This window comes from Mesorhizobium sp. WSM4845, from assembly GCF_055811455.1.
The window spans coordinates 279,656-332,927 of record NZ_JBVVQA010000002.1 but is presented as its reverse complement, the minus strand read 5'-3'; the positions used below and the strand labels follow the sequence as shown (position 1 = coordinate 332,927).

Genomic DNA, 53,272 nt, shown 5'->3' with positions numbered 1-53,272 from the left:
GTTCCATCCATCTCGACACTATCCGCGACCTGAAGCAGATCAATTCGCTGCTTGCCTCGATAGCCTACCCCGTGCTCGAGGAACGCGGCCTGCTCACCGGCTCGCGGCTGAAGGCCGGATAGATTGGGCCCAGCGCGGGAATTGCCTGGAGCCGGCGCGCGAAAATTAGTCTTTGCTAACCCTTCCGTCTGTCGGCTAGAGCATTTTTCAGCCAACCGTCTTCGCTTGGCGTCGGACAACACGCGTCAAGCAAAGACCTGGAGCGCGGTTTTGATTCCACCAGAACGCAAGGCGCTCTAAGGATCGCTTAAAATCCGCCGGGAGAAAGTCTATGGATACCCATTCGCGCAGTTTCGCCAAGGCGCTTTCCTGGCGCGTCACCGGCACGGTCGACACGATAATCATTTCGCTCATCGTGACGGGCAGCATCAAGCTCGCTGCGGCCATCGGCGTGACCGAGGTCATCACCAAATCGCTGCTCTACTATTTTCACGAGCGGGCGTGGTTGAAAATCCCCTACGGAAGGAAGACGACGACCGTCTAGCCTTCTGCGGCCGGAGCTTGGCTGAACCGATGAAGAAAACCTAAAGCGGCGTCGAGAATTTCTGGATTGCCCGCCGCTCTCGTCCGTGATTTGAGCCATCTCGTTCAAGGATCGCCTTCCCGCGCCATGCTTCCCCTCATCGCCCTGTTCATCGCTGCGTTCGCATTCGGCACCACCGAGTTCGTCATCGCCGGCGTGCTGCCGCAGGTGGCGGACGGCCTTGGCGTCTCCATCCCAACCGCCGGCTACCTCGTCTCCGGCTACGCCGGCGGCATCGCGATCGGCGGACCGCTGTTGACGCTCGCTACCAAGACAATCTCCCGCAAGGCGTTGCTGCTTGGCCTTGCCGCAGCCTTCGCCATCGGCCAGGCCGCCTGCGCCCTTGCGCCCGACTTCGCCTCCATGTTGCTGTTGCGGATTGCAGTGGCCGTGGCGCACGGCGCCTACTTCGGCGTCGCGATGGTGGTTGCGGTCGGCCTGGTCCGCCAGGATCAGCGTGGAATGGCCGTGGCGCTCATCCTGTCGGGCCTCACGGTCTCCAATGTAATCGGCGTGCCGGCCGGCACGGCGATCGGCAATATTTGGGGGTGGCGCGCGACGTTCTGGGTGATGTGCGCGCTTGGTGTGGTTTCCATCGCCGCCATGGCCGCCCTCCTACCGCGCCGGACGGGATCGTCGCGCCGGCCCGTCAGTTTCGGCAGCGAGGTCCGCGTGCTCGCACGCCAGCAGGTTTGGACATCGCTAATCCTCATGCTGATGCTGATGATCGGCCAGTTCGGCCTGTTCACCTACATCACGCCGACGCTGCTTGAAGTCACCGGCCTCGGCGAGGGCCTGGTGCCCTGGGTGCTGCTACTCAACGGTGTCGGCGCGACGATCGGCGTCTTTCTTGGCGGGCGGCTCGCCGACTGGAAACTGATGCCGTCGCTCATCACCATGCTTTTCATGCAGGCGGTGACACTTGCCGTCATTTACGCCGCCAGCCCGTACCCGGTGCCGATGGTCGTTGCGATCACTATCTGGGGTGGTCTCAGCTTTGCCATCGGCACCCCGATCCAGACCCGTATCCTGACCTGGACGGCGGACGCCTCCAATCTCGCCTCATCGCTTATCCCGGCCGGCTTCAATGTCGGCATCGCGCTGGCCGCCTCGCTCGGCGCCGCCATGCTCAATGCCGGTTATGGCTATCGCAGCCTGCCGGTGGTTGGCGCCATGGCCATGCTGGTCGCCGTGGCGGTAGCGCTCGCCTCACATATCTGGGAGTGGCGCCGAAACACGATGCCGCCGCTGCCGGCCGCTGCCGAATAGTCGGCAGGCGCTACAGGTCGATGCGATAGCGCAGGCTTTCGGCGCCGCCATAGGCAGCGTCCTCGAAGAATCGCCCGACGAGCCGTCCGCCATTGGCCAGGACCACCTTCTGCGAGGCGAGATTACCCGGCTTGGCGGTGATCTCGACGAAGGGCAGGCCGAGCGCCCTCGCCTCGCCGAGCATTAGCCTCACTGCCTCTGTCGCATGGCCGCGCCGCCGCTTCCATGGCACTACGGCATAGCCGATGTGGCCGAGCACATGTGGCGGCAGCTCGGCGGTGCCGCGCTGCCAGCGAAGGCCGATCGAGCCGGCGACTTCGCCGTCCCAGATCCAGCGCCGGAATCCCGGCAGGCGCGGCACGTTCGTCCCATCAGGCAAGGTGATCGGACCACCCTTGGCATCGGGGTCGTCGAGATCGGCGAGGAAGGCCGTTGGATTCTTTTCGATGGCCGCAAGCTGCTCGCGCGTCGCCTCCATCAGCCGCACATTGTCCGGCGACCAGCCGCGCTCAAGGGCGGCCTTATACGACGGCAGATGTTCAAGCGCCGGTTTGACGAGTTCAACCATGACGTACGATCGCTCCGCTGCCGCCCTCGGATTCTGAAGTTGATCTTCAGGGGCGGCTTTCTAAAATCAAATGTCATCGATTGGGTCCACCTACTTTGGAGTGAACACAATGGCCGACCACAGGTCCGAGAAGTCGGCGAAGGCCGCCGCCGAGCGGGGCGCGGCAACCAAACCGCGCAAGGCGACGCCGAAGCCGCAGTCCAAGGAAGCGAAGCCGGCACTCCTCGCAGGCGGCAACCCCCAGATCGCCAAGGCCGAAGGCGACGCTCCCGTGCAGGCCTACATCGCGGCCATGCCGGGCTGGAAAAGCGACGTCGGGCGCCGTCTCGACGCAATCATCATGCGCACCGTCCCCGGCGTGCACAAGGCCGTCAAATGGAACTCGCCGTTTTACGGCATCGAGGGGCAGGGCTGGTTCCTGTCGTTCCATGTCTTCACCCGCTACGTCAAAGTGACCTTCTTCCGGGGCACGTCGCTGCGTCCTGTCCCTCTCGGCGAGTCCAAGCACAAGGACGTGCGCTACCTCGACATTTATGAGGACCAGCTCGACGAAGCTCAATTTGCCGCCTGGGTGAAGCAAGCCAGCCAATTGCCCGGCGAGCGAATGTGAGATGCATCGCGAATTAGCCAAGGGCGTCTGCAAGCACCTCATTCAGGCGTGCAAACGCGGTGGGCTCGTCTGGCGCATGGGCCGGATTAACTTCTGTGACGGTCAGGCCGCGCCATTGCTGCAGGGCGGTCAACTGCTTTAGCACGAAGGCGGCTTGCTCCAGTTTGAGACCGTCGCAACGGCGCACATTCTCAGCAATCGGGAAATCGATAAAGGAGAGCACATCGGCATCGAAGTGAATAAGCACACAGTCAAAGCGCGCCGCCCATTCGGCCGCGCGCGCCGCCGCCGCCTCGATATCAATCAAAGCTTCCTCACGCGAAATGACCTTGATCGCGTGATCTCTGATCGCGGCGGCTTCAGGCGGAGTGATATTCTCGACGCCGAAATAGAGAAGTTGCTGAGGCACGAGCATCGGACGCGTTGGGCCGAGCCCCGCGAGCGAAGGCTCGCATCCCGGGATGTTGAGCAGATGGGCGACACCAGTCCAGTCCAAGGCGCCGTCGCTCGTGTCAGGTGTGTTGAGATCGGCGTCAAAGTCCATGTAGACGAGTCCGATCCGCGCGCCGGCCGCGTTCGCCCCGGCGACCGTGCCCAACTCCACGGTACAATCGCCGCCCAAAACAAGCACGTCTTCCTGCGCCGAAATCGCCGTCGCCACGTGGCTTGCGACCAAGTCACAGGCCCCGCGCACGGCCTCCAGGTTCATGGCCTGCGGCCGCGAAGAGTGCGGTCGCCACCGGAACGATGCAACATCGCTATGATCCCTGATGGTTCTGCCTCGGCTCGCGAGCGCCTCTGCGAGCCCATGGCGCCGAAACGCCGCGGGGGCTTGTTCCTGCCCTGGCGAATAGGCGCCGGCGCTGGTGGCGGCGCCGAAAATGTTCAACAAACGCGCCGCCAAATCGAAGCTCCATTTTTCGTATGGTCCTGGTTGCAAAACGGGTCTGGAGCGACGAAGGTTCCTCCTCGACGTCGAGAGTTTGTTGCTCGCGCCGGAACGGCAAACGGCTCGCCGCATCGATGCGTACGCCAGACGCCGGACGTCGAACGTTCACAAAGCCACTGGGACCAATCATGACCAAAGCGACAACAGCCATGAAGAAGGGCGGCTCGACGGAAGGAGCAGGAGGAGACACTCCCTCTCAGTTGATAGATGCGAGAATCAACGAGCTGAGCGATTGGCGGGGCGAGATGCTCGCTCGGATCCGAACCCTCATCAAGCAGGTCGATCCCGAAGTGGTCGAGGCGTGGAAGTGGAGAGGGGTTCCGGTGTGGGAACACGCCGGAATTATCTGCACCGGTGAGACCTACAAGAATGTCGTGAAAATGACCTTCGCCAAGGGCGCCTCGCTGGAGGACCCTTCTGGCCTCTTCAACTCCAGCCTCGAAGGCAACACCAGGCGCGCCATCGACATCCATGAGGGCGACAAGATCGATGAAGAGGCGTTGAAGGCGCTCATTCGCGCCGCCGTGGCACTGAACCTGTCGGTGCGAGCTGCCGCCCGCCCCGCCCGCTCTCAGAAGCCAAAGAGCGCCTGAGAATCAATCATATGCGGCCAGGGCTGGCGCCTCGCTGTCGCCTCCTCCAATGCCTTACGAACTCGCTGCAGCAGGGAAAATCCCTATTGCAGCAGTCCCTTGACGATGCCGCTCGCCTTGGAAAAATCCATCTGACCGGCGTATTTCTCCTTGAGCACCGTCATCACCTTGCCCATGTCCTTGACGCCGCTGGCGCCGGTCTCGGCGATGGCGGCGCGGATCGCTGTTTCGGTCTCGGCCTGGCCCAGTTGCGTCGGCAGGAAATCGCGGATGATGGCCATCTCGTCGCGCTCCTGCGCGGCAAGCTCCGGCCGTTTGCCGTCTTCGAAAGCCTTGGCCGACTCTTCGCGCTGCTTCACCATTTTGGCCAGTATCTGCAGGATCTCGTCGTCGCTGGCCGGCTCCTTGCCGGCGCCGCGATTGGCGATGTCGCGATCGTGAATGGCCGCCTGGATCAGCCGCAATGTCGGCAGCCGGCGCTTGTCCTGCGCCTTCATCGCGCTCTTCAGGGATTCGGCGATTTTGCCGCGCATGATGCTTTCTCCTTCGAATGCGACGGACAATAGCCGTGCCGAAAGCCCAAGGCAATTCGACGCCGCCCGGCAAACCGCTGATATTGTTCGACGAAATAAATCGCGCCTGCGGGCGTAGCGTCATTGACCGCTCTGGCGCCTTCCCCTATGTACTGGGCCTTGCATGAACTGAGTTTTTGTTGCGCGCGCTGGCTGCGAAATCGCCGCTGCGCGCGGTTTGCTGCGCAGAATGGTTCGCCGGACCGATTGAAGGGCGCAGCCTTTAGGAGTGCCGCCATGGCAACGATGACCGCCGCGTCGGCCCCCCCTTGGGCCACCGAGAAGCCGACCGCCTTGCTGGTGCTGGCCGACGGCACCGTCATCGAGGGCCGCGGCCTTGGCGCCACCGGCTCCGCCGTCGCCGAAGTCTGCTTCAACACCGCGCTGACAGGCTATCAGGAAATCCTCACCGATCCGTCCTATGCCGGCCAGATCGTCACCTTCACCTTTCCGCATATCGGCAATATCGGCACCAATGACGAGGACATCGAGGATCTCAACCCGGTTGCCCGCGCCGGCGCAGTCGGCGCCGTGTTCAAGGCCGACGTCACCAATCCGTCCAGCTATCGCGCCGCTTCTGGTCTCGACCAATGGCTGAGGAAACGTGGCATCGTGGCGCTTTCGGGCATCGACACCCGGGCGCTGACCGCGCTGATCCGCGAAAAGGGCATGCCCAACGCCGTCATCGCGCACGCGCCCGACGGCATCTTCGACATCGAGGAGCTGAAGCGCCGCGCCGCTGCGTGGTCCGGCCTGATCGGGCTTGACCTGGCCAAGGACGTCACTTCCGGCCAATCCTCCGTCTGGCGCGAGACGCCCTGGGTCTGGGACGAGGGCTTTGGCGAACAGACCGATCCGTCCATGCATGTCGTCGCCATCGACTACGGCGTCAAGCGCAACATATTGCGCCTGCTTGCCGGCCTGGGCGCCAAGGTCACCGTAGTGCCGGCCAACACCGGCGCCGAGGATATCCTCGCCATGCGGCCCGACGGCATCTTTCTCTCCAACGGTCCCGGCGACCCGGAAGCCACCGGCGACTATGCCGTTCCGGTCATTCGGGACCTGCTCAGGACCGACATCCCGGTCTTCGGCATCTGCCTCGGCCACCAGATGCTGGCGCTGGCGCTTGGCGGCAAGACCGCCAAAATGCATCAAGGCCATCACGGCGCCAATCATCCGGTCAAGGATCACACCACCGGCAAGGTCGAGATCGTCTCGATGAACCACGGCTTTGCCGTCGATGCCGGCTCGTTGCCCACGGGCGTCGAAGAAACCCATGTCTCGCTGTTCGACGGCTCGAACTGCGGCATCACCCTGACCGGCAGGCCGGTGTTTTCGGTCCAGCACCATCCCGAAGCCTCGCCCGGCCCGCAGGACTCGCATTATCTGTTCCGCCGCTTCGTCAATCTCATCCGCGAAAAGCGCGGCGAGCCGGCGCTGGCGGAGCGCGCATGATGGATAGCGCTCAGACGCGCGGCGCGGTGTTGGGATAACAACATGCAAAATTACAGAGACCGCACGCGGCCGAAGAGGCTCTTGAAGACGCTGCCGATGTGGCGATCTACGACGAGCGAAAGGCTGATCTCAAAACGGAAAACCCCCTGCCTGCGGACGTGACCATGGAAATTTTGCGGGGCTCCAGCCGGCTCAAGGCGCTGCGCAACTGGCGGCGGCTGACGCAGGCCGAATTGGCGACCACGGATCGGTGTCAGCCAGGATTTCCTGTCGGATCTTGAGTCCAATCGCCGAAAGCCATCGGCGCAGACCAGGGCGATGCTGGCGAAGGCACTGGATATTCCGGGGCAATGGATTGAACCCTAGGGCATGCCCCAACGCATAGCGCGCAAAAGCATGCCCTCGGGCCTGACCCGAGAGTGCGCAGCGGTTTTGCGATAACGAATGCATCAAAACCAGAACTTAAAGCGGGTCGCATGAATCCGTTCAAACGCGACACGCTTTAGGCCACCGTCGCGGTCGCGACGTCTTTCACCGCGGCCGGTCTTTCAACCTTGAGCACGAAAGCCACCAGCGACAGAGTGAGAAAGATGCCGCCGAGCACAAAGGGCGCGCCGCCGAACGTCACCGGCGCCCTCGGCCCGGTGAACCAGGCGAAGATACCCGTATAAAGCAGCGGCGTTATGATGCTGGTGATCGAAAACACGCTGGTCATCGCACCTTGCAATTCGCCTTGCGCGGAGGGCGGCACCTTGGCCGCCGCCAGGCTCCGCAGCGGCGGGTCGGCCAGCGCCTCGAGGCAGGTCGCCACGATCACCGCATAGATCATCCAGCCCTTCCACGCCGCGGCATAGCCGAAGGCGGCGAGCGCGGTAAAAGCAAGACCGATGGCGGCGGTCCGCCATTCGCCGAGCCGAGGGATGACGCGCGGCAGGACAAAACCCATCACCAATGCCCCGCCAAGGCCGAAGACGCCGAGTGAGAAGCCGATCTGCTGTTCGCTCCAGCCGTAGCGGTAGCTGCCGACGAACGACCACACGGCAGGGTACATCATGTGACCGAGCGTCATCAGGAAGAACACCAGGCCGATCCAGCCGATCCCCTTGTAATTGCGCATCTGCTTCAGGGCGCCTAGAGGATTGGCGCGGCGCCATTCGAAGCGGCGCCGGTGATGCTGCTCCAGCGTTTCCGGCAGGAAGAACCAGCCAACGATGAAGTTTATCAGAGCAAGCACCGCCGCGCCCCCAGAACGGCACGCGCGGCCCGAATTCGCCAAGCAACCCGCCCAGCACCGGGCCGATGACGAAACCGACGCCGAAGGCGATGCCAAGCAGACCGAAATTTTTCGCCCTGTTCTCGTCGGTGCTGACATCGGCGATGAAGGCGGAGGCGGTCGAGTAGCTGGCGCCGCTGATGCCGGCCAGCACCCGGCCGATGAACAGGACCCAATAGGACCAGGCCAAAGCGCAGATCAGATTGTCGATGGCGAAGGTCAGCACCGAGGCCAGCAGGATCGGACGGCGGCCGAAGCGGTCGCTGAGATTGCCGACCAGCGGCGCGAACAGAAACTGCATGGCCGCATAGACGAAGAACAGCCAGCCGCCTTCGATCGCCGCTTCGCTGACCCCGACGCCGGTCAGTTCCTGCAGATAGGCCGGCAGCACCGGCATGATGATGCCGATGCCGGTGATGTCGAGCAGCAGCGTGGTGAAAACAAGCGCAAGGCCCCGCCTGGCGGTTTTGGCTTCGATCATGACGGTATCGACTCCTGGAGCCGCCTCGGCGCGAAGGCGGAAGGGCCTTTTATAGGCGAGTCAGGCACACAGAACAATAAGGGAACAGGCCAGGAATTTTTATCCTGACATCAACCGTGGACATGAATGCGGCTGCATCGCCCCCGCTTTCAACGCCATTTCAACGAGAGCCCAAACACCTCAGATCGGAGTGTTGAACGTATCGCAGTCCGACAGCTTGCCGCTCTTGTAGCCACGCGCCAGCCAGGTCTGCCGCTGCTGCGAGGTGCCATGGTTGAAGCTTTCCGGCACGACATAGCCCTGCATCTTCTTCTGCATCGTGTCGTCGCCGATCTGCTGGGCGGCGATCAGCGCCTCGTCCATGTCGCCCTGTTCCAGAATGCCTTTCTGCCCGGTGAAATGCGCCCAGACGCCGGCGAAGCAGTCCGCCTGGAGCTCGACCTGCACCGACATGTGGTTGGCCTCGGCCTCGCCCATCTGCTGCCGCATCTGGTTGAACTTGGGCAGGATGCCGGTGAGGTTCTGGACATGGTGGCCGACCTCATGCGCGATCACATAGGCCTGGGCAAAATCGCCCGAAGCGCCGAATTGCTGGTCGAGCTGCTGGAAGAAGGTGGTGTCGAGATAGACCTTGCGGTCGCCGGGGCAGTAGAACGGGCCGGCCGCGGACGAGGCGAAGCCGCAAGCCGAACGGATCTGCCCGCTGAACAGCACCAGCTTGGGGTCCTCGTAGGTCAGGCCCTCGGCCTGGAAAATGCCGGTCCAGGTGTCCTCGGTCTCGGCCAGGACGGTCGAAACGAACTGTTTCATCTCGTCGGAGGCGGGCACCCCGGTGCCACCGCCCTGTTCTCCGCTGTTGTCGGTGATCTGACCGCCGCCACCCGGCACCAAGCCGCCACCGGCCAGGATCTGAAGCGGGTCGATGCCGATGGCCTTCAGCCCGAAATAGAGGACCACGAGAATGATGATGGTCGACAGCGACATACCGCCGCCGGAGCGGCCGCCGATCGGAATGCGGAGACGGCCGGGGCCGCCGCGCGGCAGGTTGAGCCCGCCGCCCTGGCCGCGTTGGTCCTCGACGTTGTCACTTTGACGACGACCTTTCCAGAGCATGGCAACTCCCCGCGATGCACGTATCGGTATCTTGCCGATCTCATGGCCCGATCCGACCCAACAAACAATTATCCCAATGGTTGCGCCAAGTCACAGTATTTTTCTCATGAAGGGGCCGCCGGCTCTGGGGTCAGTCCCTGCACGACACCCGCGGCTGAGAGCCCTGCCGGCGCTTTTTTTGGTCTTGGACTTGTCGGTCACGCTCAGATCTTCTGCTTGGTGCCCGCGCTCTTGCCGTCCGAGCTTTTCGAGCGCTCCTCGAAGCGGGCCCCGCCCTTCTTGAGCGGGCGTCCAGTATCCGCTTCGGTCTTGCGTTCGTCCTTCGCCGCAGCCTGCTTCAATCCCTTGGCCGCTTGCTTGCCCTTCGCTGTCGGTGCCTGTTCAACGCCCATCGTATCCTCCTCGGTCTCGCGCCAATTGCTGGCACGATCTCAAACGCCGCGGCAGCGCGGCGGTTCCGGCAGGACTGTCGGCCGCGTCAGCATCTTGGCCACCGTCGGCTGGGCGACGCCGAGCCGCGCCGCGATGTCGACCTGGCGGGCCTCGTTGCCGTTCTCGATCAGGTCGGCGACAAGCTGCACATAATCTTTGAGCAGCGCACGGCGCCGCGCTTCGCCGCGTCGGCTGAGGGTTTTCTCGGCCATGCATTCAGTGAGCTCGTGGGGCTGCGCGACAATTCGGTCAATCGCGCTATCTTCTCACGCGACATGACCAGAATAGCCGAAGCCCGAAAATTCTACGCGCGACTGATGGCTGCCAATGCAGGTTCGGCCGATCCGCGTCTCGAGGACGTGTTCGCCGCGGTGCCGCGCGAAGCTTTTCTCGGGCCCGGGCCGTGGACGGTCGTCGCCGGCAACGGCAAGGTAGAAACGCCGAGCGCCGATCCTGTTCACATCTATCAGAACGTGCTGGTGTCGCTCGACGCCGAAAAGGGCATCAACAATGGCGAGCCGTTCCTGCATGCCATGTGGATCGGCAAGGTGGCGCCAAAACCCGGCGAGGCCGTCACTCATGTCGGCGCCGGCACCGGCTATTACACAGCTCTGCTGGCAAAACTGGTTTCGCCGGGCGGCGCAGTCACCGCTTTCGAACTGGATTCCAGTCTCGCCGAACGTGCGATCAAGAATCTCGAAGCCTACGGCAATGTGACCGCCATCCATGGCGATGCGGTCGTCGGCGGCCTGCCACCGTCCGACATCATCTATGTCAATGCCGGCGTTGCGGCACCCCCAGCCGAATGGCTGAAGGCGCTGAAGCCCGGTGGCCGCATGGTCTTTCCGTGGCGTCCGGCCGAGCGCATTGGCCTCGCGGTGATGGTGACACGCACGGATAAGGGCTTTGCCTGCGATCCGTTCATGCGATCATGGTTTATCCCTTGCATCGGCGCCTCGGCGGCCTCGACAAAAATCGACCGCGACAAGGCGGCACGCAGCCGAAAGATCTGGCTGACGGCCGACAAGGCACCGGACCGCACCGCCACCGCCGTCATCGGCGACGTCTGGTTCTCGTCGCAAAGTGTTGGCGGCAGGCGGTCGCAATGACGTCGCCGCGGCGAGGCGTCCCGTGCTTGCCGCTCGATATGCGCCGGGGACCGAGAAATTTTCCGGCCCTGTCGGGCAGGCTTCCGCTCGCACGTCCTTTGGCCGAAATCCGGCGGCAACGGCACGGATAATGAAAGGGAGAATCCAATGAGGAAGATCACCACTGCGACATTCGTCAGCCTCGACGGCGTCATGCAAGCGCCCGGTGGGCCGCAAGAAGACCCCGTCGGCGGCTTCGAATTCGGTGGCTGGACGTTCCATTACTGGGACGACGTCGGGGGCGCCTTTATTGGTGAGACCTTCGCAAAACCCTTCGCGCTGCTCCTCGGCCGCAAGACCTACGACATCTTCGCCGCGCATTGGCGGTACCAGAAAGACGATCCGATCGCCGACCGTTTCAACGCCGTCACCAAATATGTGGCCACCCACCCGGCCCGACACGCTGTCGTGGCAAAACAGCCAGTCGCTTGGCGACGACGTCGTGGCTACCCTGCGCCAGCTCAAGCAGGAGGATGGGCCGGACCTGCTCATCCAGGGATCGAGCGAACTCGTCCAGACCTTGCTCGCCAACGACCTGATCGACGAGATCAGCCTGCTGACCTTCCCGCTGGTGCTGGGCAAGGGCAAGCGGCTGTTTGGCAGCGGCGCAATCCCGGCGGCTTTCAAGCTGAACCGCTCACAGGCATCGACCACCGGCGTCATCATGGCGAGCTATGAACGCGCCGGTGAGATCAAGACTGGATCGTTCGCCCAGCAACAGCCATCCGAAGCCGAGATCGAGAGGCGCCGGACCTGGAAGTAGACGACCGCGCGACCGCCCACCGTGTTAGCAACAGGGACGGCCGAGCCCGGCTGTCCCGTTGCTATTTTGCCGATCACGCCGCATGTTGCCGCCGCGCCAGCCCGTCGCGGATACACGCGGCAAATTCCCGCGCCGCCGGCCCGACACCATGCTTCGGCAGATGCAAATTGATCGAGAAATTCGACAAGGCCGGCAGCTCCGGATCGGCGGACAGAATATCAAGATCGCTGGGCACGGTGGAGGCCAGCCAGGTCGTGACGGCCAGATCCGAACGCACAGTCGCCGTCGTCGCGTCCAGGTTGCCGTTCTCGAACACGGTCCGCCAATCCAGCCCGTGCTCGTTAAGCGCCGCCAGCACCGCAGGGCGGAAGGCACAGGTGTCGGCCACCATCGAAACCGGCAAGGGCCGCTTGCAGCGGGCTACGCCGCCTTTGGCACCGACCCAGACCAGCCGGTCGATAGCGAGACATTCGCCGGCGGACGGGCCGACCGGTTCCTCGATCACGGCAAGATCTATCGTGCCAGCTGCCAATGCCGCCGCAAGCTCCGGCGACGAGGCGCAGACCAGCGAAATCTCGACCTGCGGATAGGTCTCGGCATAGGTCTTCAGTACCGGCGCAAGCATGGTGCCAACCAGATCATACGGCACGCCGAGCCGCACCTCACCCGCGACCGCGCTGGTCGCCATCTCGGCCCAGATCTCGTCATTCAGGGAGAGCAAGCGCTTGCCCTTGCCGAACAGTCGTTCCCCGGAACGGGTCAGTCTCAGGCCGCGCCGGTCGCGCTCGAACAGGCTGCAGCCGAGAACCTCTTCCAGCCGCTTGATCTGCTGGCTGACGGCACCTTGCGTCAGATGCAGCGCGTTCGCCGCCGCCGTCATGCTGGCCGTATCGGCGACGGTGACGAAGGTCCGGATCAGGGCCGTGTCGAGATTTCGGATCATAGTTGCATTATATTCTCTAATGCCAACCATGACAAACATTTCATTTACTGATGCATTCCCATGCTTATCATGCTGGTTTCAACCGAGAAAACAACATGCTTGAGACCATCTTTCCGCTCGTCCTGTTTGCCTTGGTCTCGACCTCCACGCCCGGCATGGCCACGACCTTGTCGACTGCGTCCGGGGCACAGTTCGGCTTTCGGCGCTCTGTTCCGCTGATGGCTGGAAGTGCGGCCGGCCTGGCCACGGTGGCTGCGGCAGGTGCGGCTGGGCTCGCCGGCCTGTTGGCAGCCGCTCCGTCCCTGCAACTGGCGATGAAGATAGCCGGATCGCTCTATCTGATCTGGCTCGCATGGAAGATCGGCCGCAGCGGTCCACCCAATCTGGACGTGGCCATGGCCAAGCCGAACAGCTTTTTCGGTGGCGCGGGCCTGCAATGGATGAACCCCAAGGGTTGGGCCATGGGTCTGGGAGCGGCGGCATCCTTTGCCGCCCTCGCCAACGGACCGCTGCAGCTCGCCTTTCTGCTCGGCGCGGTCTTCGGCCTGGCAGCCGCGTTGTCACTGTCGGGGTGGTGCGTGGCCGGCACGCTGCTCGCGCGGCTGCTTAGAACCGAGCGGCAGTGGCGCGTGCTCAACGCCGTGCTTGGGCTGCTGCTGGCCGCTTCGATCATCCCAATGTGGCAACCTGTATAGATCCCCGATGTTCAGGCGCGTCGCCCAGCAGCGTTTCGAGGACATGGTCGGCGAGGAGCAGACGGTAATGCTGCGCTCGGCACTGGATGACATCGCCGCGCTGGATTCGCTTCACCGCCGGTCGCGCCGTCTGCCTGAGGCGACCGGCAATCGGTTTTAAAAACGGACCTTACTCCGCCGGCATGGCAATCGCCCGGGCCGCCCGGTGGCCGGCCAGCATGACGCCAAGACCCAGGATCGGGAACACCGCTGCGACCAGGCCGAGGTCAGCCGGCGCGCCATAGTGCAGCACCGCGCCGCCGACGACGGCGCCCAGCGCCACGCCGAGGTAGAGCGCCGAAGCGTTTAGCGACAGCACGATGGGCGCTGCGTCGGGCGCCAGCCTGATGATGCGGCTGGCCTGCGCCGGCGGGAAGGCCCAGCCGACGATGCCCCACGGCACCATCATGGCCATCAGCGCCGGCCCGGCGATGCTGTGCGGCAGGAAGGCCGGGATGACCGAAAGCATCACCAGCATGACCGCACTCAGCGCCAGCGACCAGCTGACGGTGCGCGTCGCGCCGAAGCGGTCGGCGGCCTGCCCGCCGGCGATATTGCCGATGACGGCGCCGACACCGAACGCAAGCAGCATGCCGGGCAGCGCGATCGGGCTCAAGCCGCCGCCTTCGATGGCTAGCGGCGCGACAAAGGCAAAGACCGTGAAGGCGCCGGTGAGCGCCAGCAGCGTGGTCAGCAGGATCGATGGCACGCCGGGGCGAAGCGTTGCGGCCAGCCGCTGCCTGAGCGGCAGCTTGGTGCCGATGATGCCGCGCGGCAGCCGGTACCACAGGATTGCGCCGGCCAGTGCGCCGAGCCCGGCGATGGCAAAGAACGTGCCGCGCCAGCCGGCAACCGTCGCGACAAGCGCGCCGAGCGGTGCGCCGACCGCCACCGCCACCGTAGTGCCGCCGACGACGACGGCAATGGCGCGGGCGCGGTGATGATCATCGACAAGCGCCACGGCCGTCCCCTGCGCCGTCGCCGCAAACAGGCCGGACGACAGCGCCATGACGATGCGCGCGATCAGCAGCAGTTCGAAGGAGGAACTGAGCGCCGCCGCCAGGTTGCCCAGCACGAAAAACACCAGCGTCCACAAGATGACGCGTCGCCGGTCCCATTCGCCGGTCAGCGTCGCCAGGATCGGCGCGCCGAGCGCATAGGCGAGCGCGAAGGCGGTGATCAGCGTCCCGGCGAGCGGGACCGAGATGCCGGCATCCCCCGCGATGTCGGGCAGCAGGCTGGAGATGACGAAGCCTTCGGTCGCGATCGTGAATGATCCGAGCGCAAGCCAGAAGAGGCGCTTGTCCATAGTGAAATCCTTAGTTCAAAAGTTATTGAACAATTGTACATAATGGCGCATGTTGTCAATGAGCCGCCCGAGAATAGCCGAACCCTGCTGACAGCCCTATGTCAGGACAAGGTAGCGGGAGGTGGAAACTGAGGGCATCCACCAGGAGGAGATGCGTTGAAATCGGCCCTGATTGCGCTTAGTTCTCCGGCATGACGCTGCCCCACCCCACCGCCGACCAGATCAGCCTGCCGAACGTTCTTGCCGTGCTCGGCGATCCCACCCGGCTGGCCATCGTGCGCTATCTCGCCAGCAAGGAAGGCGTGCCGCTGAATTGCAGCCAGTTCCTCGATCTCGGCTCAAAGACCAATCTCAGCTACCATCTGGCCAAATTGCGGGAGGCCGGCGTCACCCGCACCGAGGTCGTCGGCACCAGCCGGCTGATCACGCTGCGCCGCGACGATCTCAATGCCCGCTTTCCCGGCCTGCTCGATAGCGTCATTGCCGCAGCCGTCGACGACCCCGCACTGCCCGCGGTCGGCGCCTCCGAGATCGAAGTCCGCGCCTAAGGCCGTAACTCGCCCCCGTGTAACAGGCAGGGCAACCGCGTTTGGATTCTTGCGAAGGTGGACCCCCACCCCAACCCTCCCCACAAGGGGCAGGGAACGCCGCGCGGCGGACACGCCAACGTCACCGCTGAATGCCACGCCAATTTTTGCAGAACTTGACACACACAACTATCAGCGCCAACGCAAGTCTCCCTCTCCCCCTTGTGGCCGGAGGGGTTCGGGTGGGGGTCTATCGGAGAGCGACAGCCTCGGCTTTCCAGCTGCGATAGCACTGGTGTAACAGGGGAGAGCAACCAAAGTCCTGCTAGGTCCGCCCTTCCCGACGAGTCATTCGTCGACCCAACGGAGCTTTCCATGCGCATTGCCGTTCTCGCCGATATCCACGGCAACATCCTCGCCCTGGACGCCGTGCTCGTCGATCTGCGGCAGCGCGGTGGTGCCCATCTTACAGTCAATCTCGGTGATTGCGTCTCCGGCCCGCTCTGGCCGCGCGAAACCATGGAGCGGCTTGAAGCGCTCGCCCTGCCGACAGTGCGCGGCAACCACGACCGCCGCGTCGCCCGCGATACCGCGGATGAAGCCATGTGGCCGTCCGACCGCTATGCGCAGGAACGGCTGACATCGGTCCAGCGCGAGGCACTGTTGGCCTTGCCGCTCACGCTGGAGGTCGCCCCAACCGTGATCGCCTTTCATGCCAGACCCGACCATGACGAAAAATACCTGACCGATACGATGGCCGACGGCCGGCTGGTGCGCGCGCCGCTGGTCGACATCAAGCGGCGGCTGGCCGCGCTCGATCCCGCTTGCCGCATCGTGCTGTGTGGCCACAGCCACCGCAGCGAACTGATCCGTATCCCCAACGGCCCGGTGGTCTTCAATCCGGGCAGCATCGGCTGCCCCGCTTATGGCGACGACACGCCACCGGCGCATGTCTCCGAGCAAGGCTCTCCGCATGCACGCTACGGCATCGTCGAATTGGGTGGGCCGGGCCGCTCCGACCGCTTCGAAGCCATCGCCGTCGACTATGACCATGAGGCGGCAGCGCGGCAGGCCGAACGGGCGGGACGGCCGGAATGGGCCTACGCGCTGCGCACCGGATTTATGTCAGGCTGAACGCAACGCGTTCATGTCAGGCTGAACGCAACGCGTTCATGCCGCCCCGGATTGAACGAGGAACGAGTTCATACCCCAGGCTGAACGCAACGCGTTCATGCCGCCCGGCTGAGCTTGCGTATGCCGCGGACCGAACACCATTCCCCAGCCGCATTTTCCGGCTTACATAGCGCCATGTCGTCGCCTATAAAATCGTGCTGGAATGCGGCGGTGATTCCGTGCCCGGCCGCGCCTCGGAAATGCTTCTATCGCCCACGGCCAAAATGATGAGGCGCACAGTTACGCTCCGAACGACGCTGCTGATTGCCGCCCCTCTCCTGCTGACGGCGCTGCTGCCGGCCAGGGCCGAGGAGGCGCCGTTCGTCTCCATCGTGACCGACCTTGCTCCGGGTGATCTCCTGAACGTCCGCGCCACGGCATCGGCGATGGGCAAGATCAAGGCTCGGCTGCCGAATGGCACGAGCGTCAACAATCTCGGCTGCACCGACGTCAATGGCTATCGTTGGTGCAAGGTCGCAGAAATTGACAACCCGCAACTGGCGGGATGGGCTCCCGCGCGCTACCTGAACCCCGAGAATCCGGCGGCAGTTGCGGAGGTGGATATCGAAGCGACCGGCGAAAGCACGGCCGTTGCAGCCGGCGACTCGAACCCGGCAACTGCAGGTCAGCCACCGCCGGACCTGACGGCGCGCCTGGATGCGACCGGTCGCGAACCCACGATGACTACCGTTGAGGCAATCGGCAGGTTGGCCATCGAGGATGCTTACCGCCTGGCGCTATTTGCCAGCGAAAATCCTTCGGCCGGCGAGACGCAGGCGCCCGCGGCAGCGAACAAGCCCATTCGCAATCGCGCCGCCAATGCGGCGCCTCCGGCCAACGCGCAAACCGTTGCGCGGCTGCAGCCGCCAGGCAGGCCCGCGCCGGCCCTGGGTGCCCGCAACGAGATTCCTTGCGCGCGCCATGTCGGCCAGCCGATGACCAGTTGCAAGGCAGGCGTTGTCCACACGGGCGACAAAGCCGAGGTCACCGTGACCTGGCCCGATGGCGGCACCCGCGTCATCAGATTCCAGGCCGGTCGGCCCGCCGGCTCGAATGCATCAGGTGAATTCCGCTACACCCGTGAGGGCAGCCTGAACATCATCCGTGTCGGCGTTGCCGAACGCTTCGAGATCACGGATCAGTGGTTAGGGGAATAGGCAGTAGGGGAGTAGGGGAATATGTTTGAGGGACGCGCCCTACTGCCCTACTGCCCTACTGCCCTACTGCCTTATTCCCCTACTCCCCTACTCCCCTACTCCCCTACTCTCCGCATTTTAGGGGGTTACATCCGGCAAAACTCTTCCCTATAAGGCCCTCCTAGCCTGATACCAGAATCGCGAGCACAACCGGCCGGGTCTTCCCGTCCGGTTTTTCGTGCAAGCCGCCTGCCGAACGGACCCTCGATATGCCAAGACGCACCGACATCAAGTCGATCCTGATCATCGGGGCCGGCCCCATTGTCATCGGTCAGGCCTGCGAATTCGACTATTCCGGCACCCAGGCCTGCAAGGCGCTCAAGGAAGAGGGTTTTCGCGTCATCCTGGTCAATTCCAACCCGGCCACCATCATGACCGACCCGGAACTGGCCGACGCCACCTATATCGAGCCGATCACGCCGGAAGTGGTGGCCAAGATCATCGCCAAGGAGCGGCCGGACGCGCTGCTGCCGACCATGGGCGGCCAGACCGCGCTCAACACCGCCCTGTCGCTGCGCCGCATGGGCGTGCTCGAGCGCTACAATGTCGAGATGATCGGCGCCGACGCCACGGCGATAGACAAGGCCGAGGACCGGGCGCTGTTTCGCGAGGCGATGAAGAAGATCGGCCTGGAAACGCCGAAATCGATGCTGGCCAACGCCACCGACGTCAAGAACGCCGACCGCAAGACGCACGAGGCCGAACGCGCCGCGCTGAAGGCCGAGAAGCCCGAAAACCTCGATGCCGCGCTCGACGCGCTCGAAACGCGCTGGAATCTCGGCGAGGGCGACCGCAAGCAGCGCTACATCAGCCATGGCATGGCGATCGCCGCACAGGCGCTCGACCATGTCGGCCTGCCCGCCATCATCCGGCCGTCCTTCACCATGGGCGGCACCGGCGGCGGCATCGCCTACAACCGCGCCGAATTCTACGAGATCGTCCAGTCCGGCCTCGACGCCTCGCCGACCACCGAAGTGCTGATCGAGGAAAGCGTGCTCGGCTGGAAGGAGTACGAGATGGAGGTTGTCCGCGACAAGGCCGACAACTGCATCATCGTCTGCTCGATCGAAAACATCGACCCGATGGGCGTGCACACCGGCGATTCGATCACCGTCGCCCCTGCCCTGACCTTGACCGACAAGGAATACCAGATGATGCGCAACGCCTCGATCGCGGTGCTGCGCGAGATCGGCGTCGAGACCGGCGGCTCCAACGTGCAGTTCGCCGTCAACCCCGCCGACGGGCGCCTGGTGGTGATCGAGATGAACCCGCGCGTCTCGCGCTCGTCGGCTCTCGCCTCCAAGGCGACCGGTTTTCCGATCGCCAAGATCGCGGCAAAGCTCGCCGTCGGCTACACGCTGGACGAGTTGGAGAACGACATCACCGGCGGCGCCACGCCCGCCTCGTTCGAGCCGTCGATCGATTACGTCGTCACCAAAATCCCGCGCTTTGCCTTCGAAAAATTCCCTGGCGCCGAGCCGGTGCTGACCACCGCGATGAAGTCGGTCGGCGAGGTCATGGCCATCGGCCGCACTTTTCAGGAATCGCTGCAGAAGGCGCTGCGCGGACTGGAAACCGGCCTCACCGGCCTCGACGAGATCGAGATCCCCGGCATCGCGCACGGCGCAGCCAGCCACGCCGACGACCGCAACGCCATTCGCGCTGCCCTCGGCACGCCGACGCCCGACCGGCTGCGCATGGTGGCGCAGGCGATCCGCATGGGCACCTCTCTGGAAGACGTGCACGCCATGTGCAAGATCGACCCGTGGTTCCTCGAACAGATCGCCGGCATCCTCAACATGGAAGCCCGCATTCGCGAGCACGGCATTCCCGAAGACGCCGCCAATCTGCGCATGCTGAAGGCGATGGGTTTCTCCGATGCCCGCCTCGCGTCCCTGGTCAGGAAAGACGTCGAAGAGGTTCAAAAGATACGCGAAAAGCTCGACGTTCATCCGGTTTACAAGCGCATCGATACTTGCGCCGCCGAGTTCGCCTCGCCGACCGCCTACATGTACTCGACCTATGAGGTGCCCTTCGCCGGCGCGCTCGCCAACGAAGCGCAAGTCTCGTCGCGAAAAAAAGTCGTCATCCTCGGCGGCGGCCCGAACCGCATCGGCCAGGGCATCGAGTTCGACTATTGCTGCTGCCACGCCGCCTTTGCGCTGCGCGACGCCGGCTTCGAGGCGATCATGGTCAACTGCAATCCGGAGACCGTGTCGACCGATTACGACACCTCGGACCGGCTCTATTTCGAGCCGCTGACGCCGGAGGACGTTTTGGAGATCCTGCGCGCCGAGCAGGCGTCGGGCGAGCTGGTCGGCGTCATCGTCCAATTCGGTGGCCAGACGCCGCTGAAGCTGGCGGATGCGCTGGAGAAGGCCGGCATCCCGATCCTCGGCACCTCGCCCGACATGATCGATCTCGCCGAAGACCGCGACCGCTTCCAGAAGTTGTTGCACAAGCTCGGCCTCAGCCAGCCGAAGAACGGCATCGCCTATTCGGTCGAGCAGGCCCGCCTCGTCGCCGGCGAGCTCGGCTTCCCGCTGGTGGTGCGCCCGTCCTATGTGCTCGGCGGCCGCGCCATGCAGATCATCCACGACGAGAGCATGCTGCAATCCTACCTGCTCGACACCGTGCCCGGCCTGGTGCCGGAGGACATCAAGCAGAAATACCCCAACGACAAGACCGGCCAGATCAACACACTGCTGGGCAAGAACCCGCTGCTGTTCGACACCTATCTCTCGGGCGCCATCGAGGTCGATGTCGACTGCCTGTGCGACGGCAAGTCGACCTTCGTCTCCGGCATCCTGGAGCACATCGAGGAGGCCGGTATCCATTCGGGCGACAGCGCCTGCTCGCTGCCGGTGCACTCGCTGCCGTCGGAGCTCGTCGACGAGTTGGAGCGCCAGACGGCCGCACTTGCCCGTGCGCTCAATGTCGGCGGCCTGATGAACGTGCAGTACGCGATCAAGGACGGCACGGTCTATGTGCTCGAGGTCAACCCGCGGGCGTCACGCACCGTGCCCTTCGTCGCCAAGACCATCGGCCGCCCCATTGCAAAGATTGCCGCCCGCATCATGGCCGGCGAGAGCCTGGAAGGCGCCTTCGCCCATTACGGCGCCATGCCCGACCCCAGAAATCCCGGCCACATCGCGGTCAAGGAAGCAGTGTTCCCCTTCGCCCGCTTCCCCGGCGTCGACATATTGCTCGGCCCGGAAATGCGCTCGACCGGCGAGGTCATGGGCCTCGACCGCGACTTCGCGCTGGCTTTCGCCAAGAGCCAGTTAGGAGCGGGTGTTGATCTCCCCCGCGCAGGCACGCTGTTCGTTTCGGTGCGCGACGAGGACAAGAAGGGCATCCTGCCCGCGGTCAAGCGCCTCGCCGGCCAGGGTTTTAAAGTAATGGCCACCTCGGGCACAGCCCGCTTCCTCGCCGAGAACGGCGTCGCTGCCGAGAAAATAAACAAGGTGCTGGAAGGCCGCCCGCACATCGAGGACGCCATCCGCAACCGGCAGGTGCAGATCGTCTTCAACACCACGGACGGCCAGAAGGCGGTGTCGGACTCAAAATCCCTGCGCCGCGCCACGCTGATGCAGAAGGTGCCGTATTACACGACGCTCTCGGGGGCCGCTGCGGTGGCCGAGGCTATTGCGGCGCTGCGGGCGGGGAGCCTGGAAGTCAGGCCGCTCCAGGAGTATTTTGCCTGAAGCAATTAGCTGATCCCCCCCAAGTGGGGAGATGGCCGGCAGGCCAGAGGGGGGCGCGTCCCGCCAACGCTGCGCACCGTGATCCGTCCAAAGCACGCTGTGCCGACGCCGCTCAGTTCAGAAATCCAATAAACCGCCCCGCGAACAGCACCGACGTCCACAGCACCAGCGACAGCAAAGCCAGGATGGTGACGGTCCCGCCGGCCGGCTCGTCGCCGCCTTTTGCGTGGCGCATGAAAATGAGAAAATTGGCGCCGGCGAGGAGTATGAGCGTCATCTTGGTGAGGAAAATCGGCCTCGCCGCATACTCGCTCGCCCTGATTGAAAAGAGCAGCGATCCCGTGATTAGTGCGCCGGCGAACGCGGCCAATGCGGTGCGGCGCAGCAGCGCGATGAACGCCGCCTGCGGCAGCGAGCGGAAGGCGCCCAAGATCCGGAGGTCCATGAGCCAGACGCTGGTCAGCAGCGCGCCGATCGACATGATGTGCAGCGCATTGACTATGGGATAGGCGATGAAGGAGGCCTTCAGCCCCCTTACGATGGCGAGTTGCTCGATGCCGGCGAGGAACTCGTCCATTCAAGCCGGCGGCACGCGGTCGGGATAGACGTCATAAGCCTTGCCGTTGACGATGACGCGGGCTGCTTTCATCCACTTCTCGGTCTCGTCGCGCGAGCGGTGGCCGATCGCGGTCACCTCGTCGCCGACCTTGGCGACTTCCGCGGTGAAGCCGGCGGCCATGGTGCGGGACGGCGGCGCCAAATCCACCCGCCAGGCCTCTCCGTCGGCGTCGACATCCAGCGTGGCGTGCGGATTGCCGATATAGATGGCTGTGATCTTGCCCCGGAGCTCAAAAAACCCATCCTGGGTCCAGGACCAGCCGTGATGGGCGTAAGCTGCGGTGCCAGCGGCAAGGATCACTGCCGCTGCCAGCGTGACGCTCCGAATCCCGTTGAAAGGTGACTGCATCGCTCGCCTCCTCGGCTCATCCCGCCAATCGAGACTAGGTCACGGCGCGGCAACGTCAAATCACATCGGTGCGAAGGCTCTGGGCGAAGCTATCGGTTGTCGATGTCGGCGCCGCCCCTCATCTGCCTGCCGGCATCTTCTCCCCGTCAAGAACGGGGAGAAGGGACCTAGCCGCAACGCTGGCACCCCCTCTCCCCGTCCTTCACGGGGAGAGGGTGAGGGTGAGGGGCAGCGCCAACCAGAAGCGATTGCCCCGCGGAATGAACGGTCCGGTCTTGCTTATGACATCCATGCACGCCATGTTCGGCCCCTACCCGCCGCCCTTCTTCTCCATTGAATGAAGGTCGGAGACTCACATCTGAACGAGGCACACCATGAGCAGTATGAGAGACCGTCAGGAAGGCTTCGAAAAGAAGTTTGCGATGGATGAGGACACGAAGTTCAGGGCCATGGCGCGCCGCAACAAGCTGCTTGGCCTATGGGCCGCCGAAAAGCTCGGCAAGTCAGGTGAGGACGCCGACGCCTATGCGAAAGAGGTGGTGCGCGCAGACTTCGAAGAGGCCGGGGACGACGACGTGTTGCGCAAAATACGCGCCGATTTCGACGCGGCGGGCGTCGCCCAGTCGGATGTTCAGATTCGCGGCGTCATGAACGACCTGCTGGCGACGGCGGTCGAGCAGATCAAAAACAGCTGAGAGAGCGCCAACTTAAAGCGCGACGCGACGCGCTTTACGCTCTCTTTTATGCGTTTCCCAAAACCGCTGCGCATCTCGGGTCAGGCCCGCGGGCATGCGTTTGGGTGACATGCATTAGCTGTGGGCTGCCACCAGATCCTTTAAGCGCTCTTCGTGCATCCGCAGCGTCGGTAGCATCTTCTTGGCGAATTCCTTCAGCGCCGGATCTTCGCCCGACTGCGCATAGGTTGAAAACAGCGCCAACGCCTGCTTGTGCGCCTCGGTCTGCAGGAGGATGAATTTCGCCTGGAATTCATCGCCATCGAGGTTCTTGAGCTGGTCGAGCATCGCCTGGTCTTTCGGCAGCAAAGCCGGGCCGCTCGCTGTCACCGAAGCCGTGATCTGGCTCTGTTCGAGAGCTGCCTTGAAATCCTCGCCAGCCTTGGTGTGATCCCTGATCATCTGCGAGGCGAAATCCTTCACATCGGCGGCGACATTCTTTTGTTCGGCCAGCTTGCTGGTTTCAATCTCGAACCGGTTGGCGCTGGGGACCGTTCTGGAGAAGGTCTCGGTGTCGATCTTGGTTTGGCCGACAGCAGGTATATCGGCCGGCGTGGCGGATTGGGCTAGGGCCGCTGGCGTGCCGGCAAGCAAGGCGACCATGGCAAGCGTGAGATTTGTTTTCACAGGAAATCTCCGGGTTTGTGATCCTCGGAGAGTCCAACGCGACACCAGCGGCGAAGTTGCGCCTTTCCTTCTCCCCTTTGCGGGAGAAGGTGGCCGAGCGAAGCTCGGTCGGATGAGGGGTGTTCCAGCTTGGCGGTACACTTGATGAGCAGCCATCAGCACAGAGACGGTGCACATTTGCCAACGCCTATTTCTTCCAGCACCCCTCATCCGTCTCGGCGCTATGCGCCGATCCACCTTCTCCCACAAGAGAAGGCAAGACCTCAGTGGCAGCACACGCCGTTATACTGCAGCTGCTCGTCCCAGTTCGGCCGGCCCCCCGGTGTGAAATCCATCAGGTTCCACAAGGGCTCGCAAGTGCCGATGGCGCGCGGGTCCTGACCGGGTTCGGACGGCGCGAAGCCAAGCTCCGAGCTCCAGAAATGCCGGATGCCATTGGCGTCGCGATGGAACACCGACAGCATCGGAAGTTGCGCGCCGTCGTCGGCCTCGGCGTGATAGTCGCGCTTGAAGCTGTTGCCGGCCGAGGAGAGCAGCCGCATGTTCGTCCAGCCGCGATCGCGGCCAAGCGTGATCAGGTTTTCAAGCGCGGTCTTGCCCACAACGGCAAAATTGAAGCCGGCGGCCTCGAGATGGCCGATGGCGCCGTCGAACTGGTCGAGCAGCGCCGTGCAGGACGGGCATGGCTGGTCGGCCCGCGCGAGCTTGGCAGTGCCGCCGCTTGTCGCCACGTCGCGCGTCTCCTGCGGGTGGCGCGGAAACATCATCGAGTAGACGATCAGCGTGTCCTTGCCGGGTGAAAACAGCTCCGACAGTTTTATGCGGGCCGGCTTGCCGTCGGCGCCAGGCCCGTCGAACACATAATCCTGAGGCACCAGCCCGCCCGGCGGCAGTGCACGGCGGGCGACGGCCACATCCTCCATGGCGCGGCGCAGCTCGATTTCCTTTTGCAGCAGCGTTTCGCGGGCGGCGCGATATTCAGCGGATTCGTTGGGAAAGGTGATCATCGTCGTCTCCATCAGCCGTGCTTGTTGCGGCGCGCTCCCTACGCGGCAGCGCACCTTGCCTCTCAAGGACGCATGGCGAGGCAGGGTTCCGACATTTTGCACGCCTGGCCCGGCGATAAGGCCTTAACGGCTCCGCCTTCGCCAGCGACAGAGGCTACTGCGGCGGCACTGGGCAGCTCGTATCGCCCTCCTGGCAGTTGAGATAGCCCTGAAAATCCTTCAGCCTGATGTTGGTGAGGCTCGCCTTGCAGCCGGCTATGACCATCGGATACATGCTGCCTGCCATATCGGTCGGGCCGCCCTGGAAAGCGCATTCGGCATCGCGAAAGGCGACCCAGGCGCGCTGCGCGCCGACCAGCAGCTTCTTCGTCGCCGCGTCGTCCTTCAGCCGGCCTTCGATCTGCCTGTAGGCGTGGTTGAGCTTCTTGTCGGCTTCGGTGAACGACTTGCCGGCGCATTCGTTCATGGCCGCCTGGTCCTGTGCGTCGGCGCAATCGTCGGCGCGCGCGACGCCCGCAAGAAGCGGAAGGGCGAGGATCACCAGACCCGTTTTGGCCAGACCGGTTTTGGCCAGACCGGTTTTGAAAAGTAAAAGCCGCATCGTGTTTCTCCGGTTTCGGTCGAGACCCCGCCCGCGGCACGAAAGCCGCAGGATCGCAGCTTAACGCCCGAACGGTTGCCGGCAAGATGCAGCCTGCCGCCTTGGTGGACACTTCGTTTCCGCGCAATGCTCGCTGATCGGCTTCGCCAACCGCTCCTCACCCCGCCCAGTCGACTTCGAACATCCCCAGCCGCTCGTAGAGCCTGACCGCGGCAGCATTCTCAACCGTGTTGGTTTTGAGATCGACATGCGCAGCGCCGCGTGCGTGAAAGGCGGTGAAGACGTGCCACATCAGCGCTTCGGCGATGCCTCGGCCGCGCGCCTCGGGGTGGACGGCAAGGTCTTTCACGAACGCTCTCGTCCAGCACAGTGCCGCCCCCGCCAGCCGACCCTTGCTGTCGATAACCAGGAAACACAAGGCAGGGTCGAATTCCGCGTCGCTTGAAATGCGCGGCCACCATTTGTCGAACGGCCCGTCGGCGCCATCGTCGAAGACGGTGGTGAGCAGCGCATGCAAAGCGAGCGCGTCGGCGGCCTCAAAACCGCGCATGACAAAACCTTCCGGCCAGCGCGGCGTGGCGAGCGTGTCGTCGAGGATCTTGCGCAGCCTTATGTCGTTCGGCGCCGGCGGGCGCGGCTCAGGCATGGCGTTCAGGCGTCGGGCTGCAGGCGACGCCGACTGCGGTCGCGGCCCAGGCCGGTTTGTTCCAGCATGCCCTTGCGCTTGGCGTCGTAATAATAGCCGCTCTGGTAGAGCCGATCGGCGCGCTTGGCGTTGCCGCCGGCCACCAGCCAGGCGCCACGCAGATATTTCACCGCATATTTCAGATTGGTCTCGGCGTCGAACAACCCGCTCGCCGGCCCGTCATAGCCCATGCCGCGCGCCGTCGCATGCTTGATCTGCATCAGCCCCCAGTGGCCGCGACTGTAGGCCTTGGGATTGAAGGTGCTCTCGCGCTTGACGACGCGGCGCACCAGATCGACCGGAACCTGATAGAGGACGGCATATTTCTCGATCAGCCGCTCGATCTCGCCGCGCGGTCCCGCGGAATACTCCTTAGCAAGGCTGGTCGAAGGCAGGGCGGACGGATTCTCAGGCAGGGTGTAGGCGACCTGCTGGACGCCTGGCATCGTCTTGCCTGTCTCGCCGGTGACCGGCATCGCAACGGCGGCGGTCGCATAGACAGGCGCTGTGCCGGCTGGCGCGGCATCGGCCGTCATGACTGCAGGTGCGGCCAACGGAGTCGGGCCGGCAAAGGCAGCTGGCTGGGCAGGCGTCGCGGCGGGGTCGACGGACAGCGACGCGGTCTGGACAGGCGTGACGCCGGACGATTCCGGCAACACCGAAACCGTGTCGGGCAGCGCCAGCGCATAGCCGGCGTCGCTACCAGCTGCGGCGGTTTCAGTCATGAAAGGCACGGCCTTGGTCTGCGCGGTCGAAGTGCAGCCGCTGAGACCGGCCGCAACGAGCATCACGCCGATCGCGGGAAAGATGATTTTTGCTGGCAAGCCGCGCTCGGGTCCGGTTCGTCTGTTAAGAAGTCCTTACACCAGCGGCTTTCCCCCGGCAATCCGCAGCCAGTTGGGATTCCCAATGGTTTTCGGGTGGCAACAGACCCCTTGGAATGCGATATCTCGTTCTCGATATGTACTGGATTGCCGTTCGTTCGGAAAGGAGCACATCATGGAAGACACCTCTCAAGCCTTCGCCAACCACGCCGTCTTCGAAACCATGATCGGCTTCATGGGCATCGCCTGGAGCGAGGCCGGGCTGACGAGGCTTTGCCTGCCCCAGCGCAGCCGCGACGCGGTGGAACGGCGGTTGCTGCGCCATGCCGGCAACGCCGCTTCGAGCGCCCGACCGCAATGGGTTACCGATCTGATCGCGTCGATAAAGGCCTATGCCGCCGGCGAAGACGTGGCTTTCTCCGGTGTGCCGGTCGATCTCACCGGTGTCGACGATTTCCGCCTCGCAATCTACGACGCGGCGCGCAAGCTCGCCTATGGCGAGACCACCACCTATGGCGAACTGGCCAGGCGCGCCGGCCATGCCGGGCTGGCGCGAGAGACAGGCGCTGCGCTCGGCGCCAACCCGGTGCCGCTGGTCATTCCTTGCCATCGCATTCTTGCCGCCGGCGGCAAGATCGGCGGTTTTTCAGCGCCAGGCGGCTCGACCACCAAGGAGAAGATGCTGGCGATGGAAGGCGTGCGCGTCGGTCCGCCGCCGCCGGCGCAGGTCTCTTTTGGATTTTGAGGCCGACATTGCTAGTCCGGAAAGATGCGCCGGCGGAAATGCCGGTCTGTTTCCACGCGCTTGCACTTGTAGACGATGCAGGAGTTGGTATCGGCGCTCGGCACCGAAGCGCGTGCCCTGACCTCGCCCATGTTGCAGAAACTCTGGCTCCGCACATAACGGTCGTAGAGCGGCAGCCCCGGCGTGCGCGTCGACTGATAACGTAGGATGACGGCGCCTTCGCGTGCGATCGTCGCGCGCACCGTGCCGCAGCTCATGCGGCTCGGGTCATAGCGCGAGATCGCCTGCGCCTGGGCGGCGACCAGCGTCAGGCAGGCGGCAAACAGGACAGTTTTCATGGTCCTCTCCCCAAACAGGACCGGACGCTCGGAGGCGGCACGATCCCTTCCCGCAGCGTGCGCCATAGGCCATGCGACCCGGCAACGCCCGACGCTGCAACGCTTTCACGCGATTGGGACGGCCATTGGGCAGCGCCGCATCAGCACCTTTTTTCGTGCAGTCTTGTTTTTTGCGGAGAAGCGGACTATATGAGGTCCATTGATATTTCGGCCGATCGATCCGGGCCTCGCGATATTCGCGTTTGCTGACGTCTATCTCCAAAATCTCGATACAAACCGGCTGGACTTCGGTTCAGTCAAGCTAAAGCAAACGTATAAGGACTATCGAAATGGCAACAGGTACGGTCAAGTGGTTTAATTCCACCAAGGGTTTCGGCTTCATCCAGCCTGACAGCGGCGGCGCGGACGTTTTCGTCCACATCTCCGCAGTCGAGCGCGCTGGGCTGTCGACCCTGGTCGAAGGCCAGAAGATCAACTTCGAGATCGAGCAGGACCGCCGCACTGGCAAGTCGTCCGCTGGATCTCTGAGCAAGGCAGCCTGATTTTGCGAATGGCGCGCGCCGGGCGATAGCTCGGGGCGCGCGGCAAGTCACGGATGTACTGACGGTCGCGCGAGAAGCGCGCCGGAGCGGAAAGAACCCGACAAGCCGAAGCAGCAGATTGCTGCCGGCCCGGCCAAAGCGCTCCCGATCAGGCTACCAAGCATGGGAAGGCGGGATTTTGTCCCGCCTTTTTGCTGTCCGGATTTTAGACACCGACAATTGGCGAAACCGGCGCTGCGGCGTCCTTCTCCCCGTCACTATACGGGGAGAAGTGCCCGGCAGGGCGATGAGGGGCAGCGCGACGCATCAGGATTAGCTACCCATCGCAGAGCCAAGCACGACATTGCGATAGAGGCTGGCGCCGCCCCTCATCTGGCTGCCGCCATCTTCTCCCCGTATAGAGACGGGGAGAAGGACGCTTTGTCCGAACCTTTCGCCAATCGCCAATCTTGCTCAGGAGAATCGGCGAGCAGCATCTTCGATGGATAACTACCCCAGCCACTCCATCGGCACATGCCCAGGATCAGTCTCGACCCGTTTCAGCCAGGCCGCCACCGCCGGGTAGGCGTCGAGCTGAAAACCGCCCATCTCGGCCGTATGCGTATAGGCGTAGAGCGCGATGTCGGCGACGCTCAAGGCCTCGCCGGCAAAGAACGCACTGTCCGCCAGATGCTTGTTCATCACGCCGAGCGCCTTGTTGCCGCGCTCCAGCGTAACCGCCAGCCGTTCCGGCGCCGCGTCCTTGGCCCGTTCGGGAAAGGTCAGCAGCGCCTTGCGCACCGCGATATAGGGTTCGTGGCTGTACTGCTCGAAGAACAGCCATTGATAGGCCAGTGCCCGCTCGTATCTGTCGGCCGGCAGCAACCGCGTGCCGTCGGCGAGATAGAGCAGAATGGCGTTGGATTCGGCAAGCCGCCGGCCGTCGTCGAGCTCGAGCAGCGGCACCATGGCGTTCGGGTTCTTGGCGACATAGTCTGGCTTGCGCGTGTCGCCGGTGTGCGAGCTGACCTCGACATTGGTGAAAGCGATGCCGAGCTTGGCCATCAACAGGCGCGGCTTGTAGCAATTGCCGCTGTCGATCATTCCATAGAGTATGGTCATTCTTGCTCCCATCGCCGCTCCCCTCGGCGGAGCCGCCTTTACCGGCAATTATCCTGGCAGCGACGGCTTCATCCAGTGATTTGTTTTGGCGCAACCATCAGCGCCGCTGATAGATCACCCAAACAACGGCACGACGTTGTTGGCCATGCCAAGCAGCCTGTCGATGGGCAGCGGCTCCTCGTCGAAGACCGTGCCGGCCAGCGCCGGCCGGGCAAGGTAAAATCCTTGCATCAGGTCAACGCCGCCGTCCAGCGCGACGCGCAGATGCGTGGCTTGCTCGATGCCTTCGACCAGCACTTTGGCGCCGCGGTCATGCAGCGCGGAGACCAGCGGCCGGAAAAACCGTTCGGCGGCGGCATGGCGGCAGAATTCCGCAAACCAGGTGCCGTCGATCTTGACGATGTCGGGCTGGACAAGAGCGACCCGTTCTTCCGTCGAATGCCCGGTGCCGAAATCGTCGATGGCGATGCGGATGCCGTCACGCCGCATCTCGCGCGCCAGGCTGACGAGCACCTTGTCTTCAGCCGCCTGCTCGGTGATCTCGCAGACCAGCATGCCGGGGTGCAGATCGAACTCGGCGAGACGCCTGGTCATCAGCCTGATTTCTGCCAGCGCTCGCCCGGGGTCATCGTTGATCAGCGGATTGTAGTTGAAGAACAGGTCGAGCCCGCCGACGCCGATGTTGCGGAAATTCCTGAGATGCAGTACCCGGCACATCGTCTCGACGAACAGGCGATCCGCCAGGGGGATGCCGTCGAAGAATACGCGCGGCGCGACCGGCCTGCCGGCGCGGTGCGGCTCGATCAGGCCTTCGACGGCGACGGCCTTCAAAAACCTGCCGCGCGGCGCAAAAATCGGCTGGTAGGCGCTCCTCAGCCGGAACGCGCCATAGACGCCATATTCGATCCCGACTTCGTCGGCAAAGATTGCCTCGCCGATATTGCGCCGCTTGTCGGGCCGCCTGGTCATGGCACCACCTTGCGCCCGAAAGCCCGTTTCGGCCGCGGCGAAGGCGAGACGGTCGCAGGCGCCGCGCCGGCGTCAGGCGCCGTCACCGGCATCTGCCTTTCCTTGCCGAAGACTTGGATTTCGTTGCCGAAGACTCGGCTTTCCTTGCCGAAGACGTGAAAGCTGGTTGGTGCAAGCTCCGGGCGCGCCAGCGCGAATCCCTGCACCATCGAGGCTCCCGATTTCTCGGCCAGTTCAAGCTGCCAGCCCTCCTCGATGCCCTCGAACACGGTGCGGATGCCTTGTTGTTCGAAACTTGCCACCATGGCGGTCAGCAGCGCGAAGCCGGCGCCGGACTCCATCAGTTGCATGATCCAGTTGGCGTCGAATTTCACGATGTCAGGCCTAAGCTCCTTGATCCGGTTGATGTCGGACTCTTCGGCGCCGTAGTCGTCGACGGCGATGCGAAACCCGTTGGCCCTGAGCGCCTCGACGAAATTGTAGAGCGTTTCCTGCGACGCCGACTTTTGCTCGGTCACCTCGCAGACGACGCGGTTCGCATCGATCCCGGCCTCATGCAGCACCAGCCGCATGTCGCGCAGCGCGCTGTCGGCGATGCTGCGATCGGTGAACACCGACGGATCGAAGTTGATGAAAATGAATGCCTCCTGCGGCAGGCAGGCGCCGGCGTTCAAAAGGTGCAGCGTCCTTGTCAGCGCCTCGATATGCAGGCGGTCGACCGTCGGACAGGCGTTGAAAAAAGTCACCGGCGTCTGCGGCTCGGCGTCGCGGAACGGCCGGATCAGGCCCTCGAATCCGGTGATGGACAATTTGCCGTTGCTGAAGCCAAAAATCGGCTGGAACGCGCTTTGCAGCGTATAATTGCCCCAGACACCGCTGGCGGTGCCGTCATCGTGGCGGACGATATGGGCAAGCCCGATGCTGCGCGACACGGTTCCTCCCGTTGCGAGACTGGTGGAATGGGTCGTGATCCAGCCGACCGGAGTTTTACCGCGTGTAAGTGAATTTATTGTTGCCGGATTTGCCGGGGGATTTGAGGTCTGGCTCATCCGACAATGCTTGCGCTTGGCGGGATGATGCGACATGAGAGACGCCGCGGTCGGACGCACCGCCAAGCCTACAAGGAGACAACGCCGTCATGGCCTTTCTTGCCGACGCCCTTTCCCGCGTAAAGCCTTCCGCGACCATCGCAGTGACGCAGAAAGCGCGCGAGCTGAAAAACGCCGGCCGTGACGTGATCGGGCTGGGTGCCGGCGAACCGGACTTCGACACGCCGGACAATATCAAGAACGCTGCGATCGAGGCCATCCGCCGCGGCGAAACGAAATATCCTCCGGTTTCCGGCATCGTGCCGCTGCGCGAGGCAATCGCCAGAAAATTCAAGCGAGAGAACAATCTCGATTACCGGCCGGAGCAGACCATCGTCGGCACCGGCGGCAAGCAGATCCTGTTCAATGCCTTCATGGCGACGCTGAACCCCGGCGACGAGGTCATCATTCCGAGGCCGTACTGGGTCAGCTATCCCGAGATGGTAGCGATCTGCGGCGGCACCCCGGCATTTGCCGACACCTCCATCGACAACGGCTTCAAGCTGACGGCGGCGGCGTTGCAAAAGGCGATCACGCCGCGCACCAAATGGCTGTTGATGAACTCGCCGTCGAACCCGTCGGGCGCCGCCTACAGCGGGGCTGAATTGCGCGCTCTGGCCGACGTGCTGCTCGAACACCCCAATGTCTGGGTGCTGACCGACGACATGTACGAGCACCTGATCTACGGCGATTTCGTCTTCACGACCATCGCCGAGGTCGAGCCGAAGCTTTATGAGCGCACCCTGACCATGAACGGCGTGTCGAAGGCCTATGCGATGACTGGCTGGCGCATCGGCTATGCGGCCGGGCCGGTGGCGCTGATCAAGGCGATGGACATGATCCAGGGCCAGCAGACCTCCGGCGCCTGCACCATTGCCCAGTGGGCATCAGTCGAGGCGCTGAACGGTCCGCAGGATTTCATTGCGAAAAACAAGGCGATTTTCCAGGCTCGGCGCGATCTCGTCGTGTCGATGCTCAATCAGGCGCGCGGCATCACGTGTCCGTCTCCCGAAGGGGCTTTCTACGTCTATCCGTCCTGTTCCCAGTTGATCGGCAAAAAGACCAAAGCCGGCAAGCTGATCGACAGCGACGAAGCCTTCTGCTCGGAACTGCTCGAGGCCGAGGGCGTGGCGGTCGTGTTCGGTTCGGCATTCGGCCTCGGCCCGAACTTCCGCATCTCCTATGCCACGTCGGAGGCGTTGCTCGAAGAGGCCTGCGCCCGCATCCAGCGCTTCACCGCCTCGCTGACCTGATCTAGCGCATCTCGAACACCAAACCCGGCCCGCAATCGGGTTTTGGCGGTCGGCGCCAGCCTCATCCCTGGCGACTGTGATTGGTTTCGCGCGCCGAACGAGCCTCGGCCGGCGCCAGAATGGCGGCCAGAAGCCCGGCCGTGACGAACGAAACGATGGCGGCCGTCAGCATCGCCGCATGGAAGCCCCCGGCATAGGCGGCTCCGAACAGATCGCGCAGGCCGTCCTTACCCATCGCCGCATCGGCTGCGAAATCGTGCCTTGAAACCGCGGCGCGGGCCACCGCTCCGGCATTGGCGACACCGGCATTTTCAAGATGCGCCGTCAGCAGGGCTGTTGCCCGCATGCTCATCAAGGCGCCGAGCAGGGCGATGCCGATGGCGGTGCCGCCCTGGCGGGTTGCGTTGATCACCGCCGACACCATGCCCGAACGCTCGCGCGGCGCAAACGACATCGCGGCAGCGCTGCCGGTCGGGATGGACAGCGCATTGCCGAGGCCGCCGACGGCAAACAGCAGGCCGATCGTCACATAGGGTGTCGAGGGTCCAACCCAGCACATGCCCAGCATCGAAAGACCGCTCGCAAGATAACCCGATGTCATCAGCGCCTAGTGTCCGTAGCGCTGACTGAGCCTGCCGATCGCCGGCGACACGACCATTTGGACAAGGAACAGCGGTGCCATGCGCAGGCCGGTCTGTGTCGGCGACCAGCCCTGTGCCTGCTGCAGGAACATCGAATAGAGGAAGACGCTGGTGTAGGAGGTGAGGCCGAGCGCGAACGAGGCGACATTGGCGACGGCAAAGCGAATGTCGCGGAACAGGCCAAGCGGCAGCATCGGCCGCGGCGTGCGTGCCTCGAAGACAAGGAATGCCACTAGGCCGGCGAAGCCGACGACAAGGGCGATAACAGCCTCTCGATCGCCCCAACCTTTTTCGCCTGCCGATATCAGGCCGAAGGTCAAGGCGCCCAGCCACAGAATGCTGAGCGCCAGGCCGACAAGGTCGAGATGGGCATGCTCGGGGTGTGAAGTCTCTACGATCGAAGCCGCACCGAGCACGATCGTGGCCAGGCCGAGCGGCAGGTTGATCAAAAAAATGCTCTGCCATCCGGCGGTTTCGACCAAGATGCCGCCGACGACCGGGCCGGCGAGCAGCGAGACAGCTGCGAACGACGCCCAGCCTCCGATAACGCCGGCACGCTCGCGACCGTCGGGAAACGCCCGCGTCAGAATCGACAGCGCACCCGGAATGATCAGCGATCCGGCTATCCCTTGCACCACCCGGCCCACCAGCAGCACCGACAGGTTGGGCGCGATTGCACATATGGCAGACCCAGCCACGAAGATGCCGATGCCTGCCAGCCAGGAGCGCTTGCGCCCGTAGCGGTCGCCGATCAGGCCTGCCGACAGCATGAAGGCCGACAGGCAAAGCGTGTAGGCGTCGATCACCCATTGCAGCCCGGCGAAATCGATGCCGAGCGCAATCTGGATCGTCGGCAGGGCGACGTTGACGATGCTGATGTCGAGCAGTGCGACGAATGTGCCGAGATAGACGGCGGCAACAAGAGGCAAGCGACGGTTCGACATGAAACCCAAACCTGAGCGTGGAAATCACCTACAATGATCAGACGCGACCAATGATCAGACGCGACGCGCTTTTAGGTCCGATCAACGCCGCCATACTGCTCGTCGGTCACCGTCTCCAGCCAGTCGGCATGGACGCCGTCGAGCGCCTCCTGCATGGCGATATGGGCCATCGCCGATTTTGGACCGGCGCCGTGCCAATGCTTTTCGTCAGGCGCAAACGAGATGACGTCGCCGGCCCTGATTGCCTGTATCGGCTCGCCCCAGCTTTGCGCCAGGCCGGCGCCTGACACCACATAGAGCGTCTGGCCCAGCGGATGCGTATGCCAGTGGGTACGCGAGCCGGGCTCGAAACCCACCATGACGGCGCGTAGCCGCGCCGGCGCGTCCTTCTCGATGATCGGCGTCTGCCACACGCGGCCGGTGAAGTACTTTTCCGGCGCAATGACGGTCGGCACGCTGCCGCAAGCAATGATCTTCATCGTCGCAAAGTCCTCAAGCTATAGCGGATCGGTCGGCGACGACCGTTCCTTTTTGTCGCAGGAAGCGGCACTTTCATCCGATAACCATCATGGCGCAACCGCTTTTGCGGCTGTTCGGCGACGGACCCTGTCACGGCATTGACGGAAAGCCCAGGCCCGCATTCGACGGCTTCGCCGATCATGGCTCAACATCCGCGACATCAGGCGATCCTCCGATCTCAAATCACTTGCCCTCCCGCCTAACCCGTGGGACGATGCCTTTGGGTAGGCGGCAAACTGAAAAAAGCCCCGCCCGCGACGGTCGACAGGCCGGCCGCCGCTCCCAGGGAAACGCCTGAGTGGAGGTCAGTCATGGGAACTCGCGCCGGAGGACGACGCACGGGACCGAAATGCATTGCCATCGTCGGTCCCTTTGCAAGCGGTAAGACGACACTTCTCGAAGCTATATTGGCCCGCACGGGCGCCATCCCCCGCCAGAATCCGGTCTCCTCGGGAAACACAGTTTCCGATCATTCGCCCGAGGCACGCGCCCACGCCATGAGCGTTGAGGCGACGTTTGCCACCACCGACTTCATGGGCGAGCAACTCACCTTCGTCGATTGTCCCGGCTCCATAGAATTCGCCTTCGAGGCAGAGCCGGTTCTGGCCGCCTGCGACATCGCCGTGGTCGTCGCCGAAGCCGATGAGAAGAAGATCCCTGCCCTGCAGCTGATCATGCGCAAGCTCGACGATCTCGGCGTGCCGCGCATCATGTTCCTCAACAAGGTCGACAAGGCGATATCAGGCGTGCGCGACACGCTGAAGATGTTGCAGCCGGCGAGCTCGGTGCCTTTGCTGCTGCGCCAGATCCCGCTGCGCAAGGACGGCGTGGTGATCGGCTCGATCGATCTGGCGCTGGAGCGCGCCTACATCTATCGCGAGTATGCCGAAAGCGAAGTCGCCCAGATCCCCAGCGACGACAAGGCGCGCGAGCTCGAAGCGCGCTTTTCCATGCTGGAGACGCTCGCCGACCATGACGATCAACTGATGGAGCAGCTGCTCGACGAAATCGAGCCGCCCAAGGACGCCATCTTCGACGACCTGGCCGCCGACTTGCGCGATGGTGCCGTGACGCCGGTGCTGATCGGCACCGCCGAGAAGGGCAATGGTGTGCTGCGGCTGCTAAAAACGATCCGCCACGACGCGCCTGATGTTGAAGCAACACACAAGCGCCTCGACGCACCTGACGGCAATGCGACCGTGGTCCAGGTGATGAAGACCATCCACACCGCGCATGGCGGCAAGCTGTCGATCTCGCGCATCCTGTCCGGCCAGCTTGCCGACGCCTCCGAGCTCTTCCTTTCGAACGGCGCGACGGCAAAGGTCTCCGGCATCTACAGAATGCTCGGCAAGGACCAGACCAAGCTCACCTCCGCCCCGGCCGGCGACACGGTCGCGCTCGGCAAGATGGACGAGGTCACGACCGGTCAGACCTTGAGCTCGGTCAAGGGCGGCATCAACCCCTTGGTCACGCTGACGCCACCGCAGCCGGTCTTTGCCTTTGCGTTGCGACCGAAGGAACGCAAGGACGAGGTCAAGATGTCGGCGGCCATCCAGCGCCTTGCCGAGGAAGATCCCTCGCTCAGCGTGCGCCACAATCAGGATTCGGCTGAAACCGTGCTGTCGGGCCATGGCGAAATGCATCTGCGTGTCGTGCGCGAGCGGCTGGAGGGCAAGAACCAGATTCCGGTCGAAGGCCATCCGCCGGCCGTGCCTTACCGCGAGACGATCCGCAAAGCGGCGCAGCAGCGTGGCCGTCACAAGAAGCAGTCGGGCGGCCATGGCCAGTTCGGCGACGTGGTTATCGAGATCAAGCCGCTGCCGCGCGGCTCCGGTTTCCAGTTCACCGACACCATCACCGGCGGCGCCGTGCCGAAAACCTATATCCAGTCGGTCGAGGCGGGCGTGCGCGATTATCTGAAATCGGGCCCGCTCGGCTTTCCAGTGGTCGACGTCGCCGTCAACCTGTCCGACGGCTCCTATCATTCCGTCGATTCGTCGGACATGGCCTTCCAGATGGCGGCAAAGCTGGCGATGAAGGAAGGCATGGCCGCCTGCTCGCCGGTGCTGCTTGAACCGATCATGAAGGTGGAAATCGTCACGCCGTCCGACGCGACATCGAAAATCATCGCCCTGATCCCGCAGCGGCGCGGCCAAATCCTCGGCTATGATGCGCGGCCCGGCTGGCCGGGATGGGATGTCGTCGAGGCGACCATGCCGCAGGCCGAGATCGGCGATCTGATCATCGAGCTGCGTTCGGCCACCGCGGGCGTGGCCAGCTATCGTGCCAGCTTCGACCATATGGCCGAACTCACCGGCCGCCTGGCCGACGAGGCGTTGAACGCCAATGGCAAGGCCGCCTGACACCTGAACTTGGCGACGGTCAGGCTGCAGAACACAAGGAAACGGCGTCCGGAAATGATCCGGACGCCGTTCTCTTGCGGACCGTCTTCGTGGGAGGCGAAATGGCAGGTCCGCCGCACATGCCGCCAACGCTTGACAGCCTCAGCGGGAGAATAGTTCGGACGCGGTAGCCGCCTGAGCCCGGATCGTCCGAGTGATGCCCCCATCTCCCGCACGAACCACACCGCGTCCTATGATCTGCTTAGTCGATGCTGCGCGCCTGCGACATGTTACCTGAGGTTACATGTCACTGTTACATGACAATTTCGGTCGGCTTTGCGTCAGCGCCGGCAGGGATCGGGAATCAAAAAAGCCGGATCAACGAAGATCCGGCTGAGTTTGATTGGAAGTGCCTGTTAAGGCTAACCTCCAGAGGGGAACACTCGAGGGCGCTAATGGGAGGAGAACGCGCCCAGGAGATGATCCATATATGTGCTCATCATGCCCAAGAAACAAGCATCTATTTTGCAACACTCGCATGCAAAATGACACAGGCTGTGGTCTAACCCGTTGCTTGGCCTCGTAGGACCAGAAGAATCGCGAAATGCGGTGCGCAGCCAGTCAAGATTCATTGCGAAATGGCGAATCAGCGCCGATTTTCGGTCTAGAATGCAGAAAATGACGAATGATCGCGAATCAGGCAGCGCGCGTTTATTTTTGCGGCAGCCATGCTTCGGCCCGAAAATCGCGCCGAAGGAACCCCCGATGAGGACCCGTCGGGCGATCGCCGGCAGCGCGCTGTTCTTCATCGCAGCGCCCGGTGTGGTCGCGGGATTGCTGCCCTGGCTGTTGACCGATCGCTATCGCATGCCATGGTCGACCCTGCCCGGCCTGGTCCCGGTCGGCTGGGTCCTGATTGTCGTCGCAACGGCCTTGCTGCTTCATGCCTTTGCCCGTTTTGCTCTCGAAGGCCGAGGCACGCCCGCTCCGGTCGCGCCAACCGATCGACTGGTTGTCGGCGGCATCTACCGCCATGTCCGCAACCCGATGTATGTGGCTGTGCTGGCGATCATCCTTGGCCAGGCGCTGCTGTTTTCGAGCGCGTCTCTCGTCGCCTATGCCGCTATTGCCGCCGTCGCCATGGTCTCGTTCGTGAAGTTCCATGAGGAACCGACGCTTGCCCGCCGCTATGGCGCCGACTACGAGGCCTACCGCCATGCCGTTCCAGGCTGGCTCCCCCGCCTGACGCCATGGCGCGGCCAGTAGGAGAGGATCGTCCGCAATGCATGGTGGTAAGGGACGTGCAGAGGTTTAGAATGACCAACTACGCGCCTTGGCGATGATGAAATCGCGGAAGACGTGCAGCTTCGCCTGGTTCTTCATCGCATCGGGATAGGCGAAATAGGTGTCGAAGGACGGCACTTCGGTCTCCGGCAGCAACTGCACCAGGCCTGAATCCTTGCTGACCACATAGTCGGGCAGCATGGCGATGCCGGCGCCACCCTGGACCGCGCGCTTGATCGACAATATATCGTTGATCTGCAGCGTCGGCACCCTTTGCCCGCCTTCGAAATCGCCGACCGTTTCCAGCCAGTTCAATTCCGACAGATGCGCCGGCACCGGCACGCCGAAGGTGACGATGCGATGGCTCTTCAGCTCGGCGATCGACGCCGGCTTGCCATACTTGTTGACGTAGGAAGGGGCGGCGTAGAGATGGAAATGCACCGTGAACAAGCGGCGCTGGATAAGATCGGGCTGCTGCGGCTGGCGCAGCCGGATCGCGCAGTCCGCCCGGCGCATGGTGAGATCGAGTTCCTCATTCGCCAGGATCAGCTGCAGGCTGATCTCGGGATAGAGCTCGATGAATTCCTGCACGCGCTCGGTCAGCCAGCCGGCACCGAGCCCGACCGTGGTCGTCACCCTGAGCACGCCGGAGGGCCGGTCCTTGGCCTCGGTCAGCCGCGACTTGATCGTCTCCAGCTTCATCAGCACGTCATGCGCCGTGCGGAACAGCATCTCACCCTGCTCGGTCAGCACCAGGCCGCGGGCATGGCGATTGAACAGCGGCACGCCGACATCATGTTCGAGCGCGCTGACCTGCCGCGAGATCGCCGATTGCGACAGATGCAGTGTCTCGGCGGCATGGGTGAACGACCCAGCTTCCGCCGCAGCGTGAAACACGCGTAGCTTGTCCCAGTCCAACGCCATAATGCCCCTCGCTTGTTCTTTTGGCGTCTGAATGAAAAATCAGGCTTTTGCGCGGCTTTTCTCGGCCGCTTGTTTACTCCGCCGCTTCGCGGTGAACTTCGATCCCGGCGAGGTACTTTTCCGCCTCGAGCGCCGCCATGCAGCCGAGCCCCGCCGCCGTCACCGCCTGGCGGTAGATGTCGTCGGTCACGTCGCCGGCGGCGAACACGCCCGGCACGTCGGTGCAGGTCGAATCCGGCGCCGTCCACAGATAGCCGTTCGGCTTCTGCTTCAGCTTGCCGGCGAACAGCTCAACCGCCGGCGCATGGCCGATCGCCACGAACACGCCGTCGACCGTCAGATGCATCTCCTGGCCGGTCACCAGATTGCGCAGCTTCAGTCCTTCCACCGACGGCGGCAGCGGCATCTTGCCGGACTGGCCGGTGATCTCGTCGACGACGGTGTCCCAGATGACGCGGACATTGTCCTTCTTGAACAGCCGCTCGCTGAGGATGCGCTCGGCGCGGAAGTCGCTGCGTCGATGGATGACTGTCACGCTCTTGGCCAGGTTGGAAAGGTAGAGCGCCTCCTCCACCGCCGAATTGCCGCCGCCGATCACCGCGACATCCTTGCCGCGATAGAAGAAGCCGTCGCAGGTGGCGCAGGCCGATACGCCGAAGCCCATGAAGGTCTGTTCGCTCGGGATGCCCAGCCATTTCGCCTGCGCACCGGTGGCGATAATCAGCGCGTCGGCGGTATAGGTGGCGCCGGAATCGCCCTTGGCACGGAACGGCCGCACGTTGAGGTCGACCTCGGTGATGATGTCGTTGATCACGGCGGTACCGACATGCTCGGCCTGTTTCAGCATTTGCTCCATCAGCCACGGACCCTGGATCGGATCGGCGAAGCCCGGATAGTTTTCGACATCGGTGGTGATCATCAACTGGCCGCCCTGTTGCAGGCCGGCGACCAGCATCGGCTTCAGCATGGCGCGGGCGGCGTAGATTGCCGCCGTATAGCCGGCGGGACCGGAGCCGATGATGAGAACGGGTGCGTGCTTGGACGTCATATCGGGGCTTTCACAACAACCGGACGCGAATGAAGCGTCCGGCACAGGGATCGATTTCGGCCCTAATCTAGGTGTTGCAGGCGACGCCAGCAAGACGACCTGGCCTTCGTCCCCGGAATGCTTGCGCACAAACAGACGAGTCCATGAGCATCGTGGCGCGGCGACTGTCCCAAAATCAGCGACCGAAGGGATGGAATGGACACCAAAGTCGTTTACAAAATCACGAAAGATTCTTGCGTGAAGCGCCGAAGGTAGCCATGCCGCTCAAAGCCGATCTCGACACCATCGACTGGAAGATCCTGCGCGAGCTTCAGCACGACGGGCGCATGACCAATGTCGAATTGTCCAGCCGCGTCGGCATTTCGGCGCCGCCATGCCTGCGTCGCGTCAGGCGGCTGGAAGAGACCGGCATCATCCGCGGCTATCGCGCCTTGCTCAATGCGCCGGCGCTCGGCCTGGACGTCGTCGCCTTTTGCCTCATCGGCCTGCATCATCAGGCCGATGCGGAGCTTAAAACCTTCGCCGAACGCACCCGCGGCTGGCCGATCGTTCGCGACGCCTGGATGGTGTCGGGCGAATCCGACTTTTTGCTGCATTGCGTGGCGAGCGACCTCGGCGCCTTTCAGACCTTCGTCATCGAGGAACTGGCCTCGGCACCGAATGTCGACACGGTGCGGACGGCACTGACCATCCGTCGCGTCAAGGACGAGGGCCTGGTGGCTTTCAGCGAAGTGAGACCTTAATCCCGGCCGAGCTCGGCGATGGCGTCGCAGAGTTTGCTGTGATCGTTATCGGTCGTCAGATTGCGCGTCCTGAACATACCTTCGCCGGAAGTCCGATTGGATCTGCCGTTCACCAGCCAACCCTCGCAAAGCCCGGCTCGCCGCCCGGCTTCCATGTCATCGGCCTTGTCGCCGACGATGATCGAACGGCTGTTATCCACGCCCAGCAGATCGCGGGCGCGCAGAAGCATGCCCGGATTGGGCTTGCGCATCGGATGATCACCTCCTGCCAGCTCGCCCGTCCCGCTTGAATGGTAGGCGCAGGCGAGCACCAGATCGATCCGGCAATTCTGCGCTTCGAGAAGCGCCAGCAGCCGGGCATCGACCGCGGCGAACTCCGGCCAGCCGAAATAGCCGCGAGCTATGCCTGACTGGTTGGAGACCACGATCGCCGGAAGGCCAGCGATGTTGGCCGTTCGGATCACCGGCAGCATCTGCGGCCGCAGCACGATGTCAGCCGGATCGCTGGGGTAGCCGCTATCGACATTGATGGTGCCGTCGCGGTCGAGGAACAACGCCGGCGTGCCAGCTGGAAAAGCCGAGCTGCCGACCCGCTCGACCCACAGGCCCGGCGCTTCGAGCGGGTAATGATCAGACCTCACGACCGGGCCGATGTCAGCCATCACAGAGGTGCGCTTCGACCATTTCGCACAGATGATGATAGAGGCACAGATGCCCCTGCTGGATGATCGGCGTCGAGGTCGAGGGCACGTTGAGCAGGATGTCGGAGAGCGGCTTGAGCTTGCCGCCGCTGTCGCCGGTCAGGCTGATGACCGTCATGTCCATCATGCGCGCCTGTTGCGCAGCGGCAAGGATGCTGGCCGAGTTGCCGCTGGTCGAGATGGCGAGCAGCACGGCACCCGCGGCGCCATGCGCCTCGACCTGGCGTGAAAACACCGTGTCGAAGCCGTAATCATTGCCCCAGGCGGTCAGCACCGCCGCATTGGCCGGCAGCGCGATGACGTTGTAGGCCTTGCGCTCCTTCAGGAAGCGGCCGACCAGTTCGCCGGCGATGTGAATGGCGTCGCTGGCCGAGCCGCCATTGCCGCAGATCAGCAGCGCCTTGCCCTGCGAAAGCGCGGCGACGACGGCGGTAACCGCCCGCTCCATCTCGCTGGTGAGGTCGCGCTCGACCATCGCGGTGATCGCGGCCGCCGAGCGGACCAGATAGTCGTTCAGTTCGGACATGAAAACCTCAGTTTGTGCTGCCGGCGCGCAACTTGCCGATGGTGCCGGTGGTGCTTTTGCCGGCGACGAGATCGACCAGCACGACGCGGCCGCCCGCCTTTTGCACGATTTCGGCGCCGACCACCTGATCGATCGTATAGTCGGCGCCCTTGACCAGTATGTCGGGCTTCAGCGCCTCGATCAGCGCGAGCGGCGTGTCTTCCTCGAAGACGACGACGGCATCGACCGAGGCAAGCGCCGCCAGCACGCAGGCGCGGTCATGCTCGTCGTTGACCGGGCGCCCCGGCCCTTTCAGCCGGCGCACCGAGGCATCGCTGTTGAGGCCGAGCACCAGCCGGTCGCACTGGCTGCGCGCCGCATGCAAAAGGCTGACATGGCCGGCGTGAAGGATATCGAAGCAGCCATTGGTGAAACCGACGCTCAGGCCTTCTTCCTTCCACGTCGCCACCAGCCGTGCGGCTGCGGCAGAATCGAGAATTGCATCCTTGTGGGCAATCGGCCCATGCGAGCGAAACAGCGCGCCGGTGAGTTCCTCGACCGTCAGCCGTGCGGTGCCGCGCTTTCCCACCACCACGCCACCGGCCGCGTTGGCGATGGCCGCCGCATTGACGCGGTCGGCGCCCGCAGCCAGGGCCAACGCAAACGTAGCGATGACAGTGTCGCCGGCGCCGGAAACGTCGAACACCTCCCGCGCCTGCGTGGAAATGTGGCGGGCATCGTCGGCGTCGACGACGCTCATGCCTTTTTCGCTGCGCGTCGCGACGACGAACTCGAAGCCGTGTGCCGAGATCAGCTCACGCGCCGCGGCGACGATCTCGTCATCGGCAAACACCGCGCGTCCGACCGCCTCGCCAAGTTCCTTGCGATTGGGGGTGATCGCCGTCGCACCGGAGTAGCAAGCATAGTCGCGGCCCTTGGGATCGACCAGCACCGGCTTGTCCGCCTCGCGGCAGATCGAGATCAGTTCGCCGGCGACGCCGTCGAGCAACATGCCCTTGCCGTAGTCGGACAAAATGACGATGTCGGCCTGCGCCAGCGCGGTGCGAAAATGCCGGATCAGCGTCGTCCGCTCGGCGTCGCGCAGCGGCTTGATTTCCTCTTCGTCGAAGCGCAGCACCTGCTGGTTGAGCGCGCTGAAGCGGCTTTTCGACGAGGTCATCCGGTTGGCGTCCTGCGCGAGACCGCCAGTGTCGACGCCAAGTCCGGTGAGCATGCGCATGAGATTGTCGCCGGCCGGATCGGCGCCGATCACCGAAACCGGTATCGCGGCGGCGCCGAGCGAGACGATGTTGGCGACGACATTGCCGGCGCCACCCATCGCCGAGATTTCGCCACGCCCGCGCAGCACCGGAATGGGCGCTTCAGGCGAAATCCGCTCGATGACGCCGTTGACGAAACGGTCGAGGATGAAGTCGCCGACCACCAGCACGGTGACGTTGCCGAACCGCGAGATAGCGCGGTGAAGCGGTTCGGAAGAAGGCAGGTATTGCTCGCTCATGTCATCTTCGACGTGCAATGAGAGCCGGTCCCGATGCTGTGAAAATGCTGGACTGGCAGGGCTGGTCGTTCATGGCGAAGCCGATATACCGCAATTCGGCTCAGCGCAACGGCAGGCGCCGAACGGACCACAGCCAACGCCGGTTTGGCGGATCAACTTTTTTGCAAAGCGACATGAACACCCAATCCGACCAGCACCGCGCCGCCCGCACGCCGCATCAGGCGTTGCGCGTCGTTTGACGCCCAAGCAACCGCCGGATTGCGACCTGCTTTATCGACAGCCCCGCAAGCCTCCCCTATAAGGGCCGGAATCGGCACAAGATACCAGAGGCTTTCATGATCATCGTCACGGGCGGCGCCGGCATGATCGGCTCAAACATTGTCGCCGCGCTCAATGCCGAAGGGATTAGCGACATTCTCGTCGTCGACGACCTGACCGACGGCCACAAGATCGCCAATCTCGCCGACCTGCAGATCGCCGATTATCTCGACAAGGACGATTTCCTGCCGCGGATGGAGGCCGGCGACCTCGGCCGCATCGAGGCCGTCTTCCACCAGGGCGCCTGCTCGACCACCACCGAGTGGAACGGCAAGTTCATGATGGAGGTGAACTACGCCTATTCGAAGCGACTGCTGCATGCCTGCCTGGCGCTGCGGCTGCCTTTCCTCTATGCCTCCTCGGCTTCGGTCTATGGCGGCGGCGCCGAGTTTCGCGAGGAGCCGGACTGCGAGCGCCCGCTCAATGTCTATGCCTATTCAAAGAAGCTGTTCGACGACTATGTCCGCCGCACCGTCTTCGAAACCGACCATTCGCCGGTGGCAGGCCTGCGCTACTTCAACGTCTATGGACCGCGCGAGGCGCACAAGGGCGCCATGGCCTCGGTCGCCTACCATCTGTTCAACCAGGTCGAGCAAGGCCACAACCCAAAGCTGTTCGGCGCCTATGACGGTTTTGGACCTGGCGAGCAGAGCCGCGACTTCATCCATGTCGGCGACGTTGCCGACATAAATCTATGGTTGTGGAAACGTGGCTCGAGCGGCATCTTCAACTGCGGCACCGGCCGTGCCCAGCCGTTCCGCGCCATTGCCGAAACGGTGATCGGCGCGCTAGGCAAAGGCGAGATCGAGTTCATCGACTTCCCCGATCACCTGAAGGGCAGCTACCAGAGTTTTACGCAAGCTGACATGTCCCGGTTGCGCGCCGCCGGTTACAATGGTCAGTTTCGCACAGTGGAAACCGGCGTCAGAGACTATGTCGAATGGCTGAAAGCCCAACGATCCTCGTGATCGGCCCACGCTGGGTGGGCGACATGGTGATGGCGCAGTGCCTGTTCTCGGCGCTGAGAGAGCTTCACCCGAACGCGGCGATCGACGTGCTGGCGCCGGCATGGGCGGCGCCGCTGGTCAAGCGGATGCCCGAAATACGCCGGCAGGTCGATCTGCCGCTGAAATCCGGAGCCCTGGAATTCCGCATGCGAAGGCGCTTCGGCCGCCTGCTACGCGGCCACTACGACATCGCCTATGTCATGCCTGGAAGCTGGAAGTCGGCGCTGGTCCCGTTCTTTGCCCGCATTCCGCGCCGTGTCGGCTACCTCAAGGAAATGCGCTACGGGCTGCTGACCGATATCGTTGCCTTGCCCGACGATGTGAAACGGCGCACGGCGCAGGCCTATTTCGGCCTCGCGCAAGGCGGCACGTTCCGTGCTCCCAAGCTCGCCGTCGACACGAAAAACCAGGCGGCATTGCTGGGCCGCTTCGGGCTGGAGGCGAAAAAATTCGTCGCGCTGATGCCCGGCGCTGAGTTCGGCCCCGCCAAACGCTGGCCGAGCGAACGCTATGCCGGCCTTGCCCGCGACATGATGGCGAAAGGTTTTGCGGTCGCGCTGTTCGGATCGAAGAACGACGCTGAGGTGACGGCGGAAATCGCCACGCTTGCACCTGATGTTGTCGACCTCGCCGGCCAGACGCGGCTGGAGGACGCCATCGATCTGATCGCCGCGGCCAGGCTTGCGGTGTCGAACGACAGTGGACTGATGCATGTCGCCGCCGCGGTCGGCACGCCGATCGTGGCCGTCTACGGCTCGACCTCGCCGCACAATACGCCGCCGCTCGCCGAGCAGCGCGAACTGGTCTGGCTCGGCCTGTCCTGTTCGCCCTGCCACCGGAAAATCTGCCCGCTCGGCCATCTCAACTGCCTGAACACGCTTGAGGTGGCGCAGGTCGCGGCAGCGGCGGAACGGCTGCTGGAAATGCCGGCCGCCGCATGAGGGTGCTCATCGTCAAGACATCTTCGATGGGTGACGTCATCCACAGCTTTCCAGCCGTCGAGGATGCGCGCCGCAACCGGCCGGACGTGTCGTTCGACTGGTGTGTGGAAGAGGCTTTTGCCGGCATCGTGGCGCTGCAACCGGCGATCGCAACCATCCACACCGTGGCAATCCGGCGCTGGCGCACAAGCCCGCTCGGCCCTAGCACATGGCGCGAGGCAGCGGGATTGCGCCGCGCCTTGCGGGAGTGCCGCTACGATCTCGTCATCGACGCTCAAGGATTGCTGAAGTCAGCCGTGGTGGCGAAACAGGCCGCGGCGCCGATCGCCGGCTTCGACCGGTCGAGCGCTCGCGAGCCTTCGGCGACCGTGTTCTACGACCGCCGCTATGCTGTGCCGCGCGACCTGCACGCCATCGAACGCACAAGGCGGCTGTTCGGGCTGGCGCTCGGCTATGAACCGGATTTTTCCGGGCTCGAGTCCGGCATCGTGCCGCCGGCCGTCGCTTCGACTTTTGTCGGCGGAAAAACCGCCTTCCTGCTGCACGGCACCAGCCGCGAGGACAAGAAATGGCCGGTCGGCAACTGGATCGAGACTGCCCGGCTTCTCGTCGAAAGAGGAATGACGCCGGTCACCACCTGGTCGAACGACAGGGAAAAGGCGGTTGCCGAGGCGATCGCCCAAGCTGTTCCACAGACTGTGCTGGTGCCGAAATCACCGCTTGCCGAGATCGCCGCGATCATCGGCCGGTCGGTGCTGATCATCGGCGCCGATACCGGCCTTACCCACCTCGCCAGTGCCTTCGGCCTGCCGACCGTCGCGGTGTTTGTGGCGACAGAACCCGGCCTGACCGGCCCGCGCGGGCCGTTCTCGTCAACGCTGCTGGCCACGCCCGGCAGTCGTGTCGCGCCGATAGAGGTGGTGGCGGAGGCAGAGAAGCTGCTTGAGCGCCAAGCGCATGATCGGGCCGGCGCCGGCAAGAATTGATTTGTTCAATCAATTCAATCGGAAAGGTCGGCGCCGCCCTCTTCCCTTCTCCCCTTGTGGGAGAGGTGGATTGGCGCGCAGCGCCAAGACGGTTGAGGGTGCTGGCCGGAGTGCTGTTGGTGCCAAGCTGGAACACCCCTCATCCGACCTCGCTTCGCGAGGCCACCTTCTCCCACAAGGGGAGAAGGCAGAGCAGCGCCAATTCCTAAATGAACTGCACCTGGACGATCTCGTAGCCCCGCGCACCGCCTGGCGCGTTGACCTCGATGGCATCGCCGACTTCCTTGCCGATCAGCGCCCGCGCGATCGGCGAGGAGATCGAGATGCGGCCTGACTTCACGTCCGCCTCCTGGTCGCCGACGATCTGGTAGGTCTTCTTCTCTTCCGTGTCCTCGTCGACCAGCACCACGGTCGCGCCGAACTTGACCTTTTCGCCGCTGAGCTTGGTGATGTCGATCACCTCGGCGCGGGCGATAAAATCCTCGAGCTCATTGACGCGGCCCTCATTGAGACTCTGCGCCTCTTTCGCCGCGTGGTATTCCGCGTTTTCAGAGAGATCGCCGTGCGAGCGCGCTTCGGAGATTGCTTCGATGATGCGCGGCCGCTCTTCCTGCTGGCGCCAGCGCAGTTCTTCCTTCAATGACGCGAACCCCTCGCCTGTCATCGGGACCTTGTTCATAATGCCTGACCTTTCCTGCCGCCGCCCCCGCATTCCGGGAGCGACCTTGTCGATGGGTACAAAAAGAAAACGGTCCGGCAGCCTCGGGCTAACGGAACCGTGTCACCGCAATTTCCTCCAATATAGCAATCTTCGCGGGTTTTTCACGCCAAAAAATCGGTTTTGAAAAATTCGCCCGCCATTTGCGGAAATGCCGTCACGGCAGCCCGGCTGGCCGGGCGCGCCGCAATAAAACCGGCTGCGATTGCTCACAGCCGGTGGTGAGGCGTGTTCGGGCTTTCTATTCAGCTCTTCATGAAACGGTCTATCTGCTCGGACAGCATGCCGTATTCACGAGATCCCTTGCCGATGCGTTTCTCGATCTCGCGGAGCTGTTCCCGGGCGCCGGCGAGATCGCCGATCTGCAGGTGCGCCTCGCCGAGATATTCGCGTACCAGCGTGTAATCAGGATCGATGCGCAGCGCTTCCTCATAATAGCCGAGACCGACGGTGACGCGTCCGGAATGGCGGTGCGAGTAGCCGAGGTAGTTGAGGATGCGAGGGTCTTTCTTGTCCGCAGCCAGGCTGAGCACGGCAATCGCCTCGTCATAACGTCCGGCCATCGCCAGCGCGCGGCCGGCTTCATAGATGTTGTCGTCGTCCAGCATGCCGTGCTTGGGCGCGACGCACTTCTTCAGCTTCTTGTCCCAGACCTTGCCTTTCTTGCACTGTGTCGTCTGGCTGCCATCGCCACCGCCTCCACCTGCGCCGCCTCCGCCACCCTCGCCCGCCGAAAACACCGGAACCGCAAACAGCGGCAGGGCGGCAACCGCCAGAACCTGGATCAGCAATCGTCTGCGCATCGAACTCTCCCTGAAGCATGACAATGCAAGACTAACGCCGGGCAAAAGCGGTTTCATCCCGGAAAAAAGCCACGGCCAGTGAAAGCCTTTTCAACGATCAGCGCCAGTCGGAAAATGGAAGCGCCGAACAAAACGTGACGAGCGCCGCAAATCCGCTATCATCCAGCAAACGCCAACGGAGTATGCGGAGACGGCAAGTGCAGCGGCGCCTTGAAAAAGAATGGGAGCTTTCGATCGGTCCCGACACGGTGCGCCTGTTCATCCTCAAGGCGAAGGCGTTGAGCGCCGCCGTCAACGAAGACTATGCCGATGGCGCCGAGCACGAGGTAGAACTCGATAGCGAGGCGCATGACAACCATCATCATGACGGTCTCGTCGAGGAGCGTTCCGAGGACCTCACCGAAGAAGAGCTGCGCGAACTGATCAACGATCTCAATGTCGACGAGGCGGCCGAACTCGTCGCCCTCGCCTGGGTTGGACGCGGCGACTATGACGCCTCGGAATGGGCGGACGCGCTGACGGCCGCGCGCGAGCGCGCCAACAAGCGCACGGCGAAATATCTGCTCGGCATGCCGCTGTTGGCCGACTGGCTGGAGGAAGGGCTGGAAGCGATCGGTGCGTAACACCGCGGTCACCGTTTGTGATCGGCCAATGCCCTCGTTCAGGCAACTTCCGCATTCCCCCGCCGTTAAAGGCGAATGGCGGTGGTGATCTCTCCTACATCGATCAGAATGGCCGGATTGATCAGATTGGCGCTGCCTTTGGCGGCGGCGATGCTGTCCGCAGGAGCGGCCCTGGCCCAAGCTCCGGAACTGCCCGATAAGGTGCCCGTCCCGGAGCTCAATCAGTCGCAATCAGCGCAAGAAGCCGCGCCTGCCGACGTGCCGATCCCCGAGCCGCGCCCTGGGGATGCGCCAAAGCCTGATCAACCGGCGACCGACAAAATGGACCAGCAGAAGTCGGACCAGCATCAGCAAGCCCGGCCGCAGCCGCCGGCAGTCGCTCCGACGCCGACCGAAAACCCCGCCGAGGCAAAACCACCGGCCGCCGCGCCAAAACCACCGGATAAGCCGGCGCAGGCGCCGGAGAGAAAAATTCCTCCCGACCCGCGCTCGGCCGCTGTGCCGCAGGAGAAAATGCCGGACGAGGAACTGGCCTGCCGCAGGCGGCTGAAGTCGATGGGCGTCGACTTCGAGGAACGCAAAGCCGAGCACGATGCGGCGGTCGGCTGCTCTGTCCCCTATCCGATCGCACTGAAGACGCTGGGCAAGTCATTGGATATCAACCCCGAATCCGAGTTGAACTGCCGGATGGCCGAGGCCGCCGCGCGCTTCGCCGCCGATATCGTCCAGCCGGCGGCCAAGGCCGAGCTCGGCGCCGAACTCAAGTCGGTCGGCCAGGCATCCGCCTTCGTCTGCCGCCACCGCAATGGCGGCGGGAAATTGTCGGAGCACGCCTTCGGCAACGCGCTCGACATCGCCAGCTTCACGCTTTCGGACGGCAGGAGGATCGACATCCGCCCGGCGCCGCCGGAAAAGGAGGCGAAATTCCTGAACGCAATACGCAAGGCAGCCTGCGGACCGTTCAAGACCGTGCTTGGCCCGGGCAGCGATGCCGATCATTCGCTGCATCTCCATCTCGATCTTGCACCGCGCCGCAACGGCGGCACCTTCTGCCAGTGATATGGTTGCGGACCGACGCGCCGCAATTTGGCCGCAGCCGTAAACGCAGCCGCTGATTTTTCCTTTACTGTTGGCGGGTAAGCTCCGTTTCATCTGATCATGACCCCGAAAAGTGGGATCCGGTTTTCGGAGAAAGATCATGATCAAACGATGACATGGAGCCTGATCGGCTCGGGGACCGGGAACCTGCCAATGGCCGGGATATTTCGCGCCGCGTCTGTCGCCGTGCGGCAAGTGAGACGCGCGCGCATGATTGCCGGCGGGCTTGCCATCGCAGCGGTCTCGGCCTGCACCACCGGCAGCGTGCTTTCCCTGGAACCGGCCGTCGATGTCGGCAGCCAGACATCAGCTGTCCCAGAATACGCTGGCCAGAAATACGCTGGAATGCAGCGCCTCGTCCCATCCAACCCTTACATGACCGCCGCCTATCCGCGCATGGACGAGCCGATGGCGCCGACCGAACAGATGCCGGCCAGCGAGGTCGAGTGCCGCAAGGATTTGAAGCGCCTGGGCGTCGTCTACAGCGACCTTGCGCCGATCCGCGAAGGCCAGTGCGGCATCGACTATCCGGTCAAGATCTCGGCCATCGGCCGCATCGGGATGAAGCCGGCCGCGACGCTGACCTGCGACATGGCCGCCACCTTCGCCGGCTGGGCCAGGAATGAACTGGTCCCGTCCGCCCGCTGGCGTTATTTCTCCGGCGTCAGGACCATTCGCCAGGGCTCGAGCTATTCCTGCCGCAGGATCGCCGGCGAAGGCACGCTGTCGGAGCACGGCAAGGGCAACGCGCTCGATGTCATGAGCATCGAGCTTAGCAATGGCAAGGAGATCGACGTGCGCAAGCCCGGCCTGTTCGCCTTCCGCACCCGCGGCTTCCTCAACACTGTGCGCGCCGACGGCTGCCAGTATTTCACCACCGTGCTCGGTCCCGGCTACAATTACGACCACCGCAACCATTTCCATTTCGACATCAAGAACCGCAAGAACGGCTACCGCGCCTGCCGCTGAGCCCGAGCGCGTGCCCACTGCCCAAGGTGTGCGCCGCCGCGTAGAATGACGTCACATAAGGTGATGTCATATCACCACTGTGGTGTCGCATGAGCCGACGAAGCCTTCGACGACGCGCAACGATCTGGCTGGTGGCGTTCTGTGCCGGCTATCTCGTGCTCGCCTATTTCGCCGCGCCGGAATTCTGGACCCTGCGCGACCGCAACTTCCGCACGCAGCGCTTCGAGATGGTGACGCACACGCCGCAAGGCATCGCGGGCGATCCGATCAATGTCGGCCTCGTCGGCACCAAAAAAGAGCTGGTCCACGCCTTCGCCGTCGCCGGATGGGACACCGCCGACGCTCTCACGCTGGAGACGGCGATCGAGATCGGCGAAAGCGTGCTGTTCGATCGGCCCTATCCCGACGCGCCGGTCAGCCGGCTGTTGTTCGAAGGCCGTGCACAGGATCTGGCCTTCGAGAAGCCGGTCGGCGACAGTGCCGACCGGCGCCATCACGTCCGCTTCTGGCAGACCGATGCGACTGGAGACGATGGCAGGCCGCTCTGGCTGGGTGCGGCAAGCTACGATCGCGGCGTCGGGCTCAGCCACGACACCGGCCAGATCACCCACCATATCGGTCCCGACATCGACGCCGAGCGCGATCTCCTGATCCGCGGCCTGTCTGCCGCAGGCATGCTGATCTCAACCAGCGAGATATCAGGCATCGGTGCGACAAGGACCGGGCGCAATGGCGGCGGCGATCCCTATTTCACCGACGGCAAGGCGGTAGTGGGCGTGCTGAGGCAGCTGCCGTAGGCGCAGGACCAACGGCCGACGGCCGGCTCATCGACGCCCTGATCGAGCATTTTCGTCGCCGCCATGGGATGCCGCATGAGATGGTTGCGCCCGCCGGCATGAAAAATGACGTCCGTCTATTTTCGAAGACCGCGCCGCAATGCTATTGACCTCGCATGCTCTATGCTGAAATCGCCATCGTGGTCGTCCTCATCTGCGTGAACGGCCTTCTGGCAATGTCCGAACTTGCCATTGTCTCGTCACGGCCGGCCCGTCTCAAGGCGATGATCGACCGCGGCGTCAAGGGCGCCGGCCGCGCCTTGGCGCTCGGCGCCAATCCAGGCAAATTCCTGTCGTCGGTGCAGATCGGCATCACCCTGGTCGGCGTTCTGTCCGGCGCTTTTTCCGGCGCCACGCTCGGCGAGCGGCTGTCCGTGTTCCTGGCATCGACCGGCCTCCGCGAAAGCCTTGCCGACCCGATCGGCGTCGGCATCGTCGTCGCCCTCATCACCTATTTCTCGCTGATCATCGGCGAACTGGTGCCCAAGCAGATCGCGCTGCGCGATCCCGAACGCGTCGCCGCCAGGGTTGCTCCGGCGATGACCATCCTCGCCACCGTCTCGGCGCCGCTGGTTTTTCTGCTCGACATTTCCGGCCGCGCCATGCTGTGGCTGCTTGGCCAGCGCGGTGAAAGCGAGGAGAAGGTCACCGACGAGGAGATCAAGATGCTGGTCGCCGAGGCCGAGCATCACGGCACCATCGAATCCGACGAGCGGCGCATGATCGCCGGCGTCATGCGGCTCGGCGACCGCGCCGTCCGCGCGGTGATGACGCCGCGCACCGAGGTCGACTGGATCAACCTGCAGTCCGATGACGCGGCAATCCGGAAGCTCCTGATGGAGACCCAGCATTCGCGCCTGCCGGCCGGCGATGGCAGCGTCGACGCCATGATCGGCGTCGTCCAGACCCGCGACGTGCTGGCCG

The 53,272-nt window shown here is 63.7% G+C and carries 58 protein-coding genes and 4 pseudogenes (2 of these 62 cut by a window edge); 31 read left to right on the top strand and 31 right to left on the bottom strand.

Features of this window, described 5'->3' with window-relative positions:
* The 3 genes from AC0L2C_RS03935 to AC0L2C_RS03925 all read left to right on the top strand — a co-directional run.
* A protein-coding gene (locus AC0L2C_RS03935; protein ID WP_023799754.1) for a Na/Pi cotransporter family protein crosses the window boundary here: on the top strand, nucleotides 1-122 show its end. The gene continues 1,543 nt to the left of window position 1, outside the view; the window shows 122 of its 1,665 coding nt (coding positions 1,544-1,665); its start codon lies off the left edge, out of view; it ends in the stop codon at nucleotides 120-122.
* A gap of 209 nt (nucleotides 123-331) precedes the next feature.
* Nucleotides 332-544 (top strand): DUF2061 domain-containing protein, encoded by a 213-nt coding sequence (locus AC0L2C_RS03930; protein ID WP_023799755.1) that lies wholly within the window; start codon nucleotides 332-334, stop codon nucleotides 542-544.
* A 126-nt stretch (nucleotides 545-670) separates the two neighbouring features.
* A complete protein-coding gene (locus AC0L2C_RS03925; RefSeq protein ID WP_128188176.1) occupies nucleotides 671-1,852 on the top strand; it encodes an MFS transporter in 1,182 nt (393 codons plus the stop codon).
* A gap of 10 nt (nucleotides 1,853-1,862) precedes the next feature.
* On the opposite strand, the gene AC0L2C_RS03920 is transcribed toward AC0L2C_RS03925, so the two are convergent.
* On the bottom strand, nucleotides 1,863-2,420 hold the full coding sequence (locus AC0L2C_RS03920; protein WP_287176070.1) for a GNAT family N-acetyltransferase: 558 nt from the start codon (nucleotides 2,418-2,420) through the stop codon (nucleotides 1,863-1,865).
* Between the two features lie 109 nt (nucleotides 2,421-2,529).
* On the opposite strand from AC0L2C_RS03920, the gene AC0L2C_RS03915 reads away from it, so the two are divergent.
* A complete protein-coding gene (locus tag AC0L2C_RS03915; RefSeq protein ID WP_473522740.1) occupies nucleotides 2,530-3,030 on the top strand; it encodes a DUF1801 domain-containing protein in 501 nt (166 codons plus the stop codon).
* A 13-nt stretch (nucleotides 3,031-3,043) separates the two neighbouring features.
* Here the strand turns inward: AC0L2C_RS03915 and AC0L2C_RS03910 are convergent, their stop codons facing one another.
* Nucleotides 3,044-3,934, bottom strand: coding sequence for an arginase family protein (locus tag AC0L2C_RS03910; RefSeq protein ID WP_473522739.1), 891 nt, complete (start codon nucleotides 3,932-3,934; stop codon nucleotides 3,044-3,046).
* A 173-nt stretch (nucleotides 3,935-4,107) separates the two neighbouring features.
* On the opposite strand from AC0L2C_RS03910, the gene AC0L2C_RS03905 reads away from it, so the two are divergent.
* Nucleotides 4,108-4,572: a DUF1801 domain-containing protein gene (locus AC0L2C_RS03905; RefSeq protein WP_287176065.1), complete on the top strand. Its 465-nt coding sequence runs from the start codon at nucleotides 4,108-4,110 to the stop codon at nucleotides 4,570-4,572.
* A gap of 83 nt (nucleotides 4,573-4,655) precedes the next feature.
* Here the strand turns inward: AC0L2C_RS03905 and AC0L2C_RS03900 are convergent, their stop codons facing one another.
* Nucleotides 4,656-5,105, bottom strand: a complete 450-nt coding sequence (locus AC0L2C_RS03900) for a GatB/YqeY domain-containing protein (RefSeq protein ID WP_287176063.1) — start codon at nucleotides 5,103-5,105, stop codon at nucleotides 4,656-4,658.
* A 276-nt stretch (nucleotides 5,106-5,381) separates the two neighbouring features.
* Here AC0L2C_RS03900 and carA point away from each other — a divergent pair, with 276 nt between their 5' ends.
* The 3 genes from carA to AC0L2C_RS03885 all read left to right on the top strand — a co-directional run bounded on the left by carA (nucleotide 5,382) and on the right by AC0L2C_RS03885 (nucleotide 6,965).
* Complete coding sequence (gene carA, locus AC0L2C_RS03895) at nucleotides 5,382-6,599, top strand: glutamine-hydrolyzing carbamoyl-phosphate synthase small subunit (protein ID WP_473522738.1); 1,218 nt, start codon at nucleotides 5,382-5,384, stop codon at nucleotides 6,597-6,599.
* A gap of 98 nt (nucleotides 6,600-6,697) precedes the next feature.
* Nucleotides 6,698-6,880 carry a hypothetical protein gene (locus AC0L2C_RS03890; RefSeq protein WP_473522737.1) on the top strand — a complete coding sequence of 61 codons (183 nt, stop codon included), beginning with the start codon at nucleotides 6,698-6,700 and terminating at the stop codon, nucleotides 6,878-6,880.
* Nucleotides 6,846-6,965 carry a helix-turn-helix domain-containing protein gene (locus AC0L2C_RS03885; protein WP_473522795.1) on the top strand — a complete coding sequence of 40 codons (120 nt, stop codon included), beginning with the start codon at nucleotides 6,846-6,848 and terminating at the stop codon, nucleotides 6,963-6,965. The genes AC0L2C_RS03890 and AC0L2C_RS03885 overlap by 35 nt, the downstream gene beginning before the upstream one ends.
* 136 nt (nucleotides 6,966-7,101) lie before the next feature.
* Here the strand turns inward: AC0L2C_RS03885 and AC0L2C_RS03880 are convergent.
* The 4 genes and pseudogenes from AC0L2C_RS03880 to AC0L2C_RS03865 all read right to left on the bottom strand — a co-directional run.
* Nucleotides 7,102-8,353: pseudogene (locus AC0L2C_RS03880) on the bottom strand (TCR/Tet family MFS transporter).
* 180 nt (nucleotides 8,354-8,533) lie between these two features.
* Nucleotides 8,534-9,466, bottom strand: a complete 933-nt coding sequence (gene ypfJ, locus AC0L2C_RS03875) for a KPN_02809 family neutral zinc metallopeptidase (RefSeq protein ID WP_473522736.1) — start codon at nucleotides 9,464-9,466, stop codon at nucleotides 8,534-8,536.
* A 203-nt stretch (nucleotides 9,467-9,669) separates the two neighbouring features.
* A complete protein-coding gene (locus AC0L2C_RS03870) occupies nucleotides 9,670-9,858 on the bottom strand; it encodes a hypothetical protein (RefSeq protein ID WP_023799765.1) in 189 nt (62 codons plus the stop codon).
* Nucleotides 9,859-9,939: 81 nt separating this feature from the next.
* Nucleotides 9,940-10,080 (bottom strand): annotated as a pseudogene (locus AC0L2C_RS03865) (manganese-binding transcriptional regulator MntR); the annotation flags it as partial.
* A gap of 135 nt (nucleotides 10,081-10,215) precedes the next feature.
* Between AC0L2C_RS03865 and AC0L2C_RS03860 the strand changes: the two are divergent.
* Together AC0L2C_RS03860 and AC0L2C_RS03855 are read left to right on the top strand one after the other, a co-directional pair.
* Nucleotides 10,216-11,007, top strand: a complete 792-nt coding sequence (locus tag AC0L2C_RS03860) for a protein-L-isoaspartate O-methyltransferase family protein (protein WP_287140581.1) — start codon at nucleotides 10,216-10,218, stop codon at nucleotides 11,005-11,007.
* A 147-nt stretch (nucleotides 11,008-11,154) separates the two neighbouring features.
* A pseudogene (locus tag AC0L2C_RS03855) lies at nucleotides 11,155-11,809 on the top strand (dihydrofolate reductase family protein).
* Between the two features lie 73 nt (nucleotides 11,810-11,882).
* Here AC0L2C_RS03855 and AC0L2C_RS03850 read toward each other — a convergent pair.
* Complete coding sequence (locus tag AC0L2C_RS03850; RefSeq protein WP_473522735.1) at nucleotides 11,883-12,752, bottom strand: LysR family transcriptional regulator; 870 nt, start codon at nucleotides 12,750-12,752, stop codon at nucleotides 11,883-11,885.
* A 95-nt stretch (nucleotides 12,753-12,847) separates the two neighbouring features.
* Between AC0L2C_RS03850 and AC0L2C_RS03845 the strand changes: the two genes are divergently transcribed.
* Nucleotides 12,848-13,447: a LysE family translocator gene (locus AC0L2C_RS03845; protein WP_473522734.1), complete on the top strand. Its 600-nt coding sequence runs from the start codon at nucleotides 12,848-12,850 to the stop codon at nucleotides 13,445-13,447.
* A gap of 7 nt (nucleotides 13,448-13,454) precedes the next feature.
* On the top strand, nucleotides 13,455-13,607 hold the full coding sequence (locus AC0L2C_RS03840; RefSeq protein ID WP_473522733.1) for a hypothetical protein: 153 nt from the start codon (nucleotides 13,455-13,457) through the stop codon (nucleotides 13,605-13,607).
* A gap of 9 nt (nucleotides 13,608-13,616) precedes the next feature.
* Here the strand turns inward: AC0L2C_RS03840 and AC0L2C_RS03835 are convergent, their stop codons facing one another.
* Complete coding sequence (locus AC0L2C_RS03835) at nucleotides 13,617-14,795, bottom strand: MFS transporter (RefSeq protein WP_473522732.1); 1,179 nt, start codon at nucleotides 14,793-14,795, stop codon at nucleotides 13,617-13,619.
* A gap of 191 nt (nucleotides 14,796-14,986) precedes the next feature.
* Between AC0L2C_RS03835 and AC0L2C_RS03830 the strand changes: the two genes are divergently transcribed.
* The 4 genes from AC0L2C_RS03830 (at nucleotide 14,987) to carB (ending at nucleotide 21,398) form a co-directional block, all read left to right on the top strand.
* Nucleotides 14,987-15,343 (top strand): ArsR/SmtB family transcription factor, encoded by a 357-nt coding sequence (locus tag AC0L2C_RS03830; RefSeq protein ID WP_027151146.1) that lies wholly within the window; start codon nucleotides 14,987-14,989, stop codon nucleotides 15,341-15,343.
* Between the two features lie 354 nt (nucleotides 15,344-15,697).
* Nucleotides 15,698-16,456: a metallophosphoesterase family protein gene (locus AC0L2C_RS03825; protein ID WP_473522731.1), complete on the top strand. Its 759-nt coding sequence runs from the start codon at nucleotides 15,698-15,700 to the stop codon at nucleotides 16,454-16,456.
* Nucleotides 16,457-16,695: 239 nt separating this feature from the next.
* Nucleotides 16,696-17,652 (top strand): SH3 domain-containing protein, encoded by a 957-nt coding sequence (locus AC0L2C_RS03820; protein WP_473522794.1) that lies wholly within the window; start codon nucleotides 16,696-16,698, stop codon nucleotides 17,650-17,652.
* Between the two features lie 248 nt (nucleotides 17,653-17,900).
* Entirely contained in the window at nucleotides 17,901-21,398 is a 3,498-nt protein-coding gene (gene carB / locus AC0L2C_RS03815) for a carbamoyl-phosphate synthase large subunit (RefSeq protein WP_473522730.1), read from the top strand.
* Between the two features lie 112 nt (nucleotides 21,399-21,510).
* Here the strand turns inward: carB and AC0L2C_RS03810 are convergent, their stop codons facing one another.
* Nucleotides 21,511-21,975 (bottom strand): hypothetical protein, encoded by a 465-nt coding sequence (locus AC0L2C_RS03810; RefSeq protein ID WP_287064133.1) that lies wholly within the window; start codon nucleotides 21,973-21,975, stop codon nucleotides 21,511-21,513.
* Entirely contained in the window at nucleotides 21,976-22,365 is a 390-nt protein-coding gene (locus AC0L2C_RS03805; RefSeq protein ID WP_473522729.1) for a DUF6152 family protein, read from the bottom strand.
* A 374-nt stretch (nucleotides 22,366-22,739) separates the two neighbouring features.
* On the opposite strand from AC0L2C_RS03805, the gene AC0L2C_RS03800 reads away from it, so the two are divergent.
* Complete coding sequence (locus AC0L2C_RS03800; protein ID WP_031255188.1) at nucleotides 22,740-23,060, top strand: DUF1476 domain-containing protein; 321 nt, start codon at nucleotides 22,740-22,742, stop codon at nucleotides 23,058-23,060.
* Between the two features lie 114 nt (nucleotides 23,061-23,174).
* Here the strand turns inward: AC0L2C_RS03800 and AC0L2C_RS03795 are convergent, their stop codons facing one another.
* From AC0L2C_RS03795 to AC0L2C_RS03775, 5 genes are all read right to left on the bottom strand, one after another.
* On the bottom strand, nucleotides 23,175-23,726 hold the full coding sequence (locus tag AC0L2C_RS03795) for a DUF4142 domain-containing protein (protein ID WP_287239973.1): 552 nt from the start codon (nucleotides 23,724-23,726) through the stop codon (nucleotides 23,175-23,177).
* 263 nt (nucleotides 23,727-23,989) lie between these two features.
* Nucleotides 23,990-24,733: a DUF899 family protein gene (locus AC0L2C_RS03790; protein WP_473522728.1), complete on the bottom strand. Its 744-nt coding sequence runs from the start codon at nucleotides 24,731-24,733 to the stop codon at nucleotides 23,990-23,992.
* Nucleotides 24,734-24,887: 154 nt separating this feature from the next.
* Complete coding sequence (locus tag AC0L2C_RS03785; RefSeq protein WP_287239975.1) at nucleotides 24,888-25,334, bottom strand: lysozyme inhibitor LprI family protein; 447 nt, start codon at nucleotides 25,332-25,334, stop codon at nucleotides 24,888-24,890.
* A gap of 157 nt (nucleotides 25,335-25,491) precedes the next feature.
* On the bottom strand, nucleotides 25,492-25,980 hold the full coding sequence (locus tag AC0L2C_RS03780; protein ID WP_287239976.1) for a GNAT family N-acetyltransferase: 489 nt from the start codon (nucleotides 25,978-25,980) through the stop codon (nucleotides 25,492-25,494).
* A 5-nt stretch (nucleotides 25,981-25,985) separates the two neighbouring features.
* Nucleotides 25,986-26,843, bottom strand: a complete 858-nt coding sequence (locus tag AC0L2C_RS03775) for a lytic transglycosylase domain-containing protein (protein WP_287239977.1) — start codon at nucleotides 26,841-26,843, stop codon at nucleotides 25,986-25,988.
* Between the two features lie 175 nt (nucleotides 26,844-27,018).
* Between AC0L2C_RS03775 and AC0L2C_RS03770 the strand changes: the two genes are divergently transcribed.
* Nucleotides 27,019-27,588, top strand: coding sequence for a methylated-DNA--[protein]-cysteine S-methyltransferase (locus AC0L2C_RS03770; protein WP_473522727.1), 570 nt, complete (start codon nucleotides 27,019-27,021; stop codon nucleotides 27,586-27,588).
* Between the two features lie 11 nt (nucleotides 27,589-27,599).
* On the opposite strand, the gene AC0L2C_RS03765 is transcribed toward AC0L2C_RS03770, so the two are convergent.
* Entirely contained in the window at nucleotides 27,600-27,926 is a 327-nt protein-coding gene (locus tag AC0L2C_RS03765; RefSeq protein WP_128176335.1) for a hypothetical protein, read from the bottom strand.
* 329 nt (nucleotides 27,927-28,255) lie between these two features.
* Between AC0L2C_RS03765 and AC0L2C_RS03760 the strand changes: the two genes are divergently transcribed.
* Nucleotides 28,256-28,468: a cold-shock protein gene (locus AC0L2C_RS03760; RefSeq protein WP_023678332.1), complete on the top strand. Its 213-nt coding sequence runs from the start codon at nucleotides 28,256-28,258 to the stop codon at nucleotides 28,466-28,468.
* A gap of 489 nt (nucleotides 28,469-28,957) precedes the next feature.
* On the opposite strand, the gene AC0L2C_RS03755 is transcribed toward AC0L2C_RS03760, so the two are convergent.
* The 3 genes from AC0L2C_RS03755 to AC0L2C_RS03745 form a co-directional block, all read right to left on the bottom strand.
* Nucleotides 28,958-29,569 (bottom strand): glutathione S-transferase family protein, encoded by a 612-nt coding sequence (locus tag AC0L2C_RS03755; protein ID WP_473522726.1) that lies wholly within the window; start codon nucleotides 29,567-29,569, stop codon nucleotides 28,958-28,960.
* A gap of 114 nt (nucleotides 29,570-29,683) precedes the next feature.
* Nucleotides 29,684-30,538 (bottom strand): EAL domain-containing protein, encoded by an 855-nt coding sequence (locus AC0L2C_RS03750; RefSeq protein ID WP_287239981.1) that lies wholly within the window; start codon nucleotides 30,536-30,538, stop codon nucleotides 29,684-29,686.
* Nucleotides 30,535-31,470: an EAL domain-containing protein gene (locus AC0L2C_RS03745; RefSeq protein WP_473522725.1), complete on the bottom strand. Its 936-nt coding sequence runs from the start codon at nucleotides 31,468-31,470 to the stop codon at nucleotides 30,535-30,537. Before AC0L2C_RS03745 ends, AC0L2C_RS03750 begins: the two co-directional genes overlap by 4 nt.
* A 206-nt stretch (nucleotides 31,471-31,676) precedes the next feature.
* On the opposite strand from AC0L2C_RS03745, the gene AC0L2C_RS03740 reads away from it, so the two are divergent.
* Nucleotides 31,677-32,879 (top strand): pyridoxal phosphate-dependent aminotransferase, encoded by a 1,203-nt coding sequence (locus AC0L2C_RS03740; RefSeq protein ID WP_287239984.1) that lies wholly within the window; start codon nucleotides 31,677-31,679, stop codon nucleotides 32,877-32,879.
* Between the two features lie 61 nt (nucleotides 32,880-32,940).
* Here the strand turns inward: AC0L2C_RS03740 and AC0L2C_RS03735 are convergent, their stop codons facing one another.
* The 3 genes from AC0L2C_RS03735 to AC0L2C_RS03725 form a co-directional block, all read right to left on the bottom strand.
* Nucleotides 32,941-33,480 (bottom strand): hypothetical protein, encoded by a 540-nt coding sequence (locus tag AC0L2C_RS03735; protein WP_473522724.1) that lies wholly within the window; start codon nucleotides 33,478-33,480, stop codon nucleotides 32,941-32,943.
* Nucleotides 33,481-33,486: 6 nt separating this feature from the next.
* The gene (locus AC0L2C_RS03730; RefSeq protein ID WP_287239987.1) at nucleotides 33,487-34,464 is read right to left on the bottom strand and encodes an MFS transporter; all 978 of its coding nucleotides are present in this window, start codon (nucleotides 34,462-34,464) and stop codon (nucleotides 33,487-33,489) included.
* Between the two features lie 71 nt (nucleotides 34,465-34,535).
* Entirely contained in the window at nucleotides 34,536-34,943 is a 408-nt protein-coding gene (locus AC0L2C_RS03725; protein WP_287233042.1) for a (R)-mandelonitrile lyase, read from the bottom strand.
* A gap of 351 nt (nucleotides 34,944-35,294) precedes the next feature.
* Between AC0L2C_RS03725 and AC0L2C_RS03720 the strand changes: the two genes are divergently transcribed.
* On the top strand, nucleotides 35,295-37,346 hold the full coding sequence (locus AC0L2C_RS03720; protein ID WP_473522723.1) for an elongation factor G: 2,052 nt from the start codon (nucleotides 35,295-35,297) through the stop codon (nucleotides 37,344-37,346).
* A 744-nt stretch (nucleotides 37,347-38,090) separates the two neighbouring features.
* Complete coding sequence (locus tag AC0L2C_RS03715; RefSeq protein ID WP_287280849.1) at nucleotides 38,091-38,591, top strand: methyltransferase family protein; 501 nt, start codon at nucleotides 38,091-38,093, stop codon at nucleotides 38,589-38,591.
* A 45-nt stretch (nucleotides 38,592-38,636) separates the two neighbouring features.
* On the opposite strand, the gene AC0L2C_RS03710 is transcribed toward AC0L2C_RS03715, so the two are convergent.
* Nucleotides 38,637-39,533 carry a LysR family transcriptional regulator gene (locus AC0L2C_RS03710; RefSeq protein ID WP_023799796.1) on the bottom strand — a complete coding sequence of 299 codons (897 nt, stop codon included), beginning with the start codon at nucleotides 39,531-39,533 and terminating at the stop codon, nucleotides 38,637-38,639.
* A gap of 73 nt (nucleotides 39,534-39,606) precedes the next feature.
* Complete coding sequence (trxB, locus tag AC0L2C_RS03705; protein WP_473522722.1) at nucleotides 39,607-40,581, bottom strand: thioredoxin-disulfide reductase; 975 nt, start codon at nucleotides 40,579-40,581, stop codon at nucleotides 39,607-39,609.
* A 257-nt stretch (nucleotides 40,582-40,838) separates the two neighbouring features.
* Between trxB and AC0L2C_RS03700 the strand changes: the two genes are divergently transcribed.
* The gene (locus tag AC0L2C_RS03700) at nucleotides 40,839-41,324 is read left to right on the top strand and encodes an Lrp/AsnC family transcriptional regulator (protein WP_473522793.1); all 486 of its coding nucleotides are present in this window, start codon (nucleotides 40,839-40,841) and stop codon (nucleotides 41,322-41,324) included.
* Here the strand turns inward: AC0L2C_RS03700 and AC0L2C_RS03695 are convergent.
* The 4 genes and pseudogenes from AC0L2C_RS03695 to AC0L2C_RS03680 all read right to left on the bottom strand — a co-directional run.
* A complete protein-coding gene (locus tag AC0L2C_RS03695; protein WP_473522721.1) occupies nucleotides 41,321-41,986 on the bottom strand; it encodes a D-glycero-alpha-D-manno-heptose-1,7-bisphosphate 7-phosphatase in 666 nt (221 codons plus the stop codon). The two genes, AC0L2C_RS03700 and AC0L2C_RS03695, sit on opposite strands and share 4 nt — an antisense overlap.
* The gene (locus tag AC0L2C_RS03690; RefSeq protein WP_287324822.1) at nucleotides 41,979-42,551 is read right to left on the bottom strand and encodes a D-sedoheptulose-7-phosphate isomerase; all 573 of its coding nucleotides are present in this window, start codon (nucleotides 42,549-42,551) and stop codon (nucleotides 41,979-41,981) included. Before AC0L2C_RS03690 ends, AC0L2C_RS03695 begins: the two co-directional genes overlap by 8 nt.
* Before the next feature lie 7 nt (nucleotides 42,552-42,558).
* Nucleotides 42,559-44,049 carry a D-glycero-beta-D-manno-heptose-7-phosphate kinase gene (rfaE1, locus tag AC0L2C_RS03685; RefSeq protein ID WP_473522720.1) on the bottom strand — a complete coding sequence of 497 codons (1,491 nt, stop codon included), beginning with the start codon at nucleotides 44,047-44,049 and terminating at the stop codon, nucleotides 42,559-42,561.
* Nucleotides 44,050-44,201: 152 nt separating this feature from the next.
* Nucleotides 44,202-44,288 (bottom strand): annotated as a pseudogene (locus AC0L2C_RS03680) (LysE family translocator); the annotation flags it as partial.
* A 96-nt stretch (nucleotides 44,289-44,384) separates the two neighbouring features.
* Here AC0L2C_RS03680 and rfaD point away from each other — a divergent pair.
* The 3 genes from rfaD to waaC are packed head-to-tail and all read left to right on the top strand — an operon-like array spanning nucleotide 44,385 to nucleotide 47,301.
* Nucleotides 44,385-45,335, top strand: coding sequence for an ADP-glyceromanno-heptose 6-epimerase (gene rfaD, locus AC0L2C_RS03675; protein ID WP_473522719.1), 951 nt, complete (start codon nucleotides 44,385-44,387; stop codon nucleotides 45,333-45,335).
* Nucleotides 45,308-46,315, top strand: a complete 1,008-nt coding sequence (gene waaF / locus AC0L2C_RS03670; protein WP_473522718.1) for a lipopolysaccharide heptosyltransferase II — start codon at nucleotides 45,308-45,310, stop codon at nucleotides 46,313-46,315. Before rfaD ends, waaF begins: the two co-directional genes overlap by 28 nt.
* Nucleotides 46,312-47,301: a lipopolysaccharide heptosyltransferase I gene (gene waaC / locus AC0L2C_RS03665; RefSeq protein WP_473522717.1), complete on the top strand. Its 990-nt coding sequence runs from the start codon at nucleotides 46,312-46,314 to the stop codon at nucleotides 47,299-47,301. The genes waaF and waaC overlap by 4 nt, the downstream gene beginning before the upstream one ends.
* A 205-nt stretch (nucleotides 47,302-47,506) precedes the next feature.
* On the opposite strand, the gene greA is transcribed toward waaC, so the two are convergent.
* Both greA and AC0L2C_RS03655 read right to left on the bottom strand, forming a co-directional pair.
* Entirely contained in the window at nucleotides 47,507-47,980 is a 474-nt protein-coding gene (gene greA, locus AC0L2C_RS03660) for a transcription elongation factor GreA (RefSeq protein WP_023799806.1), read from the bottom strand.
* 284 nt (nucleotides 47,981-48,264) lie between these two features.
* Nucleotides 48,265-48,822 (bottom strand): tetratricopeptide repeat protein, encoded by a 558-nt coding sequence (locus AC0L2C_RS03655; RefSeq protein WP_473522716.1) that lies wholly within the window; start codon nucleotides 48,820-48,822, stop codon nucleotides 48,265-48,267.
* A 197-nt stretch (nucleotides 48,823-49,019) separates the two neighbouring features.
* Between AC0L2C_RS03655 and AC0L2C_RS03650 the strand changes: the two genes are divergently transcribed.
* The 5 genes from AC0L2C_RS03650 to AC0L2C_RS03630 form a co-directional block, all read left to right on the top strand.
* The gene (locus AC0L2C_RS03650; protein ID WP_023799808.1) at nucleotides 49,020-49,445 is read left to right on the top strand and encodes a DUF3775 domain-containing protein; all 426 of its coding nucleotides are present in this window, start codon (nucleotides 49,020-49,022) and stop codon (nucleotides 49,443-49,445) included.
* 150 nt (nucleotides 49,446-49,595) lie between these two features.
* Nucleotides 49,596-50,504: an extensin-like domain-containing protein gene (locus AC0L2C_RS03645; RefSeq protein ID WP_473522792.1), complete on the top strand. Its 909-nt coding sequence runs from the start codon at nucleotides 49,596-49,598 to the stop codon at nucleotides 50,502-50,504.
* 192 nt (nucleotides 50,505-50,696) lie between these two features.
* Nucleotides 50,697-51,512 (top strand): extensin-like domain-containing protein, encoded by an 816-nt coding sequence (locus AC0L2C_RS03640; RefSeq protein WP_473522715.1) that lies wholly within the window; start codon nucleotides 50,697-50,699, stop codon nucleotides 51,510-51,512.
* An 89-nt stretch (nucleotides 51,513-51,601) separates the two neighbouring features.
* Nucleotides 51,602-52,309, top strand: a complete 708-nt coding sequence (locus AC0L2C_RS03635; RefSeq protein WP_473522714.1) for an LssY C-terminal domain-containing protein — start codon at nucleotides 51,602-51,604, stop codon at nucleotides 52,307-52,309.
* A 155-nt stretch (nucleotides 52,310-52,464) separates the two neighbouring features.
* Nucleotides 52,465-53,272, top strand: the 5' portion of a protein-coding gene (locus AC0L2C_RS03630; RefSeq protein ID WP_473495489.1) for a hemolysin family protein. The gene runs 503 nt beyond the window's last position; 808 of the gene's 1,311 nt are visible here — the first part of the coding sequence; the start codon lies at nucleotides 52,465-52,467; its stop codon lies beyond the right edge, outside the window.

Excerpts from the sequence above, each read along its gene's own strand:
- AC0L2C_RS03820 (WP_473522794.1), top strand. The coding sequence starts at position 16,696 with ATGCTTCTATCGCCCACGGCCAAAATGATGAGGCGCACAGTTACGCTC.
- AC0L2C_RS03870 (WP_023799765.1), bottom strand. The coding sequence starts at position 9,858 with ATGGGCGTTGAACAGGCACCGACAGCGAAGGGCAAGCAAGCGGCCAAG.
- AC0L2C_RS03845 (WP_473522734.1), top strand. The coding sequence starts at position 12,848 with ATGCTTGAGACCATCTTTCCGCTCGTCCTGTTTGCCTTGGTCTCGACC.
- AC0L2C_RS03850 (WP_473522735.1), bottom strand. The coding sequence starts at position 12,752 with ATGATCCGAAATCTCGACACGGCCCTGATCCGGACCTTCGTCACCGTC.
- AC0L2C_RS03920 (WP_287176070.1), bottom strand. The coding sequence starts at position 2,420 with ATGGTTGAACTCGTCAAACCGGCGCTTGAACATCTGCCGTCGTATAAG.
- waaF (WP_473522718.1), top strand. The coding sequence starts at position 45,308 with ATGGCTGAAAGCCCAACGATCCTCGTGATCGGCCCACGCTGGGTGGGC.
- AC0L2C_RS03800 (WP_031255188.1), top strand. The coding sequence starts at position 22,740 with ATGAGCAGTATGAGAGACCGTCAGGAAGGCTTCGAAAAGAAGTTTGCG.
- AC0L2C_RS03770 (WP_473522727.1), top strand. The coding sequence starts at position 27,019 with ATGGAAGACACCTCTCAAGCCTTCGCCAACCACGCCGTCTTCGAAACC.
- AC0L2C_RS03925 (WP_128188176.1), top strand. The coding sequence starts at position 671 with ATGCTTCCCCTCATCGCCCTGTTCATCGCTGCGTTCGCATTCGGCACC.
- AC0L2C_RS03700 (WP_473522793.1), top strand. The coding sequence starts at position 40,839 with ATGCCGCTCAAAGCCGATCTCGACACCATCGACTGGAAGATCCTGCGC.
- AC0L2C_RS03730 (WP_287239987.1), bottom strand. The coding sequence starts at position 34,464 with ATGTCGAACCGTCGCTTGCCTCTTGTTGCCGCCGTCTATCTCGGCACA.
- AC0L2C_RS03735 (WP_473522724.1), bottom strand. The coding sequence starts at position 33,480 with ATGACATCGGGTTATCTTGCGAGCGGTCTTTCGATGCTGGGCATGTGC.
- waaC (WP_473522717.1), top strand. The coding sequence starts at position 46,312 with ATGAGGGTGCTCATCGTCAAGACATCTTCGATGGGTGACGTCATCCAC.
- AC0L2C_RS03710 (WP_023799796.1), bottom strand. The coding sequence starts at position 39,533 with ATGGCGTTGGACTGGGACAAGCTACGCGTGTTTCACGCTGCGGCGGAA.
- AC0L2C_RS03810 (WP_287064133.1), bottom strand. The coding sequence starts at position 21,975 with ATGGACGAGTTCCTCGCCGGCATCGAGCAACTCGCCATCGTAAGGGGG.
- AC0L2C_RS03755 (WP_473522726.1), bottom strand. The coding sequence starts at position 29,569 with ATGACCATACTCTATGGAATGATCGACAGCGGCAATTGCTACAAGCCG.
- AC0L2C_RS03640 (WP_473522715.1), top strand. The coding sequence starts at position 50,697 with ATGGCCGGGATATTTCGCGCCGCGTCTGTCGCCGTGCGGCAAGTGAGA.
- AC0L2C_RS03715 (WP_287280849.1), top strand. The coding sequence starts at position 38,091 with ATGAGGACCCGTCGGGCGATCGCCGGCAGCGCGCTGTTCTTCATCGCA.
- AC0L2C_RS03915 (WP_473522740.1), top strand. The coding sequence starts at position 2,530 with ATGGCCGACCACAGGTCCGAGAAGTCGGCGAAGGCCGCCGCCGAGCGG.
- trxB (WP_473522722.1), bottom strand. The coding sequence starts at position 40,581 with ATGACGTCCAAGCACGCACCCGTTCTCATCATCGGCTCCGGTCCCGCC.
- AC0L2C_RS03900 (WP_287176063.1), bottom strand. The coding sequence starts at position 5,105 with ATGCGCGGCAAAATCGCCGAATCCCTGAAGAGCGCGATGAAGGCGCAG.
- greA (WP_023799806.1), bottom strand. The coding sequence starts at position 47,980 with ATGAACAAGGTCCCGATGACAGGCGAGGGGTTCGCGTCATTGAAGGAA.
- AC0L2C_RS03785 (WP_287239975.1), bottom strand. The coding sequence starts at position 25,334 with ATGCGGCTTTTACTTTTCAAAACCGGTCTGGCCAAAACCGGTCTGGCC.
- AC0L2C_RS03765 (WP_128176335.1), bottom strand. The coding sequence starts at position 27,926 with ATGAAAACTGTCCTGTTTGCCGCCTGCCTGACGCTGGTCGCCGCCCAG.
- AC0L2C_RS03780 (WP_287239976.1), bottom strand. The coding sequence starts at position 25,980 with ATGCCTGAGCCGCGCCCGCCGGCGCCGAACGACATAAGGCTGCGCAAG.
- AC0L2C_RS03655 (WP_473522716.1), bottom strand. The coding sequence starts at position 48,822 with ATGCGCAGACGATTGCTGATCCAGGTTCTGGCGGTTGCCGCCCTGCCG.
- rfaE1 (WP_473522720.1), bottom strand. The coding sequence starts at position 44,049 with ATGAGCGAGCAATACCTGCCTTCTTCCGAACCGCTTCACCGCGCTATC.
- AC0L2C_RS03790 (WP_473522728.1), bottom strand. The coding sequence starts at position 24,733 with ATGATCACCTTTCCCAACGAATCCGCTGAATATCGCGCCGCCCGCGAA.
- AC0L2C_RS03840 (WP_473522733.1), top strand. The coding sequence starts at position 13,455 with ATGTTCAGGCGCGTCGCCCAGCAGCGTTTCGAGGACATGGTCGGCGAG.
- carA (WP_473522738.1), top strand. The coding sequence starts at position 5,382 with ATGGCAACGATGACCGCCGCGTCGGCCCCCCCTTGGGCCACCGAGAAG.
- AC0L2C_RS03835 (WP_473522732.1), bottom strand. The coding sequence starts at position 14,795 with ATGGACAAGCGCCTCTTCTGGCTTGCGCTCGGATCATTCACGATCGCG.
- AC0L2C_RS03725 (WP_287233042.1), bottom strand. The coding sequence starts at position 34,943 with ATGAAGATCATTGCTTGCGGCAGCGTGCCGACCGTCATTGCGCCGGAA.
- AC0L2C_RS03760 (WP_023678332.1), top strand. The coding sequence starts at position 28,256 with ATGGCAACAGGTACGGTCAAGTGGTTTAATTCCACCAAGGGTTTCGGC.
- AC0L2C_RS03805 (WP_473522729.1), bottom strand. The coding sequence starts at position 22,365 with ATGCAGTCACCTTTCAACGGGATTCGGAGCGTCACGCTGGCAGCGGCA.
- AC0L2C_RS03830 (WP_027151146.1), top strand. The coding sequence starts at position 14,987 with ATGACGCTGCCCCACCCCACCGCCGACCAGATCAGCCTGCCGAACGTT.
- AC0L2C_RS03825 (WP_473522731.1), top strand. The coding sequence starts at position 15,698 with ATGCGCATTGCCGTTCTCGCCGATATCCACGGCAACATCCTCGCCCTG.
- AC0L2C_RS03930 (WP_023799755.1), top strand. The coding sequence starts at position 332 with ATGGATACCCATTCGCGCAGTTTCGCCAAGGCGCTTTCCTGGCGCGTC.
- AC0L2C_RS03860 (WP_287140581.1), top strand. The coding sequence starts at position 10,216 with ATGGCTGCCAATGCAGGTTCGGCCGATCCGCGTCTCGAGGACGTGTTC.
- rfaD (WP_473522719.1), top strand. The coding sequence starts at position 44,385 with ATGATCATCGTCACGGGCGGCGCCGGCATGATCGGCTCAAACATTGTC.
- AC0L2C_RS03635 (WP_473522714.1), top strand. The coding sequence starts at position 51,602 with ATGAGCCGACGAAGCCTTCGACGACGCGCAACGATCTGGCTGGTGGCG.
- AC0L2C_RS03695 (WP_473522721.1), bottom strand. The coding sequence starts at position 41,986 with ATGGCTGACATCGGCCCGGTCGTGAGGTCTGATCATTACCCGCTCGAA.
- AC0L2C_RS03720 (WP_473522723.1), top strand. The coding sequence starts at position 35,295 with ATGGGAACTCGCGCCGGAGGACGACGCACGGGACCGAAATGCATTGCC.
- AC0L2C_RS03750 (WP_287239981.1), bottom strand. The coding sequence starts at position 30,538 with ATGACCAGGCGGCCCGACAAGCGGCGCAATATCGGCGAGGCAATCTTT.
- AC0L2C_RS03690 (WP_287324822.1), bottom strand. The coding sequence starts at position 42,551 with ATGTCCGAACTGAACGACTATCTGGTCCGCTCGGCGGCCGCGATCACC.
- ypfJ (WP_473522736.1), bottom strand. The coding sequence starts at position 9,466 with ATGCTCTGGAAAGGTCGTCGTCAAAGTGACAACGTCGAGGACCAACGC.
- AC0L2C_RS03645 (WP_473522792.1), top strand. The coding sequence starts at position 49,596 with ATGCTGTCCGCAGGAGCGGCCCTGGCCCAAGCTCCGGAACTGCCCGAT.
- AC0L2C_RS03740 (WP_287239984.1), top strand. The coding sequence starts at position 31,677 with ATGGCCTTTCTTGCCGACGCCCTTTCCCGCGTAAAGCCTTCCGCGACC.
- AC0L2C_RS03905 (WP_287176065.1), top strand. The coding sequence starts at position 4,108 with ATGACCAAAGCGACAACAGCCATGAAGAAGGGCGGCTCGACGGAAGGA.
- carB (WP_473522730.1), top strand. The coding sequence starts at position 17,901 with ATGCCAAGACGCACCGACATCAAGTCGATCCTGATCATCGGGGCCGGC.